50 protein-coding genes (2 of these 50 running past the window's edge) are annotated in these 57,671 nt (G+C 65.4%); 27 read left to right on the forward strand and 23 right to left on the reverse strand.

Translation table 11 applies throughout. From position 1 onward, the window contains the following. From ACFSQR_RS14120 to uraH, 6 genes are all read right to left on the reverse strand, one after another. Positions 1-719 carry the 5' end (the start) of an acyltransferase family protein gene (locus tag ACFSQR_RS14120; protein WP_377730532.1) on the reverse strand. 1,246 nt of this gene lie to the left of the window's left edge, so the window shows 719 of its 1,965 coding nt (coding positions 1-719); it begins with the start codon at positions 717-719; the stop codon falls past the left edge of the window. A 65-nt stretch (positions 720-784) separates the two neighbouring features. Beyond that, the gene (locus tag ACFSQR_RS14125) at positions 785-1,999 is read right to left on the reverse strand and encodes a type II secretion system F family protein (protein ID WP_377730533.1); all 1,215 of its coding nucleotides are present in this window, start codon (positions 1,997-1,999) and stop codon (positions 785-787) included. An 8-nt stretch (positions 2,000-2,007) separates the two neighbouring features. After that, positions 2,008-3,702 (reverse strand): type IV-A pilus assembly ATPase PilB, encoded by a 1,695-nt coding sequence (gene pilB / locus ACFSQR_RS14130; RefSeq protein WP_377730534.1) that lies wholly within the window; start codon positions 3,700-3,702, stop codon positions 2,008-2,010. Positions 3,703-3,898: 196 nt separating this feature from the next. Next, entirely contained in the window at positions 3,899-5,188 is a 1,290-nt protein-coding gene (locus ACFSQR_RS14135; RefSeq protein ID WP_377730535.1) for an HlyC/CorC family transporter, read from the reverse strand. An 87-nt stretch (positions 5,189-5,275) separates the two neighbouring features. Continuing rightward, a complete protein-coding gene (locus ACFSQR_RS14140; protein ID WP_377730537.1) occupies positions 5,276-5,836 on the reverse strand; it encodes an ATP-dependent Clp protease proteolytic subunit in 561 nt (186 codons plus the stop codon). A gap of 15 nt (positions 5,837-5,851) precedes the next feature. Next, the gene (gene uraH, locus ACFSQR_RS14145; protein WP_377730539.1) at positions 5,852-6,205 is read right to left on the reverse strand and encodes a hydroxyisourate hydrolase; all 354 of its coding nucleotides are present in this window, start codon (positions 6,203-6,205) and stop codon (positions 5,852-5,854) included. Between the two features lie 95 nt (positions 6,206-6,300). Here uraH and puuE point away from each other — a divergent pair, with 95 nt between their 5' ends. The 12 genes from puuE (at position 6,301) to ACFSQR_RS14205 (ending at position 24,639) form a co-directional block, all read left to right on the forward strand. Next, positions 6,301-7,242 (forward strand): allantoinase PuuE, encoded by a 942-nt coding sequence (gene puuE / locus ACFSQR_RS14150; protein ID WP_377730540.1) that lies wholly within the window; start codon positions 6,301-6,303, stop codon positions 7,240-7,242. A gap of 95 nt (positions 7,243-7,337) precedes the next feature. After that, a complete protein-coding gene (xdhA, locus tag ACFSQR_RS14155; protein WP_377730541.1) occupies positions 7,338-8,819 on the forward strand; it encodes a xanthine dehydrogenase small subunit in 1,482 nt (493 codons plus the stop codon). Then, the gene (gene xdhB / locus ACFSQR_RS14160; protein ID WP_377730543.1) at positions 8,816-11,143 is read left to right on the forward strand and encodes a xanthine dehydrogenase molybdopterin binding subunit; all 2,328 of its coding nucleotides are present in this window, start codon (positions 8,816-8,818) and stop codon (positions 11,141-11,143) included. Before xdhA ends, xdhB begins: the two co-directional genes overlap by 4 nt. Continuing rightward, a complete protein-coding gene (xdhC, locus tag ACFSQR_RS14165; protein ID WP_377730544.1) occupies positions 11,143-12,144 on the forward strand; it encodes a xanthine dehydrogenase accessory protein XdhC in 1,002 nt (333 codons plus the stop codon). The genes xdhB and xdhC overlap by 1 nt, the downstream gene beginning before the upstream one ends. A gap of 39 nt (positions 12,145-12,183) precedes the next feature. Next, on the forward strand, positions 12,184-13,500 hold the full coding sequence (guaD, locus tag ACFSQR_RS14170; protein WP_377730545.1) for a guanine deaminase: 1,317 nt from the start codon (positions 12,184-12,186) through the stop codon (positions 13,498-13,500). Between the two features lie 10 nt (positions 13,501-13,510). Then, complete coding sequence (locus ACFSQR_RS14175) at positions 13,511-14,980, forward strand: adenosine deaminase (protein ID WP_377730547.1); 1,470 nt, start codon at positions 13,511-13,513, stop codon at positions 14,978-14,980. Between the two features lie 431 nt (positions 14,981-15,411). Next, positions 15,412-18,837, forward strand: a complete 3,426-nt coding sequence (locus ACFSQR_RS14180; RefSeq protein WP_377730548.1) for a carboxypeptidase regulatory-like domain-containing protein — start codon at positions 15,412-15,414, stop codon at positions 18,835-18,837. A 297-nt stretch (positions 18,838-19,134) separates the two neighbouring features. Continuing rightward, positions 19,135-20,712 (forward strand): bifunctional metallophosphatase/5'-nucleotidase, encoded by a 1,578-nt coding sequence (locus tag ACFSQR_RS14185; protein ID WP_377730550.1) that lies wholly within the window; start codon positions 19,135-19,137, stop codon positions 20,710-20,712. A gap of 11 nt (positions 20,713-20,723) precedes the next feature. Then, on the forward strand, positions 20,724-21,953 hold the full coding sequence (locus ACFSQR_RS14190; protein WP_377730551.1) for a phospholipase D-like domain-containing protein: 1,230 nt from the start codon (positions 20,724-20,726) through the stop codon (positions 21,951-21,953). Between the two features lie 3 nt (positions 21,954-21,956). After that, positions 21,957-23,012 carry a S1/P1 nuclease gene (locus tag ACFSQR_RS14195; RefSeq protein ID WP_377730553.1) on the forward strand — a complete coding sequence of 352 codons (1,056 nt, stop codon included), beginning with the start codon at positions 21,957-21,959 and terminating at the stop codon, positions 23,010-23,012. Positions 23,013-23,024: 12 nt separating this feature from the next. Further along, complete coding sequence (locus tag ACFSQR_RS14200; RefSeq protein ID WP_377730554.1) at positions 23,025-23,840, forward strand: MipA/OmpV family protein; 816 nt, start codon at positions 23,025-23,027, stop codon at positions 23,838-23,840. A 10-nt stretch (positions 23,841-23,850) separates the two neighbouring features. Beyond that, positions 23,851-24,639: an alpha/beta hydrolase gene (locus ACFSQR_RS14205; protein ID WP_377730555.1), complete on the forward strand. Its 789-nt coding sequence runs from the start codon at positions 23,851-23,853 to the stop codon at positions 24,637-24,639. Positions 24,640-24,652: 13 nt separating this feature from the next. Here the strand turns inward: ACFSQR_RS14205 and ACFSQR_RS14210 are convergent, their stop codons facing one another. From ACFSQR_RS14210 to ACFSQR_RS14220, 3 genes are all read right to left on the reverse strand, one after another. Continuing rightward, positions 24,653-25,933, reverse strand: a complete 1,281-nt coding sequence (locus ACFSQR_RS14210; RefSeq protein ID WP_377730556.1) for an RNA polymerase sigma factor — start codon at positions 25,931-25,933, stop codon at positions 24,653-24,655. Further along, the gene (locus ACFSQR_RS14215; RefSeq protein ID WP_377730557.1) at positions 25,933-26,343 is read right to left on the reverse strand and encodes a VOC family protein; all 411 of its coding nucleotides are present in this window, start codon (positions 26,341-26,343) and stop codon (positions 25,933-25,935) included. The genes ACFSQR_RS14210 and ACFSQR_RS14215 overlap by 1 nt, the downstream gene beginning before the upstream one ends. A gap of 98 nt (positions 26,344-26,441) precedes the next feature. After that, the gene (locus tag ACFSQR_RS14220) at positions 26,442-26,801 is read right to left on the reverse strand and encodes a YciI family protein (protein WP_377730558.1); all 360 of its coding nucleotides are present in this window, start codon (positions 26,799-26,801) and stop codon (positions 26,442-26,444) included. Positions 26,802-26,936: 135 nt separating this feature from the next. On the opposite strand from ACFSQR_RS14220, the gene ACFSQR_RS14225 reads away from it, so the two are divergent. From ACFSQR_RS14225 to ACFSQR_RS14235, 3 genes are read left to right on the forward strand one after another with little or no spacing between them, the layout of a single operon-like run. Further along, a complete protein-coding gene (locus ACFSQR_RS14225; protein WP_377730559.1) occupies positions 26,937-27,527 on the forward strand; it encodes a DUF7010 family protein in 591 nt (196 codons plus the stop codon). 22 nt (positions 27,528-27,549) lie between these two features. Continuing rightward, entirely contained in the window at positions 27,550-28,074 is a 525-nt protein-coding gene (locus ACFSQR_RS14230; protein ID WP_377730560.1) for a hypothetical protein, read from the forward strand. Next, the gene (locus tag ACFSQR_RS14235; RefSeq protein WP_377730561.1) at positions 28,071-28,412 is read left to right on the forward strand and encodes a hypothetical protein; all 342 of its coding nucleotides are present in this window, start codon (positions 28,071-28,073) and stop codon (positions 28,410-28,412) included. Before ACFSQR_RS14230 ends, ACFSQR_RS14235 begins: the two co-directional genes overlap by 4 nt. Before the next feature lie 106 nt (positions 28,413-28,518). On the opposite strand, the gene ACFSQR_RS14240 is transcribed toward ACFSQR_RS14235, so the two are convergent. From ACFSQR_RS14240 to ACFSQR_RS14260, 5 genes are all read right to left on the reverse strand, one after another. Then, the gene (locus ACFSQR_RS14240) at positions 28,519-29,487 is read right to left on the reverse strand and encodes an ABC transporter permease (protein WP_377730562.1); all 969 of its coding nucleotides are present in this window, start codon (positions 29,485-29,487) and stop codon (positions 28,519-28,521) included. A 3-nt stretch (positions 29,488-29,490) separates the two neighbouring features. Then, positions 29,491-30,573 (reverse strand): ABC transporter permease, encoded by a 1,083-nt coding sequence (locus ACFSQR_RS14245; RefSeq protein ID WP_377730563.1) that lies wholly within the window; start codon positions 30,571-30,573, stop codon positions 29,491-29,493. Further along, positions 30,570-32,099: an ABC transporter ATP-binding protein gene (locus ACFSQR_RS14250; RefSeq protein WP_377730564.1), complete on the reverse strand. Its 1,530-nt coding sequence runs from the start codon at positions 32,097-32,099 to the stop codon at positions 30,570-30,572. The genes ACFSQR_RS14245 and ACFSQR_RS14250 overlap by 4 nt, the downstream gene beginning before the upstream one ends. Before the next feature lie 76 nt (positions 32,100-32,175). Next, positions 32,176-33,174, reverse strand: a complete 999-nt coding sequence (locus tag ACFSQR_RS14255) for a BMP family protein (protein WP_377730565.1) — start codon at positions 33,172-33,174, stop codon at positions 32,176-32,178. A gap of 36 nt (positions 33,175-33,210) precedes the next feature. Next, positions 33,211-34,263, reverse strand: coding sequence for a transaldolase family protein (locus ACFSQR_RS14260; RefSeq protein ID WP_377730567.1), 1,053 nt, complete (start codon positions 34,261-34,263; stop codon positions 33,211-33,213). Positions 34,264-34,552: 289 nt separating this feature from the next. Here ACFSQR_RS14260 and ACFSQR_RS14265 point away from each other — a divergent pair, with 289 nt between their 5' ends. After that, entirely contained in the window at positions 34,553-36,865 is a 2,313-nt protein-coding gene (locus tag ACFSQR_RS14265; protein WP_377730568.1) for a TonB-dependent receptor, read from the forward strand. 102 nt (positions 36,866-36,967) lie between these two features. Here the strand turns inward: ACFSQR_RS14265 and ACFSQR_RS14270 are convergent, their stop codons facing one another. From ACFSQR_RS14270 to ACFSQR_RS14280, 3 genes are read right to left on the reverse strand one after another with little or no spacing between them, the layout of a single operon-like run. After that, positions 36,968-37,912, reverse strand: coding sequence for a LysR family transcriptional regulator (locus ACFSQR_RS14270; protein WP_377730569.1), 945 nt, complete (start codon positions 37,910-37,912; stop codon positions 36,968-36,970). A gap of 4 nt (positions 37,913-37,916) precedes the next feature. After that, positions 37,917-38,846: a pseudouridine-5'-phosphate glycosidase gene (locus tag ACFSQR_RS14275; protein ID WP_377730570.1), complete on the reverse strand. Its 930-nt coding sequence runs from the start codon at positions 38,844-38,846 to the stop codon at positions 37,917-37,919. Positions 38,847-38,888: 42 nt separating this feature from the next. Continuing rightward, positions 38,889-39,824: a carbohydrate kinase family protein gene (locus tag ACFSQR_RS14280; protein ID WP_377730571.1), complete on the reverse strand. Its 936-nt coding sequence runs from the start codon at positions 39,822-39,824 to the stop codon at positions 38,889-38,891. Positions 39,825-40,056: 232 nt separating this feature from the next. Here ACFSQR_RS14280 and xapA point away from each other — a divergent pair, with 232 nt between their 5' ends. From xapA to ACFSQR_RS14310, 6 genes are all read left to right on the forward strand, one after another. Next, positions 40,057-40,896, forward strand: a complete 840-nt coding sequence (gene xapA / locus ACFSQR_RS14285; RefSeq protein WP_377730572.1) for a xanthosine phosphorylase — start codon at positions 40,057-40,059, stop codon at positions 40,894-40,896. Positions 40,897-40,912: 16 nt separating this feature from the next. Then, complete coding sequence (locus tag ACFSQR_RS14290; RefSeq protein WP_377730573.1) at positions 40,913-42,106, forward strand: phosphopentomutase; 1,194 nt, start codon at positions 40,913-40,915, stop codon at positions 42,104-42,106. Continuing rightward, positions 42,103-43,062: a deoxyribose-phosphate aldolase gene (gene deoC / locus ACFSQR_RS14295; RefSeq protein WP_377730574.1), complete on the forward strand. Its 960-nt coding sequence runs from the start codon at positions 42,103-42,105 to the stop codon at positions 43,060-43,062. Before ACFSQR_RS14290 ends, deoC begins: the two co-directional genes overlap by 4 nt. Positions 43,063-43,077: 15 nt before the next feature. After that, positions 43,078-45,459, forward strand: a complete 2,382-nt coding sequence (locus ACFSQR_RS14300; RefSeq protein ID WP_377730575.1) for an aldehyde dehydrogenase family protein — start codon at positions 43,078-43,080, stop codon at positions 45,457-45,459. Between the two features lie 148 nt (positions 45,460-45,607). Beyond that, a complete protein-coding gene (gene deoA / locus ACFSQR_RS14305) occupies positions 45,608-46,933 on the forward strand; it encodes a thymidine phosphorylase (RefSeq protein WP_377730576.1) in 1,326 nt (441 codons plus the stop codon). Positions 46,934-46,944: 11 nt separating this feature from the next. Continuing rightward, positions 46,945-47,349, forward strand: a complete 405-nt coding sequence (locus ACFSQR_RS14310) for a cytidine deaminase (protein WP_377730577.1) — start codon at positions 46,945-46,947, stop codon at positions 47,347-47,349. 75 nt (positions 47,350-47,424) lie between these two features. Here ACFSQR_RS14310 and ACFSQR_RS14315 read toward each other — a convergent pair whose 3' ends face one another. From ACFSQR_RS14315 to ACFSQR_RS14340, 6 genes are all read right to left on the reverse strand, one after another. Beyond that, a complete protein-coding gene (locus tag ACFSQR_RS14315; protein WP_377730578.1) occupies positions 47,425-47,811 on the reverse strand; it encodes a VOC family protein in 387 nt (128 codons plus the stop codon). Positions 47,812-47,821: 10 nt separating this feature from the next. Next, on the reverse strand, positions 47,822-48,259 hold the full coding sequence (locus tag ACFSQR_RS14320) for a VOC family protein (protein ID WP_377730579.1): 438 nt from the start codon (positions 48,257-48,259) through the stop codon (positions 47,822-47,824). A 99-nt stretch (positions 48,260-48,358) separates the two neighbouring features. After that, positions 48,359-48,595 (reverse strand): DUF1272 domain-containing protein, encoded by a 237-nt coding sequence (locus tag ACFSQR_RS14325; RefSeq protein ID WP_377730580.1) that lies wholly within the window; start codon positions 48,593-48,595, stop codon positions 48,359-48,361. Between the two features lie 10 nt (positions 48,596-48,605). Further along, complete coding sequence (locus tag ACFSQR_RS14330) at positions 48,606-49,370, reverse strand: LytR/AlgR family response regulator transcription factor (RefSeq protein WP_377730581.1); 765 nt, start codon at positions 49,368-49,370, stop codon at positions 48,606-48,608. Next, positions 49,367-50,269, reverse strand: a complete 903-nt coding sequence (locus ACFSQR_RS14335; RefSeq protein WP_377730582.1) for a sensor histidine kinase — start codon at positions 50,267-50,269, stop codon at positions 49,367-49,369. The genes ACFSQR_RS14330 and ACFSQR_RS14335 overlap by 4 nt, the downstream gene beginning before the upstream one ends. Next, positions 50,266-50,535, reverse strand: a complete 270-nt coding sequence (locus ACFSQR_RS14340) for a hypothetical protein (RefSeq protein ID WP_377730583.1) — start codon at positions 50,533-50,535, stop codon at positions 50,266-50,268. The genes ACFSQR_RS14335 and ACFSQR_RS14340 overlap by 4 nt, the downstream gene beginning before the upstream one ends. Before the next feature lie 276 nt (positions 50,536-50,811). Between ACFSQR_RS14340 and ACFSQR_RS14345 the strand changes: the two genes are divergently transcribed. From ACFSQR_RS14345 to ACFSQR_RS14365, 5 genes are all read left to right on the forward strand, one after another. Then, a complete protein-coding gene (locus tag ACFSQR_RS14345; protein ID WP_377730584.1) occupies positions 50,812-52,128 on the forward strand; it encodes an aspartate aminotransferase family protein in 1,317 nt (438 codons plus the stop codon). Positions 52,129-52,130: 2 nt separating this feature from the next. Continuing rightward, on the forward strand, positions 52,131-53,636 hold the full coding sequence (locus ACFSQR_RS14350; protein WP_377730585.1) for a CoA-acylating methylmalonate-semialdehyde dehydrogenase: 1,506 nt from the start codon (positions 52,131-52,133) through the stop codon (positions 53,634-53,636). Positions 53,637-53,730: 94 nt separating this feature from the next. Next, entirely contained in the window at positions 53,731-55,098 is a 1,368-nt protein-coding gene (locus tag ACFSQR_RS14355; RefSeq protein WP_377730586.1) for an NAD(P)-dependent oxidoreductase, read from the forward strand. A 1-nt stretch (position 55,099) separates the two neighbouring features. Continuing rightward, on the forward strand, positions 55,100-56,401 hold the full coding sequence (gene preA, locus ACFSQR_RS14360; protein ID WP_377730587.1) for an NAD-dependent dihydropyrimidine dehydrogenase subunit PreA: 1,302 nt from the start codon (positions 55,100-55,102) through the stop codon (positions 56,399-56,401). A 28-nt stretch (positions 56,402-56,429) separates the two neighbouring features. Next, positions 56,430-57,671: the 5' portion of an NCS1 family nucleobase:cation symporter-1 gene (locus tag ACFSQR_RS14365; protein ID WP_377730588.1), read on the forward strand. The gene runs 243 nt beyond the window's last position; only the first 1,242 of its 1,485 coding nucleotides appear in the window; it begins with the start codon at positions 56,430-56,432; its stop codon lies beyond the right edge, outside the window.

Raw genomic sequence — 57,671 nt, forward strand, 5'->3', positions numbered from 1 at the left:
CGCGCGCCGGCGCTGCCCTGCTGCCATTGCGGCCGGTGCAGGCCGGTCCATGCCAGCGCTGCGCCTGCCAGCAGTTCCCACATGCGGCTGGCAGGCGAGTAGAAGGTGGCGTCGTGGTACCTGGCGATGCCGGCGACGTTAAGCGCGAACGAGGCTGCCGCGAGCACCAGGATCACTGGCAGCATGCGCATCCGGCGCCAGTGCGCGAACAGCAGGAGGACCGGCCAGAAGATGTAGAACTGCTCTTCGATCCCGAGCGACCAGAGGTGCAGCAGCGGTTTGGTGGCGGCGGCAGTGTCGTAGTAGCCCACTTCGTTCCACAGCACGATGTTGGCGACGAAGCCGGCACCGCCGAGGATGTGCTTGCCGAGCTGTTTCAGTTCGTCCGGCAGCAGGGCGATCCAGCCAAGCGCGAAGCTCGCGCCCAGCACCAGGATCAGCGCCGGGAAGATGCGGCGCGCACGCCGCGCGTAGAAGTCGGTGAAGCTGAAGCTGCCGTCTTCGATTGCGCCCAGCAGGATCGTCGAGATCAGGAAGCCGGAGATGACAAAGAAAACGTCGACGCCGACGAAGCCGCCGCGCAGCCATTCCGGGAACGCGTGGAACACCACCACGGCCAGCACGGCAATCGCGCGCAGCCCGTCGATGTCGGGGCGGTAGCTCAGGTGGCCGGCGCCCGTGGAGGGCGCCGTGCTGTAGGTCTGCGGATCGAGGCGCATGTGTCAAGACTGCACAAGAATTGGCGCAGCATTATCGCATGGCACATTGCCTCGAAAGCAATAGATCAGACCACCGAGCCCAGTTTGAAGATCGGCAGGTACATCGCGACCACCAGGCCGCCGATCAGCACGCCCAGGATCGCCATGATCATCGGCTCCATCAGCGAGGACAGGGCGCTCACGGCTTCGTCCACTTCTTCTTCGTAGAAGTCGGCCACCTTGCCCAGCATGGAGTCGAGCGCGCCCGATTCTTCGCCGATCTGCACCATCTGCGTCACCAGTGACGGGAACACGTCGACGTTCTGCATCGAGGTGGTCAGGCTGGTGCCGGTGGAGACTTCGGTCTGGATCTTGCGCGTCGCTTCCAGGTACACGGCGTTGCCGGAGGCGCCGCCCACCGAATCGAGCGCTTCGACCAGCGGCACGCCGGCCGCGAACATGGTCGCCAGGGTGCGCGTCCAGCGCGCGATCGTGGCTTTGCGGATCACGTCACCGAACACCGGCGCCTTGAGCAGCAGGATGTCCATCTTGCGCTGCATCGCGGGCGAGCGCTGCCAGGCCTGGAAGAAGAAGTAGACCGCACCGAAGATGCTGCCGAAGATCAGGTACCACCATTCGACGAAGAACTCGGACAGGTTCATCACGAACACGGTCGGCGCAGGCAGGTCCGCGCCAAAGCTCTCGAACACCGACTTGAACGCCGGGACCACCCAGATCATGATGACGGCAGTGACGATGAACGCGATCGCCAGGATCGCGATCGGGTAGGTCAGCGCGGACTTGATCTTGGCCTTGAGGGCAAGCGTCTTCTCTTTATAAATCGCCAGGCGCGTCAGCAGGTCCTCCAGGATACCGGCCTGTTCGCCAGCGCCCACCAGGTTGCAGAACAGCGGGTCGAAGTAGAGCGGATACTTGCGGAAGGCGTTGTTCAGGCTGGTGCCGGTCTCGATGTCGTTGCGCAGGTCCATGATCAGCTTGGACATGGACGGATTGGCGTGGCCCTTGCCGACGATGTCGAACGACTGCAGCAGCGGCACGCCGGCCTTCATCATGGTCGCCAGCTGGCGCGTGAACATGGTGATGTCCTTGTCCGTCACCTTCTTGCCGCTGCGGTACACCTTCTTCTTGACCTTGGTGACCATGATGCCCTGGCGGCGCAGGGTGACGTTGACCACGGCCTCGCCGGCCGCCCGCAGTTCGCCGCGCACGGTCTTGCCATTCCTGTCCTTGCCTTCCCATGCGTACATGGTGTCTGTGGCTTTACCGCGTGACGTCGCCATACTGTTTCCTATTCGTTTGTGCAGCCGAGTACTTCTTCAAGGCTGGTCAGGCCCTGCATGACTTTCATCAGGCCGGAGCGGCGCAGGGAGTTGACCCCTTCCGATTCAGCCTGTGCGGCGATCTCCATGGAGTTCCCTTGCGCGAGGATCAGCCGCTCGATGGCCGGGGTGATCGGCATGATCTGGTAGATGCCGACCCGGCCCTTGTAGCCAAGTCCGTTGCAGCGGTCGCAGCCCACAGGGCCGTAGGGCGTCCACGAGCCGTCCAGCTCTTCGTCCTTGAAGCCGGCCGCGGCGAGGATCTCGCGGCTGGTTTCAAGCGGCTGCTTGCACTGGCCGCACAGGCGCCGCGCGAGGCGCTGCGCCGTGATCATGATGACCGAGGAGGCGATGTTGAACGGGGCCACGCCCATGTTCATCAGGCGCGTCAGCGTGGACGGCGCATCGTTGGTGTGCAGGGTGGAGAACACCATGTGGCCGGTCTGCGCGGCCTTGATCGCGATGTCGGCGGTCTCCAGGTCGCGGATCTCGCCGACCATGATGATGTCCGGATCCTGGCGCAGGAACGATTTCAGCGCGGCCGCGAAGGTCAGGCCCGCCTTGTCGTTCACGTTCACCTGGTTCACGCCGGGCAGGTTGATCTCGGCCGGGTCTTCCGCGGTCGAGATGTTGATGCCCGGCTTGTTCAGGACGTTCAGGCAGGTGTACAGCGACACCGTCTTGCCCGAGCCGGTCGGCCCGGTTACCAGCACCATGCCGTACGGGCGCTGGATGGCTTCGAGCAGCAGTTCCTTCTGGCGCGGGTCGTAGCCCAGCGCGTCGATGCCCATCTGGGCCTGGGTCGCGTCGAGGATACGCATGACGGTCTTTTCGCCGAACAGCGTGGGCAGCGTGGAGACGCGAAAGTCCACCGTCTTGGTCGGGGAGACGATCAGGCGCATGCGCCCGTCCTGGGGGATGCGCTTCTCGGAGATGTCCAGCTTGGCCAGCACCTTGATGCGCGAGACCAGTTTTTCCTTGATCGCGACCGGCGGCTGCGCGTGCTCGCGCAGCACGCCGTCGACGCGCAGGCGGATGCGGTAGAACTTTTCGAACGGCTCGAAGTGGATGTCCGATGCGCCCAGGTTCAGCGCATCCATCAGGATCTTGTTGAGGAACTTGACGATCGGCGCGTCTTCGACCTCGTTGGCGCCCGCCTCGGCCGCAGCGTCGGGCGGCGCTTCCTCTTCCGCGAACTGGATCTCCGATTCGTCGCCGACCAGTTCGTTCAGGCTCTGTTCCGCGCTCTTGGCGATCTGCGACAGCAGCTTGAGCAGCGCGTCATGCGGCACGATCACCGGCTCGACCGAAGACTCGCTCTGGAACTTGATCTGGTCCAGCGCCTGCATATTGGTCGGGTCCGAGATCGCCACCGACAGTTTGTTGCCGCGCTTGGCCAGCGCGATCACGCGCTGCCCGAGCACCAGCTTTTCGTCGATCGCTTTCTGCGGCAGCGCGGCCAGGTTCAGGGCCGCCGGCTCGACCAGCGGGTAGCCGAAGGTCTCGGAGCAGAACACTGCCAGCTGGCGCGCGTCGATCGTCCCGCCGGCCAGCAGCGCGTCAATAAAAGGGAGTTTGTCGGCCGCTGCCTGCTTGACGACGGCGTCGGCCTGCTGCGCGGTCAGGCGTCCGGCCTGCACCAGTGCGCGAGCCAGCCCCGGCATCGGGGCGCTCGTTGCGGAACTGGGTAGGACTGCAGCCATAGGTCAACGCGGTTAGAAAACGAGGGACGAACAGAAACGGCGCAGGCTATGCTGCCCCAATAGTTGCCGTCGATCATGCCTTTGGTATCCTGTTTTGTAAAGTGTTTGTACCTCAGGACAGCGCACAAATCACGGGGCATTTCTCCTGTTCGCCACGTTATCTGTGTCTTTTATTAACGCTCCTGATGAGCTTAACAACTTTAATCGACTGGTTCTGGACCTTCACGACTTCGATCACGCATTGCGCCACTTTCATGCAGATTGGCGCTTCCGGGATGTCCTGCAGCTGTTCCAGCAACAGGCCGTTGAGCGTTTTCGGCCCGTCCAGCGGAAAATCCAGGCCCAGGCGCTTGTTCACTTCGCGCAGCGCCGTGGTGCCTTCGAGCAGGCATTCGCCATTGTCGTCCCAATCGAAGCTCTCGGCGCGCGCCGCTGACGGCGTGCTGGTGGTGAAGTCGCCCACCATCTCTTCGATGATGTCGTCCAGCGTCACCAGGCCCTGCACCTCGCCGTACTCGTCGACGATGATGGCCAGCCGCTCGCGGTTCTCCTGGAAGTACTGCAGCTGGGTGAACACGTCCGTGTCCGGCGGGATGAAATACGGCTCCGACAGCAGCGCGCGGAAGTGTTCGACCGTCAGTTCGTCCGCTTCGTTCAACAGGGCCACGGCATTGCGCACATGCAGGATGCCGATCACGCGGTTGATCTCTCCCTCATACACCGGCAGCTTGTTGTGGTAGCAGGTGGTCAGCTGGTCCAGGATGTCCTCGACCGGCACGGCCAGGTTCAGCGCTTCGATCTGCGCACGCGGGGTCATGATGTCGTCGATCGCGATCTTTTCCAGGTCGAACAGGTTGAGCAGGATGCTCTTGTGCTTTTGCGGGATGAAGGCGCCGGCCTCCAGCACGATCGAGCGCAACTCGTCCGGCGTCATCTGCTGCTGGCTGGCGCGGTCCGGCCGGCGCACGCCCAGCAGCGCGAGCAGGCCGGTGACGAACAGGTTGACGAACCACGCGACCGGCTTGAGCAGCGTCACCAGCGGCTTGAGGATGACGGAGGTGGGCAGCGCGATGGCTTCGGGGTACGCCGCGCCCAGCGCCTTCGGCGTCACCTCGGCAAACACGATGATGAGGAAGGCTATGGCGGCGGTAGATGCGGCGATCGCGCCCTGGTCCGGGCCGAAATACATGATGGCGAGCGATGCCACCAGCGCCACGGCCAGCGCGTTGGTGACCGTGTTGGCGATCAGGATGACGGACAGGAGCTTGTCCGCATGGTCGAGCAGCCAGACCGTGGTGCGGGCCTGCGTGCTGCCGCGTTTGGCGAGGTGGCGCAAGCGGTACTTGTTGGCTGCCATGAGCGCTGTTTCGACCATGGCGAAGAAGGCCGACAGCAGCAACAGCAGGATTAGTGCCGCGACCAGCACTCCTATCGGAACGTTATCCAAAGCGCAAAGAGTGTTGTAAGAAACGCTTCAATTCTAGCCGAAAAAGGGTGGCGGTACTGCCGCCCAGCGGCCGGCGCGGACAGTCGCCTACCCGTTCCACCAGTGCGATGTGGCCCCCATCTTGGGCAGCTTGGCCTGCTGCGCCTCATGGATGATCCCCGCGAGCTTGGCCTCATCGGCGGTGAACAGCCGCGCATTGCCGCACAGGTTGGTCCGGATGTCCTGCGGCTCCGGCGCATGCGCGGTTGCCGCATCGAAGATCATGGCATAGCGTTCCGCGTCGAAGTCCAGGCAGTCGCGCCACTCGGAAACGCGCGAATGGTCGGCCGCCACCAGGCTGCCGAAGCCCCAGTGCAGCGGATGCACGAGGAAGCGCGTGCCGGGACAGGCATAGCGCTTTTGCCCGGCGAGGAAAATCACCACGCCGACCGATTCGACGCTGCCGACGTTGTAAGTCGTCAGCGGCAGCGGCAGCGACTTGAGGAAGAAATACAGCGCGAAGCCGGCCGTCATGTTGCCGCCTTCGGTGGACATGTGCAGCTCCAGTTCGCTGGCGCCGCTTTGCAGCGCCTGCAGGCAGAGGTTACGGATCGTGCACACCGAGTTGTGGTTGATCGGCCCGATGAAGTGAATGATGTGCAGCGACATTGCAAGCCTCCGAAATTAGCTCCCCCGGTAGGTGGAGTACGACCATGGCGTGACAACCAATGGTACGTGGTAGTTCTGTGCGGCGTCCGCGATCCCGAACGCAATCGTGACGCGGTCGATGAAGCGCGGCTCGGCCAGCTTCACGCCCTGCGCGGCGAAATAGTCGCCCGCCGCGAACACCAGTTCGTACTGTCCGGTGCGCAGCGACTCGCCCTCCAGCAGCGGCGCGTCGCAGCGCCCGTCGCCGTTGGTGCTGGCCGACTTGAGCAGGCGGCGCTGGCCTGCCTCGACTGCGTACAGCTCGACCGCCACGCCGGCCGCCGGTTTCCCTTGCGCCGTATCAAGCACATGCGTGCTAAGTTTTCCCATGGTATTTCCCATATGTCCGTATGTGGCGGATGATATACCGATGTGCTTGTTGCAATATAAGATAACCCATATACATTTCATCCTGCGCCCGGAACATGAACAGCTACGAGAACTATCCCCGCGACCTGGTCGGCTACGGCCCCACTCCTCCGCACGCGCGCTGGCCGGGCAGGGCGCGCATTGCGGTCCAGTTCGTCCTCAACTATGAGGAAGGCGCGGAGAACTGCGTGCTGCATGGCGACCCCGCGTCGGAAACCTTCCTGTCGGAGATCATCGGTGCGCAGGCGTTCCCGATGCGGCACATGAGCATGGAATCGATCTACGAGTACGGTTCGCGCGCCGGCCTGTGGCGCCTGCTGCGCATGTTCGAGGAGCGCAAGCTGCCGCTCACGGTGTTCGGCGTGTCGATGGCGCTCAGGCGCAACCCGGAGGCGGTCGCCGCATTCCGCGAGCTGGGCCACGAGATCGCCTGCCACGGCCTGCGCTGGATCTCCTACCAGAACATGGACGAGGACACCGAGCGCGCCCATATGCAGGAAGCGGTGCAGATCATCCGCGAGCTGACCGGCGAGGCGCCGCGCGGCTGGTACACCGGGCGCGACTCGCCCAACACGCGCCGGCTGGTGGTCGAGCACGGCGGCTTTGCCTACGACGCCGACCATTACGGCGACGACCTGCCGTTCTGGACCCCGGTGGCGTGCAGCGATGGTCGGACCCGCCAGCAACTGGTCGTCCCTTACACCCTGGACACCAACGACATGCGTTTCGCCGCCATGCAGGGCTTCAATTCCGGTACCCAGTTCTTCGACTACCTGAAGGACGCATTCGACGTACTATATAGAGAAGGCGATCCGGACGGCCTGGACCGCCCGAAGATGCTGTCGGTCGGGCTGCACTGCCGGCTGGTCGGGCGGCCGGCGCGCGCGGCGGCGCTGGCGCGCTTCCTCGATTACATCCAGGGGCATGAGGACGTATGGATCACGCGCCGCATCGATATCGCAGAGCACTGGCGCACCACGCATCCGGCGCCGACATGATATGTCCGAGGCCTGATAACGGACATCGCCGTGTGAATATAGTTGCCTGAGGGGCAGGTGTTAACCTTGCAGGCTGGGATAGAGCCGAGGCGACAATGTCAGAACCGATTCGATTTTTCTACCGCGGCGCTGTACATGAGGTGACGGGCGCGGCGCCCACGCGCACCGTGCTCCAGCACCTGCGCGAGGATCTGCATTGCACCGGCACCAAGGAAGGCTGCGCCGAGGGCGACTGCGGCGCCTGCACCGTGGTGGTCGGCTCCAGCGAAAACGGCGAGCTGGCGATGAAGGCGGTGAATGCCTGCATCCAGTTCCTCCCTGCGCTCGACGGCAAGGCGCTGTTTACGGTCGAGGACCTGCAGCAGCCGGACGGTTCCCTGCATCCGGTCCAGCAGGCGATGGTCGAATGCCACGGCTCGCAGTGCGGCTTCTGCACGCCAGGCTTCGTCATGTCGCTGTGGGGCATGTACCTCAAGCAGGACGGGCGCGCTCCCTCAAGGTGCCAGGTCGACGACGCGCTGTCGGGCAACCTGTGCCGCTGCACCGGCTACCGCCCGATCATCGATGCCGCCATGCGCATGGGCGAGCTGCCCCCGGTGCCGTTCGACAGCGACGCCGTACTCCGGCAGCTGGGCGGCATCGCGCGCGCGGAAGCGCTCACTTACACCGACGGCCGCAGCACCTTCCACGCGCCGCGCACGCTCGCCGAACTGGCACGGCTGCGCGCGGACAAGCCGCAGGCCACGCTGCTGGCCGGCTCCACCGACGTCGGGTTGTGGGTGACCAAGCAGATGCGCGAGCTGGGCGACATCGTCTACCTCGGCAACGTGGCCGAACTGAAGACCATCACGGAAGGCGAGGGCATGCTCGCCATCGGCGCCGCCGTCACACTGAATGATGCCTATGCCGCCGCCTGCGCCCATTACCCGCAGCTGGGGGAGATGTGGCAACGCTTCGCCTCGCTCCCGATCCGCAATACGGGCACGCTGGGCGGCAATGTCGCCAACGGTTCGCCCATCGGCGACTCGATGCCGTGGCTGATCGCACTGGGCGCGCAGGTGGTGCTGTACGGGCCGGCGGGGCAGCGCGTGCTGGCGCTGGAAGACTTCTACCTCGGCTACCAGAAAAAGGACCTGCAGCCGGGCGAGTTCGTGCAAGGGGTGCGCATCCCCTTGCCGCGCGCCGGCGTCGTGTTCCGCACCTATAAGCTCGCCAAGCGCTTCGACCAGGACATCTCGGCCGTGTGCGCGGCGTTCGCGCTCGAACTGGACGGCGATACGGTGCGCGACGCGCGCATCGCGTTCGGCGGCATGGCCGCCACGCCAAAGCGCGCTGCCGCAGCCGAAACCGCGCTGCGCGGCCGCGCCTGGACCGGGGACGCGCTGCGCGAGGCCATGCAGGCCCTTGCCCAGGATTACCAGCCGCTCAGCGACATGCGCGCCAGCGCAAGCTACCGCCTGCGGGCGGCGCAGAACCTGCTGCGCCGCTTCTGGCTGGAGACGCGCGCCGACGCGCCGCTGCCGGCAGCCGCGGTCAACGCATTCGCAGCCGCCGCGGCGCAAGGGGAGGCCGCATGAACCAGCCCACCGCGCCCGAACTGGCCAATGCATGGACCGCCGTCGGTGTCGCGCGTCCGCACGAATCGGCCGCTCTGCATGTGCTTGGCCAGGCCACCTATACCGACGACATCCCCGAGGTGCAGGGCACGCTGCACGCGGCACTCGGCCTGTCCACCCGCCCGCACGCGCGTTTCGCTTCGATCGACCTGGCGGCGGTACGCGCCAGCCGCGGCGTCGTGGCGGTGTTCACCGCGCAGGACATCCCGGGCCTGAACGATTGCGGGCCGATCATCCATGACGACCCGATCTTCGCGGACGGCCTGGTGCAGTACGTCGGCCAGCCCATGTTCATCGTGGTCGCCGATACGCACGACAACGCGCGCCGCGCCGCGCGGCTCGCCCGGGTCGACTACGAAGACCTGCCCGCCATCCTGACCCCGCAGGCCGCGCGCGCCGCCGGGTCGTTCGTGCTGCCGCCGATGAAGCTGGAGCGCGGCGACTGCCAGGCGGCGTTCGAACGCGCGCCGCACAAGGTCAAGGGCGAGTTGTATGTGGGCGGCCAGGAGCAGTTTTACCTCGAAGGCCAGATCGCCTATGCGATTCCGCGCGAGGACAGGGGGATGCTGGTGCAGTGCTCGACCCAGCATCCGAGCGAGATGCAGCACGTCGTCGCGCACGCGCTGGGGCTGCATTCGCACCACGTGACGGTGGAGTGCCGGCGCATGGGCGGCGGCTTCGGCGGCAAGGAATCGCAGTCGGCATTGTGGTGCGCCGCTTCCGCCATCGCGGCGGCAAAGCTCGGGCGCCCGGTCAAGCTGCGCGCGGACCGCGACGACGACATGCTGGTCACGGGCAAGCGCCACTGCTTCCATTACGAGTACGAAGTCGGCTACGAGGCCGATGGCCGCATCGTGGCCGCCAGGGTGGACATGGTCTCCCGCGCGGGCTATTCGGCGGACCTGTCGGGGCCCGTCGCGACGCGCGCGGTCTGCCACTTCGATAACACCTACTACCTGTCCGACGTGGAGATCCGCGCGGCCTGCGGCAAGACCAATACCCAGTCCAATACCGCGTTTCGCGGCTTCGGCGGCCCGCAGGGCGCAATCGCCATCGAATACGTGATCGACGAGATCGCGCGCAACCTCGGCATGGACGCGCTGGATGTGCGCCGCGTGAACTTCTACGGCCGCGACACCAACAACGTCACGCCGTACGGCCAGGTGGTCAGCGACAACGTCATCCACGAACTGGTGGCGCAGCTGGAACAGGACAGCGGCTACCGCGCGCGGCGCGCGGCGATTGCGGAGTTCAACCGCGCCAGCCCGGTGCTCAAGAAGGGACTGGCGCTCACCCCGGTCAAGTTCGGCATCGCGTTCAATGTCACGCACCTGAACCAGGCCGGCGCGCTGGTGCACGTGTACGTGGACGGCTCGGTGCTGGTCAACCATGGTGGCACCGAGATGGGGCAGGGCATCAACACCAAGGTGATGCAGTGCGTGGCGCACGAGCTGGGCGTGGACATGGCGCACGTGCGCATCAGCGCGACCGACACCAGCAAGGTCGCCAATACCTCCGCTACCGCCGCGTCCACCGGCGCGGACCTGAACGGCAAGGCGGCGCAGGATGCGGCCCGCAAGATCCGCCTGCGGCTCGCGGAATTCGCCGCCACGATGTACGGCGGCGACGCGGCGGCGGTGCGCTTCGCGGACGACGCGGTGCACGTGAACGGGAACTGCATCCCGTTCCCCGAGCTGGTGCAGAAGGCCTATCTGGCGCGGGTCCAGCTATGGTCGGACGGCTTCTATGCCACGCCGGGCCTGCACTGGAACCCGAAGACCATGAACGGCAATCCGTTCTCCTATTTCGCCTACGGCGCGGCGGTCGCCGAAGTGGTGGTCGATACGCTGACCGGCGAATGGAAGCTGCTGCGCGCCGACGTGTTGTACGACGCGGGCCGCTCGCTCAATCCCGCGATCGACATCGGCCAGGTGGAGGGCGCCTTCATCCAGGGCATGGGCTGGCTCACGACCGAGGAGCTGTGGTGGAACGGCGAGGGCAGGCTGATGACGCACGCGCCATCGACGTACAAGATCCCCGCCATCTCGGATTGCCCGCACGACTTCCGTGTGGCGCTGTTCGACAACGCCAACGCCACCGATTCGATCCACCGCTCCAAGGCCGTGGGCGAGCCGCCGCTGCTGCTGCCGTTCTCGGTGTTCTTCGCGATTCGCGACGCCGTGTCGGCGGTGGGCAGGCACAAGGTAAATCCGCCGCTGAACGCGCCGGCCACGTGCGAGGCGATCCTCGACGCAGTAGCCGCCGTCGAGGCAAAGGCCGCGTGATGGACGCCTGGCTCGAAGCCGCCGGCGCGGGTCCGTTTGTCGCGGTAACGGTCGCCGCGGCGGAAGGATCGGTCCCGCGCGAGCCTGGCGCCGCCATGCTGGTCGGCGAAGCCTGGCTGTCGGGGACGATCGGAGGCGGCCACCTGGAGTTGAAGGCGACCGAAATCGCGCGCGACATGCTACGGCAGGGGCGTGAACGGCACATCGAACGTTTTGCGCTCGGCCCCGGGCTGGGGCAGTGCTGCGGCGGCGTGGTGCACCTGGCCTTCGAGGCGGTGGCGCAGGAACAGGCGCTGGCACTGGCCGCGCGCACAGGCAAGGACACCTGGCGGCTGGTCGCCTTCGACGGTGCGCCCGACTGGACATTGTGCGGGCCCGACTACCAGCCGCTGGACGGCCGCGCGGAAGCGCCCGTGTTCGCGACCGGCCGTGGCACCCACCTGATGCAGGACCGCGACGGGCGCCGCTGGCTGGTCCACCGGCTGCAGGCCCCGCGTGCGCACCTGGTCCTGTTCGGCGCCGGCCATGTCGGCGCCGCGCTGGTCCGGGCGCTGGCCCCGTTGCCATGCACGGTCACCTGGGTGGACGAACGCGACGACCTGTTTCCCGCTGCGGTTCCCGCGAACGTGCGCATCGAAGCGACCGACACGCCGGAGTGCATCGTGGCGCAAGCGCCCGGCGGATCCTGTTATCTTGTCATGACCCACAGCCACGCACTGGACCAGCGCCTGGCGGAGGCGATATTATCGCGGCCCGGCGTGGGCTGGTTTGGCCTGATCGGCTCGAAGACCAAGCGTGTCCAGTTCGAGCGGCGGCTACTGGCGCGCGGGGTCGAACGGGCGCGCATCGACGCGTTGGCATGCCCGATCGGCATGCCCGGCATTACCGGCAAGGAGCCGGCAGTGATTGCCGCCTCCGTCTGCGCCCAGCTCCTCGCGGTGTGGGAGTCGCAATCGACGGGGACTGCCCCTGCCTTTATCGATTTATCAGCTGCGGCTTGAACGGCGAGGGTCTCCCCGCCATAACGGAATTCATCTCAGATGCAAACAGCACACAACGTGCAAGCTTACCGTGCCAGCTTGCTGCACTTTAGCGACGACCCGGCCTATACCGAGGACGCCTATGCATGGCACGAGGACGGCCTGCTGGTGGTGGAGGACGGCCGCGTGCGTGCCGCCGGCGACTACGACGCACTGGTGCGCACGCTGCCGCCGGGCGTGGCGGTGCGCGACTACCGCGGCAAGATCATCTCGCCGGGCTTCATCGACGCCCACGTGCACTATCCGCAGCTGGACATGATCGCCTCGCCCGCGCCCGGACTGCTGCCGTGGCTCGAGAGCTATACCTTCCCGACCGAGCGCAAGTTCGAGGACCCGGCGCATGGCAGCGAAGTCGCCGGGTTCTTCCTCGACGAGCTGCTGCGCTGCGGGACCACGACGGCCGTTGTTTACTGCACCGTGCACCGCGCATCGGTCGATGCATTTTTCGAGGCGGCCGCAAAGCGCAGGCTGCGCATGGCCGCAGGCAAGGTGCTGATGGACCGTAACTGCCCTGCCTTCCTGTGCGACACGGCGGAGCAGGGCGCGCGCGACACCGAGGAGCTGATCCGCAAGTGGCAAAACAACGGCCGCGCCATGTATGCGATCACGCCGCGCTTCGCGCCCACTTCCACCGAGGCGCAGTTGCGGCTGGCCGGCGAACTGGCCATGGCGTATCCCGACACCTTCATCCAGACCCACGTCTCCGAAAACCCGGACGAGTGCCGCTGGGTGCGCGAGCTGTACCCGGATGCGCGCAGCTACCTGGGCGTGTACGAGCACTTCGGCCTGATGCGTCCGCGCTCGCTGTTCGGCCACTGCATCTGGCTGGACGACGACGACTTCGCGGCCATCGCCGCCACCGGTTCCACGGCCGTGACCTGCCCGACCTCCAACCTGTTCCTGGGCAGTGGGCTGTTCGATTTCGAGATGGCCACCCGCCACCGTGTGCCGATGGCGCTGGCGACCGACGTGGGGGCGGGCACGTCCTTCTCGATGTTGCAAACGATGAATGAAGCCTATAAAGTAGCGCGACTGAAAGGCAGCTACCTGCCAGCCATTCGCATGTTCTACCTGGCCACGCTCGGCGCTGCGCGCAGCATGCAGCTCGAAGGCACGGTCGGCAGCTTCGTCACCGGAGCGGAAGCCGACTTCGTGGTGCTCGACCCGAAGTGCACGCCGCTGCTGGAACGCCGCAGCGCGCAATGCGGTTCGCTCGAAGAACAGCTGTTTGCGCTGGCGCTGCTTGGCGACGACCGCGCCATCGCGGCCACCTATGCAGCCGGTACGCTGGTCCACGAGCGCACACCAACGAACTGAAAGACAAGCCATGCAAAAGACATTGATCGGCCTGATGGTCGCGGCGGCGTTTGCCGGCAGCGCGGCGGCGGCTTCGCCGAAGGCCAACGAGGCGGCCACCGCGCGTCATTACGCGGCGCTGGTCCAGGGCCAGCCGAACCTGGCGGGCCTGACGATGTTCTTTACCCGCATGCCCAAGGGCGGCGACCTGCACCACCATTATTCGGGCTCGATCTACGCCGAGCAGTACCTCGAGTGGGTCGACAAGATGGGCTACTGCGTCAACAAGCAGACCTACCGCATCGAAACCGACAAGGCCGTGGTGGAGTCGCAGCGCGCCCTGCCGGCGAAGGAGCGGGTCTGCCTGTCGACCCAGGAGATGATCCGGGACGACTACAGCTACCGCGAGATGCTGCAGCGCTGGTCGACCAAGGACTTCGATAACCACGGCGCGGTGCAGCCGCCGCCGGACCGCGCGTTCTTCGAAACCTTCGGCTACTTCGGCCCGGTGTCGAACTCCAACTTCAACGAAGGCCTGCGCACCCTGAAGCAGCGCGCCATCGAGGAGAACGTCTCCTATATCGAAACCCAGTTCAAGTCGGCGCCGCTGGTCCAGGACACCGCGTGGGATGCCGCCGTGCTGGAAGCGGGCAGCGACGAGAAGATGGTGGCGGACCACCTGGCCGCCTTCGCGGCGAAGCTGGAGCAGGACGCGGCCTTCAACGCGCGCGTCAACGATTTCGTCAACAACGTGAAGGCATCGAGCGCCGGTATCGACGACGCCAACTTCACCATGCGCTACCAGACCTACGTGCTGCGCCTGCTGCAGCCGTCGCAAGTGTTCTCGTCGATGCTCGGTGCGTTCAAGTCGGCGCGCCAGAGCGGCGGCCTGATCGTCGGCGTGAATATCGTCGGCGCCGAGAACACGGCCGTGTCGATGCGCGACTATGCGCTGCACATGAAGATGTTCCGCTTCCTGAAGGCGCAGTACCCTGAAGTGAAAACCTCGCTGCATGCGGGCGAGCTGTCGCTCGGCATGGTGCCGCCCGAAGGCCTGCGCTTCCACATCGACCAGGCCATCCACGTGGCCGGCGCCGACCGCATCGGCCATGGCATCGACCTGGCGCACGAATTGCGCGCGCCGGAAATCATGAAGGCGATGCGCGAGAAGGATATCCCGGTCGAGATCAACCTGACCAGCAATGAGTTCATCAACGGCGTCAAGGGACAGGACCATCCGATCCTCCTGTACCGCAAGTTCGGCGTGCCGTTCGTGATCTCCACCGACGACACGGGCGTCACCCGCCACACGCTGACCAGGGAATACGTGCTGTTCGCCAGCCGCTACCAGCCCAGCTACGCCGAAGTAAAAAAGGCCTCCTACAACGGCATCCGCTACGCCTTCCTGCCGAAGGCGGAAAAAGACCGGCTGACGCGCCAGCTGGACCAGCGCTTCGCAAGGTTCGAGGCCGACATGGCGGCCCTCTCCGCGAAAAAGTAGTCCGTCGCCGGGGCGAGGGCGTATTGACAGCGGCGGCGCAATGCCGCCGTGTTTCCCCACGGGAAATAATTGCCAGCCCACCTGTGGCCGTGGCGCGACACAATTTTGCCTTCTTTCCCATCATTCATGATTTTGGGCATGAAAGGATTTCAGCAACTTGGTGCTCATTTATAATCTCGGCTGGCAGTTCTTACTATAAAAACGCTATATATCCGCGTATTTATTTTTCCGCCGACTAAATTCCAAAGGGAAATCGTATTTGTCTCCTATGCCTCACTCATGCATAGTTGACAATCAGGTATTCCCGCGTGTCATGGCCCTGACACATTGCAAAACTAGAATCTCACCGTTCTACGTGGCCACAGTTGCAACACAGTAAAGCGGGTGCCCCCATGGCGCCCACCATAACAAGTCTTTTTTGGGGTTATACAATGATCAGTCAAAAACGGATTCAGCTGACCAAGCTGGCGTTAGCGTTGTCCATCGCGCTCTCCGCAACGCCGTCGTTCGCACAGAACACCACCTCTGCCATCGGTGGCCGCGTCTCCAGCGCCGACGGCAGGCCTGCCGCAGGTGTCCAGGTGACCATTGTTCACACTGAATCCGGTTCCGTGAGCAACGCGACCACCGACGCCGAAGGCCGCTATGTGGCCCGTGGCCTGCGCGTGGGCGGTCCGTACACCGTGACGATGACCAAGGACGGCGTCGTCGAGAAGTTCGACAACGTCTACCTGCAACTGGCGGAAACGGCTACCGTGGACGGCAGCCTGGGCACCCCGATCGCTACCGTGACCGTTGCCGGCCAGGGCATCTCGAGCAAGTTCAACCGTTCGAACATGGGCTCCGGCACCAACATCGGCCGCGCCGAACTGGCTGCGCAAGCATCGATCAACCGTAACCTCGCCGACTACGCGCGCCAGGATCCACGCCTGTCGCAGACCGACAAGGACCGTGGCGAAATCTCGGCCGGCGGCCAGAACTCGCGCTTCAACTCGATCACCATCGACGGCGTGTCGATCAGCGACACCTTCGGCCTGGAAGCAAACGGCCTGCCGACCAACAAGCAGCCGATCTCGATCGACTCGATCCAGTCGGTGCAGGTCAACATCTCCAACTACGACGTGACCCAGAAGGGCTACACCGGCGCAAACATCAACGCGGTGACCAAGTCGGGTACCAACGAATGGCACGGCAGCGTGTACCACGTGTACCGCGACGACAACCTGGCCGGCAAGCGCTACAACGCCACCAACGACAGCTACAGCGATCCAGCGCCGTTCGAAGAAAAGACCACCGGCTTTACCCTGGGCGGCCCGATCATCAAGGACAAGCTGTTCTTCTTCGCCAGCGCTGAAGACATGTCCAGCTCGCGTGCTTCCCCTGAGTTCGGCCCGCTGGGCAGCAGCCGCACCAACGCCGGCATCACCCCGAGCGCGATCTCCAGCCTGCAAAGCCTGGCACAGTCGCGCTACGGCATCGACGTCGGCAACGCCAACCCGCCTGATGGCCTGGAGCAGACCGTCGAAGACCGCCTGCTGAAGCTGGACTGGAACATCAACGACTCGCACCGCGCAAGCCTGCGCTGGCAGAAGACCGACCAGCTGGAGCCACAGTTCTCCGGTTTCTCGGCTTCCGGCATCGCCCTGAGCTCCTACCTGTGGACCGAACAGAAGAACATCGAATCGACCGTCGCGCAAGTGTTCAGCGACTGGAGCGACGACTTCTCGACCGAATTCAAGCTGTCCAAGCGTGAATCGGGCAAGCGCAACGACAACAACGCCAACCTGCCTTCGATGGCACTGCGTTTCTCGGGCCCGCTGCCAGCCGGCACCCCGACCTCGGTCCGCACCGGCAACCGCTTCATCAACTTCGGTACCGAGCGTAGCCGCCAGTTCAACGAGCTGGACACCACCACGTACGACGCCTACGCTGGCGCGACCTGGTTCACCGGCGACCACGAGATCAAGTTCGGCATGGACCACAGCCGCAACGAGATCTTCAACGCGTTCCTGCAGGACGTGAACGGCACCTACACCTTCGGCTGCGTGAACTCGAGCCCGACCTACACCTACGCCCTGGGCGCGGTGAACTGCTCGACCTCGTCGGCAGAGGTAATCGAAGCTGCCGTGCTGGAAAACTTCAGCCGCGGCCGTCCTCTGGACTACATCGCCCAGCTGCCGCAGACCGGCCGCACCCTGCGTGACGGCGCTGCCATCTGGACCCTGAAGAACAACGGCTTCTTCGTGCAGGACACCTGGGCCGTCAACAAGGCACTGAACATCACGTTCGGCGCCCGTTACGACACCTACTCGACCAGCGACCGTCCGCTGCGCAACGACAAGGTTGCATCGGCAAAGGTGGCAGGCGTGTACAGCACCACCACCTCGGCACTGGTGCGCGAGACCGGCGGTTTTGGCCTGGATAACACCAACACCATCGACGGCGACAAGCTGTTCCAGCCGCGCTTCGGCTTCAACTACCGTGTCGACGCCAAGGCGCCGACCCAGATCCGCGGTGGCGTCGGCCTGTTCGGCGGTGCTGCACTGAACGTCTGGCTGGGTAACCCATTCGCCAACTCGGGCATGGCAACCTACCAGGTCGGCTGCGGTACCGGCAACTTCGCGTCCTGCGGCGCGACCGACGGCATCTTCAGCGCGGATCCTGCTGGCCAGCGTCCGATCGCCGGCAACCCGCCAGCATCGGCTGTCGACATCCTGATGCCAGGCGTGAGCCAGCCATCGGTATGGAAAGCCAACCTGGCGTTCGAAACCGAACTGCCATGGTACGGCATGGTCTTCAGCGTGGAATACATGCGCACCGACGTGAACAAGGGCGTGTACTTCCAGCACCTGAACCTGGGCGCACCGACCCGCACCGGTCCTGACGGCCGTCCGATGTTCTGGACCGAGCCTGGCTACACCGCTACCTGCGCCAACGGCACTGGCGGCTTCACCAGCACCGGCGCCTGCACCGGCTTCCGTGCACGTGCACTGTCGAACGCAAGCTTCACCAACGTGATCGCTGCGACCGAAACCGAAAAGGGCAAGGGCAACCTGCTGACCTTCGCGCTGGCCAGCGGCCGTGCGATCAAGGGCCTGCGCTGGAACCTGGCGTACACCTACACCGATGCCACCGAAGTCTCGAACCTGAGCTCGTCGACCTCGAACTCGAACTGGGGCGCACGCGCCAGCTTCGACCCGAACGAAAACGTGGCGGCGAACTCCTCGTACCTGGTCAAGGACCGCGTCAACGCGAGCATGAGCTGGGAGAAGGCGTTCTTCGGCGACTACAAGACCACCGTTGGCGTGTTCTATGAAGGCCGTACCGGCAAGCCGTACAGCTGGACCTTCAACAACGACATGAACGGTGACGGCACCAACTCGAACGACCTGATGTACATCCCGGCCGCTTTCGGTTCGGGCCAGGTGATCTTCCGTGGCGATACCGCGACGAGCAAGACCAACGAGCAGAAGTTCTGGGATGTCGTGAACTCCAGCAAGGAACTGCGCAATGCTGCCGGTGGCGTCATCAGCCGCAACAGCTCGTTCGCTCCTTGGACCAACAGCATCGACATGCGCATCTCGCAAGAGATCCCTGGCTTCTTCACGGGCCACAAGGGCACGCTGGCGTTTGACTTCATGAACGTCGGTAACATGCTGAACAAGCGTTGGGGCCGTATCAACGAAATCGGCTTCGCAAGCGCTGGCGGTAACTCGCGCAGCTTCGTCGACTACGCTGGTATGCAAGATGGCAAGTACGTCTACCAGGTCCGCGAGCAGGTGGAAGACTTCATCACCAAGCAGAGCAAGGGCGAATCGCAGTGGGCCGTCCAAGTCACCGCACGCTACGAGTTCTAATCGACGCCTGGCGTTGATATAGAAACAAGGGGCCGGTAGAAATACCGGCCCTTTTTTCGTCTGGATACAAAATTTCCGCCAGCGGCCCCCACGCCAGCGCGCACACATCGGTTATCCTTGCGAGCTATGAAAATCCATCTCACGCGCACCAGCAAAATGGGGACAGACCCCATTTCCAAAATGGGGACAGACCCCATTTCCACACTGCGGAAATGGGGTCTGTCCCCATTATTGGGTCTGGTGCTGGCTGGCTGTGCGAGCGCGCCGCCAGCGCCGATCGAGATCAACCTGGTTGCCATGAACGATTTCCACGGGAATCTGGAAGCCAGTAAATTTACCCATCCCGGCCCCGACGGCAAACCGGTCGCGGTCCAGGCGGGCGGTATTGGCGCGCTGGCCGCGGCGGTGACCGCGTGGCGCGCACAGGATCCTGAGCTGGTGCTGGTCGGGGCAGGCGATCTGGTAGGCGGCACGCCGGCCATGTCGTCGATGTGGAACGATGAGCCGACCATCAATGCGCTGAACCTGCTCGGCATGAATTTCAGCTCGGTCGGCAACCACGAGTTCGACAGCGGGCGCATCGAACTGATGCGCAAGCAGAAGGGCGGCTGCGAGACCCCGCGCGCCGACAAGGCCTGCAAGCTGGCGCCGGACTTCAGCGGCGCAAAGTTCCAGTACCTGGCCGCGAACGTGATCGACAAGGCGACCGGCAAACCGTTCCTGCCGGCCTGGCGCATCGAGGAAGTGCGCGGCGTGAAGATCGGCTTCATCGGCGCGGTCCTGCAAGGCACGCCCGAGCTGGTGCTGGCGTCCGGCATCGCTGGACTCGCGTTCGAGGACGAGGCAACTGCCATCAACCGTGTCATGCCCGAGCTGCGCGCCGCCGGCGCGACCGTGTTCGTGGTCCTGATCCACGAAGGCGGCAGCACGAAGGAGCCGTATCACAAGCAGGACTGCACAACCCTGACCGGTCCGATCGTCGACATTTCGAAGAAGCTGGATCCGGCCGTGCGCCTGGTCGTCAGCGGCCACACGCATACGGGCTTCCAGTGCAAGGTGGAAGGCCGCACGATCACGCAAGCGGAATATGCGGGGCACATGCTTACCCGGATCAAGCTGACGATCGATCCGGCCACCCGCGCGCTGCAGGGCGTGCAGACGAATAACGTGGTGGTCAAGCCGGGCGATTTTCCGCAGGTGCAGGCAGTGGCCGACTACCTGGACACGGTCCGCCAGCGCAGCCAGGCAGCACTGGCGAAACCGGTCGGCCGGAGCGCCGTGCGCAGCGTGGAGCGCCGCCTGAACCCGGCCGGCGAGTCGCCGCTGGGCGGCATCGTGGCGGACGCGGTGCTGGCGGCAACCAAAGACCACGGCGCTGACATCGGCCTGATCAACACGGCCGGTGTACGCAAGGACCTGGAATCGGGCGCCGACGGCGTCGTCACCTACGGCCAGGCGCAGGCGGTGCTGCCGTTCGCGAACACGCTGTTGGTGATGGAGCTGACCGGCCGCCAGCTGGTCGAGATGCTCGAGATGCAGTGGATGCGCGAGAACGTGGACGCGCGCCACTCGATGCTGCAGGTGTCCAGGAACGTTACCTACCAGTGGGACAGCGAGCGCCCGCGCGGGTCGCGCGTCGTGCCTGGCAGCGTGCTGGTCAATGGCCAGCCGGTCGATCCGGACAAGGTGTACCGCGTGGCGGCGAACAACTTCCTGGCCGAAGGCGGCGACGGCTTCCCGATCTTTATCAAGGTGCCCAAGCACGCCACGCAGATCGTCGATATCGATGCATTCATCGACTACCTGGCCAAGGGCGGGCTGGCCCAGCCGGCAGCCTTTGCCGCGCCGGCGCCGCGTATCGTCCGGGTGAAATGAGGAGCCTGCCGATGCGCCGCCGCCTGCTTGGCCTGCTCGCCTTCCTCGCCGGAAGCGCGCACGCACAGTTCACGATACCCGGCTATGAGCTGGTGCAGACCGCGCCCGTCGAAACCGCGCTCGAAAGCCGCGACCTGCGCGATCCGGTCACCGTGTGGTCCGCGATGTTCGACGCCGCGCGCGACGAGATCGTCATCGGCCAGTTCTATGCCGTCAGCCGTGCCGGCACGCCGTTCGAGAAAGTCATGCAAAGCCTCGCCGCCGCCGGCGCGCGCGGCGTGAAGATCCGCTTCCTGATCGACAAGAAGGGCGTCGGCATGTCGGAGCCGGAAACGCTGGAGCGGCTGCGCAAGATCCCCAACCTCGAGATGCGCGTCCTCGACTATTCGCAGCTGACCGGCAACGGCATCATCCACGCCAAGTACCTGGTCGTGGACCGCAAGACCGCTTTTGTCGGCAGCCAGAACTTCGACTGGCGCGCCTTCACCCACATCCACGAGACCGGCCTGCGCATCACCGATCCGGCCATGGTGGCGCAGGTGCAGGCGATCTTCGAGAAGGACTGGAACGCGCAGGGCCAGCTCGCCGCCGGCGTCAAGCTCGCGCCCCTGGCGCCCGCCAGCGTTGCCCCGACCGTTGTCGGCGACCAGCAGTTGCTGGCCAGCCCGCACGGGATGAACCCGGCCGGCGTGCCCGATTCCGAAGCGGCGCTGCCTGCGCTGCTGGCCGAAGCGAAGAACGAGATCCGCATCCAGGTGCTCGACTACGCGCCGCTCAGCTACGGCCCCAACGGCACCCGTCCGTATTACGGCCTGATCGACAACGCGCTGCGCGCAGCCGCAACGCGCGGCGTCAAGGTCCGGCTCCTGGTCTCCAACTGGAATACCGAGAAGCCCGCGATCGCCTACCTCAAGAGCCTGGCGCTGGTGCCTAACGTGGAGGTGAAGATCGTCACGCTGCCCCAGGCGTCGGGCGGCTTCATCCCGTTCGCGCGCGTCATTCACAGCAAGACCATGGTCATCGACGGCAAGACCGCCTGGATCGGCACCAGCAATTTCGCTGGCGGCTACTTCGACAAGTCGCGCAACCTCGAAGTGGTGCTGCGTAACGAGAAGATGGCGCAGCGCGTGCTGCAGACGCAGGACCAGGTGTGGAACTCCCAGTACGCCGCACCGATCGATGTCAGCAAAGATTATCCGAAGCCGAACAAGAGCGGCGAATCACCCAAGTCCAAGGAATAAGCAATGAAGAAACTCGCATGTGTGCTGGCGCTGGCCAGCGTATTTGCCGCCACCAACGCGCACGCGTGGGGCAACGACGGCCACCGCGCGGTGGGCGCGATCGCCGACAAGCTGCTCAAGGGCACCAACGCACAGAAGCAGCTGGCCGCGATCCTGTTCCCGGGCGAGTCGCTCGAATCGATCGCCAACTGGGCCGACTGCGTGAAGGGCAACTACTGCGGCCCGCAGACCCCGGAAATGGTCGGCTACGTGGAAGCCAATCCGAAGCACGGCACCTACCACTACACCGACGTGCCATACCAGCACAGCCACTACGAAGATGGCGCGCCAGGCGCGTTCGAGGACGATATCGTCCAGACCCTGAAGCAGGCGATCGCCGTGCTGCAAGGAAAGGCCGACAAGGACCCGTCGCTGAATCCGCACAAGTTCACCAAGCGCCAGGCGCTGATGCTGCTGGTTCACATGACCGGCGACATCCACCAGCCGCTGCACGTGGGCGCAGCCTACGTCGGCAAGGACGGCAAGTTCACGATCCCGAAAACGCACCACGACATCGACACGGTCAATATCTTCGATTCGCGCGGCGGTAATAATTTCCTGCTCGACGAAGGCAAGGTCGCGGCCATGGACGCTGCCCACATTCCGGGCCAGCCACGTCCGGTAAAGGAAGGCGTGCCGAAGGCGCTGACCAAGCCGTTCCACTCGTACTGGGATACCACGGTCGTCGACTACGCGATGCGCCGCAGCAGCACCAGGACGCCTGACCAGTTCGCGCAGTACGTCATCGACAGCAAGCCGGTCGTGGCGGCAAATTCGGGCGAACCGACGACCTGGCCTTACCAGTGGGCCAACGATGCGCTCGCCCAGTCGAAGCTGGCGTACGCTAACGTGGTTCCGGGGCCGTTCCAGCAGCAAGTCAGCAAGAAAGGCGAGACCTATTACACCTGGTCGCTGGAAGTGCCGCAGGATTATCCGGTGCCGAGCTCCGCGCTGGCACGCACGCAGCTGATCAAGGGCGGCTACAACCTGGCCGCCGTACTGACCGCCATCTGGCCATAAAAGGAGACCGACATGCGCTATCCGACGACCTGCATCCTGATCTGCGCAGTCGTCGGCGCGCCTGTCGCTGCCGCCCCCGCGCTGCCGCTGTGGGAGGTGGGCGTCATCGGCGGGACAGTCTCCATGCCCGCCTATCCCGCATCCGCCGACCGCTCCACGCGCGGCATTGTCTTCCCTTACCTTGTCTATCGCGGCAAGGTGTTCCGTTCCGACGAATCCGGCCTGCTGGCGCGCGTGCTGCGCACCGAACGCATGGAGCTGGACATGGGCTTTGCCGCGTCGCTGCCGACGCGTTCCGGAGCGGTCGATGCACGCGAGGGCATGCCCAACCTGGGCGCGCTGGGCGAGTTCGGCCCGCGCCTGAAGGTCAAGGTCGGCAACCCGGATACCACCAAGGTACGCTTCGAATTGCCCGTGCGCGCCGTGGTCGAGGCGCGCGGCGGCCTGCACCACCGCGGCTGGACAGCGGAACCCCGCCTGACCTGGGGCACCGAGGACCCCGCAAGGCGGCTCTCCGTCGGCACCAGCTTCAGCGCCGTGTTTGGCGACCGTTCGATCAACCGCTACTTCTACGAGGTCGCGCCGCAGTACGCGACGCCGGCCCGTCCCGCCTACGCGGCGGACAGCGGCCTGGTGCTGCTGCGCCTGGGCGCGAGCGCCAACTACAAGCTCACGCGCGACGTGCGCCTGTACGGCTATGTGCGCGCGGAGAGTTATTCGCGCGCGGCCAACCGCGACAGCCCCTTGCACCTCAAGTCCACGGGCATCGCCGGCGGCTTCGCTGTCGCGTGGATCATGAAGCGCTCGTCCCGTCCAGCTGCCGACTGAGCGCACCGGCATGAGAGCCGCTCTCGGGATGCTCGTGACGGCCGTCATCGTCTACGCCGGGTTTTGCGCGCTGATGTTCTTCCAGCAGCGCTCGCTGATGTATTTCCCCACGCCGCCGGCGCCAGCCCCTGCCGGGACGGCGGTGCTTGCGTTGCAGGTGGATGGGGCCAGGCTCGCGGTGACTGCGCTGCGCCAGGACCGGCCGAATGCGCTGCTGTACTTTGGCGGCAATGCGGAGGACGTGAATGGTAGCGTCGGAGAGTTGTCGGCCGCGTTCCCGGACCATGCCATCTACCTGATGCAGTACCGCGGCTACGGCCGCAGCAGCGGCACGCCGACCGAACGTGCGCTGGTGGCGGACGCACTTGCGCTGTTCGACTCGGTGCGCGCGCGGCATGCCCGTATCGACGTGGCGGGACGCAGCCTGGGTAGCGGCGTAGCGGTCCAGCTGGCGAGCGCGCGCCCGGTCGGGCGTCTCGTGCTGGTCACGCCATTCGACAGCTTGCGCGACGTGGCCGCTGGCCATTACAGGTGGCTCCCCGTGCGCTGGCTGATGCGCGACCGCTATGACTCCGGCGCGCATGCGCCAGGCATATCGGCGCCGACCACGCTGGTCGCGGCGGAGCACGACGAGATCATTCCCACGGGGCAGACCGAAACGCTGTTCAAGCGCTTTCCTGCCGGGGTGGCCGAGATGGTTGTGATCGAGGGTGCTGCCCACAACACGATCTCGCTGAATCCCCGCTATATCGAGGCGCTCAGGGGCGGGCCGGCTGCGCTGGCAAGGAAAGGTGACTAGCAGGACCTGGATGTCACGATAGCGCTGTGCGGTTCCTCGCTGCCCGCTCCAGCATCAGTTCGCGTTCGCGCGTATTGCCCGCCAATGCCGCGGCGCGTTCGAACTCGGCGCAGGCTTCGGGCCGGCGGCCGAGTTGTTCCAGCAGGTCGCCTCGCACGGCGGGCAGCCATTGGTAGTCCTGCAGCGTGCGTTCGCTCCCGAGCGCATCGACGACGTCCAGCGCCTGCTGAGGACCATAGGCCATCCCCACGGCCACTGCGCGGTTCAGTTCCACGACCGGGGAGGGCGCGGCGCGCGACAGCTCCTCGTAGACCGCAACGATCGCGCGCCAGTCGGTATCGGCAAAGGTGGCGGCGCGCGCGTGGCATGCGGCGATCTCCGCCTGCAGCTGGTACGGTCCGCGCCCGCCGCCGGCAAGCGCCGCACGCGCGAGCGAGGCGAGCCCGAGGCCGATCAGGTCCGCGTCCCACTGCGTGCGGTCCTGGTCGCGCAGCAGGACCGGCCGGCCGTTCGCGTCGGCGCGGGCTTTCGCGCGCGAGGCCTGCAATTCCATCAGCGCGACCAGCCCATGCACTTCGGGTTCGCCTGGTGCGAGCCGGGCCAGCAGGCGGCCCAGCCGCAAGGCCTCGTCGCACAGGGCAGGGCGCATCCAGTCGTCGCCCGAGGTGGCGGTGTAGCCTTCGTTAAAGATGAGGTAGACCACCTGGAGCACCGTGTCCAGGCGTTCCGCGAGCGCGTCCGGCGGGGGCAGCTCGAAGGGCACCTGCGCATCGCGCAGCGTGCGCTTGGCGCGCACCAGGCGCTGGGCCAGCGTCGCCTCCGGCACCAGGCATGCGCGCGCGATCTCCTGCGTGGTCAGGCCGGCGACTGTCTTCAGTGTCAGCGCGATGCGCGCTTCGGTAGACAGGACGGGATGGCAGGCAGTGAAGATCAGGCGCAGCACGTCGTCGCCGATGACGTCGTTGCGCGCCGCATCCAGGCCGTCCACGAAATCGGGAACGACCAGCGCCTCCTGCGCTTCGAGGTCCAGTCCGATCTCCTGCAGCTTCTCCTGCAGGACCTTGTCGCGGCGCATGCGGTCGAATGCGCCATTCTTCGCGGCCGTCATCAGCCAGGCTCCGGGGTTGTCGGGGATGCCCGATGCGGGCCAGTGCTCCAGCGCGGAGACCAGCGCATCCTGCGCCAGCTCTTCGGCCAGGCCGACGTCGCGCACGATGCGCGCAACGGCGGCGACGATCCTGGCGGACTCGCGCCGCCAGACGCTGGCAATGATCCGGCCGGCCCCTGGATGCATCAGACGGCGGGTGGAGTCGCGTTCGGATCCATGTACGACAGCTCCCATACGTGGCCGTCGAGGTCCTCGAAGCCGTGGCCGTACATGAATCCATAGTCCTGCACCGGGTTGGGCGCGCGGCCGCCGGCGGCGACCGCCTTGGCGACCAGCTCGTCCACCTCCTCGCGGCTGTCGCAGGACAGGCAGGTCAGCACTTCGGTGGTCTTGAATGCGTCGGAGATCGGCTTGGTGGTGAAGGTCTGGAAGAAGCTCTCCACGAGCAGCATTGCGAAGATGTTCTCCCCGATGACCATGCAGATTCCCTGCTCGTTGCTGAACTGCGGATTGAAGCTGAAGCCGAGCGCGGAAAAGAATTCCTTGGCCCGATTGATGTCCTTGACTGGCAGGTTGACGTAGATTTGCTTGTGCATGGCGATATTCCCTCAGGTTGATGGCCGGCAGAGTGCCGCTTTCAACAACGACGACGAACGGGCGCGTCCGGATTCGACACGCACGGCAAAAAAATTTTTCAGGAAGCTTCGTAGCAGGGCGCCAGGGCGCGCACCTCGACCGTCGCCCATTCGGCGGCGGGGCAGCGGGCGGCGAGGGCGACTGCCTCCTCGCGCGACTTCACATTCACCATGAAGAAGCCGCCGATCATCTCCTTGGCTTCCGCGAACGGGCCATCCAGCACGCGCGGCTTGCCGCCTTCGACGCGCACGCGCGCCGCCGAATCCAGGCCGGCCAGCGACTCGCCACCAAGCAGCGTGCCTTCGGCGTGCAACTCGGCGCCAAACTGCAGCATGCGGTCGTAGAGCGCGCGCCCCTCCGCATCGGAGCGCGTGGCGCGCTGGCCGACAGGTTCATGAATCAGCAGCATGTAAGTCATGATCGAACTCCCCGGGTAACGATGTCGCATATTCTAAGCGCAGGCGGTCCGGAAGTATGCAAGACCGCCTTCCACGTTGCCATAACATCGCCTTCATGTGATGATGGTGTGTCTACCAACAGTCAGGACGCACCGATGACAACTGCCCGCTTCGATTTGACCTCTTCGACGATTTCCGATGCCCAGCGCGACATGCGGCATGCTTATTACGGCGGTGCGCCCGGTGTGCTGACCTCGGGCCTCGCGTGGGCGATGGCGGCGCTGGTCTGCTATCAGCTATCGCCACAGCAGGCGATCTGGGCGCTGTTTATCGGCGGGATGTTCATCCATCCGGTCGCGGTGGTAGTTACCAAAATGCTGGGACGGCCCGGCAATCACACGCCCGGCAATCCGCTCGGCGCGCTGGCGATGGCGTCCACGATCTGGATGATCCTCTGCCTGCCGCTTGCGTATGGAGTCTCGCTGCTGCGCATCGAGTGGTTCTTCCCCGCGATGCTGGCGATTATCGGCGGGCGTTACCTGACTTTCTCGACCATGTACGGCGGCAGGATGTACTGGGCCTGCGGCGCTGCGCTGGCCATCGCGGGATGGCTGCTGTTCCAGGCGAAGGCGTCGCCCGCAACCGCGGCGGCGGCTGGCGCAGCAATCGAGTGTGTGTTCGCGGTCCTCATCTTCAAGACGACTCCGCGCGAAGGCGAGGTTGCGGTGCTCGCACAATCCACCTGAATTCGTAGAACGGGTTTTTCAAATGAAGCTGAGATGGATCGCCGCAGTCGCGGCGCTGGCGGCAAGCAGCGCAAGCATGGCGCAGGACTTCTGCGCGCATCGCGATACCAACAGCCTGGTATGGAATAAGGCTTTCGCAGCGGAGGTGAAGCGCTACTTCGGCGGCAGCAAGGGGTATCTCTACTGGGACAAGGCGACCATCGCCTCGCAGGTTCTCGCGGGACTGGGCGGCCCGCCGGACGCCATCAGGCGACTGGACGGGAACATGGCGATTGCATCGGCGTGCCGCGCGCACAGCTGCATGGAGAAAGCCGCGGTGGTGATCGCGTGTCCTGCCACCATCGTCGCCATCGGCGCGATCCATTATTCTCCGACTTCAGGGGAGGGATGGACGGACAGGCCGGAGCTCACGCTGTTTTCGGATGGGTCCAACCAGCAGGCCCACGACGCCCTCAAGCAATGGGCAGCGGCGGCGTTGGGCGACAAGTTCGACGGCATGCCGGTTCACGTGCGGTCTCCCCTACAGACGTCATCCCGAAAGCGATGAGCCGCATGCGCCACGCGGCAGGATTCGGCCTGAGCTTCTTCACCGCCGCAGCGTTGATGTACCTCTTCTTCGGATACAGCCACCTCGTGCCCGGTGAGATCGCCCTGGTCGCCATTCCGCTCGTCGCGGTGTGCGCCGGTTACCTGCAAGGTATGGTGCTGGGGCACCAGTACTACGTGAGCATCGGCTGCGGTTCTTTCCTGGCCTTGCTGGCGATGTGGGTGCCGGTGGTCGTTGTCACCTACGGATTTGCGCTGATGGGCGTGCCGGTGCTGGTGGTCCTGGCCGGCTGCGCAGCCTGGGGAGCGCAGTTGTCAAAGGAGCTGGCGCGCAAATAGAAAGTCCCTCGTGGCGGATTTCGCCATAAATGGGCCGATTCCGCCAACCCCACTGTAAGCGATAAAAAAAAGCGGCCCGCGGGCCGCTTTTCTATCGCTGGAATGATCAGCGGGATTTGACGAACGGCTTGCCGATCGCTTTCGGCGCCACCGACTTGGCCATGAAGCCCGCCAGCACCACCACCGTGACCACGTAAGGGATCATCTGGATCAGCGAGCCCGGGATGCGGCCCACGACCGGCAGGTCCACGCCTTCCATCTGGATCTGCAGCGCGCTGAAGAAGCCGAACATGATGCAGCCCAGGGCCGTGTAGAACGGACGCCAGTTACCGAACACCATCGCGGCCAGCGCCAGGTAGCCTGCACCGGCCGACATGTCGCGCAGGAAGAAGCCGCTCTGCACGATCGACAGGTAGGCGCCCGAGAAGGAGCACAGTACGCCTGCGATCAGCATGGCCATGTAGCGGGTGCGCGCGACCGACACGCCGGCGGCGTCCGCGGCATGCGGATTCTCTCCGCAGGCGCGCAGGCGCAGGCCGAAGCGCGAGTGGTACAGCACCCAGTGCACGATCGGGATCAGCAGGAAGGCCAGGTAGGTCAGCACCGAATGGCCGCCCAGCACGCTGCCGTAGAACCAGCCGACGAACGGAATGTCGCGCAGCGCCTCTGTGCCCGGCAGGACGATGTCGAACAGGCGGAAGTCGCCCAGGTCCGGCGTGCGGCCGCCCTGCTGGAAGAAGTACTGCGCCACCACGAAAGTCAGGCCGCTCATGGCGATGTTGACCGCGATGCCGCCGACCAGCTGGTTGCCCTTTTGCGTGATGCTGACAAAGCCCTGCAGCAGCGCGAGCGCGGCCGAGACGGCAATGCCGGCGGCGATACCCGCCCATGGGTTCTGCAGCGTATAGGCGACAGCGGCGGACGCGAATGCGCTGGCCAGCATCTTGCCTTCGAGCGCGAGGTCGATCACGCCGGAGCGTTCGGCGAACAGGCCGGCCATGGCTGCGAACAGCAGCACCGGAGCATTGCGGATGGTCGCGACGACCATACTGGAGAATTGGAAGTCTTCGAACATGGCTTATCCTTTCCGGCGCAGGTTGATCGCCTTCATGATCGCCGGCGCGTACAGGTTTTCCATCGCGCCGCAGAACAGGATGATCAGGCCCTGGATGAAGATGAAGGTCTCCTGCGGGATATTCGGTTTTTCCAGCGACAGGTCGAAGCCGCCCTGGATCAGCGCGCCGAACAGCACCGCCGACAGGAATATGCCGACCGGATGCTGGCGTCCCATCAGCGCGATCGCGATGCCGACGAAGCCGGCGCCGGCCGGGAAGTTCAGGCTCAGGTAGTGGGTCGAGCCCATGATCGAGTTGACCGCCGCCAGGCCGGCAAGCGCGCCGGAAATCAGCATCGCCACGATGATCATGCGGCCGATCGACACGCCCGCGTAGTGCGCCGCATCCTGGTTCAGGCCAGTTGCGCGCAGCTCGTAGCCCCACGACGAGCGCCACACCATCACGCCGTAGATCGCCAGCGCAGCGATCGCGATCAGGAAGCCGATGTTGAGCGGGGTGTCGCCGAGGATCGGGAACAGGGTGTTCAGGCGCGGCATGAAGGCCGCTTCCGCGAACACGCGGCTGGCCGGATTCTGTTCGCCTTCCGGAATCATCTTCAGGATCAGGAAGTTCATCAGGCTCGCGGCGATGAAGTTGAACATGATCGTGGTGACGACGATGTGGCTGCCGCGGCGCGCCTGCAGCCAGGCCGGAAGCCAGGCCCACAGGGCGCCGAACACCGCTGCGGCGACCATGGCCACCGGGATCAGGAGCCAGGCGGGCAGGGTGGCGTCGAACGCCAGCATGGCCAGCGTGAGTCCCAGGCCGCCGATGTACATCTGGCCCTCGGCGCCGATGTTGAACAGGCCCGCCTTCATGGCGATCGAAACCGCCAGGCCGGTAAAGATGAAGGTGGACGCGTAGAACAGCGTGTACGACAGGCCTTCCGGATTGATGATCGCGCTGTTGATCAGGATCTGCAGCGACTCGACCGGGTCTTCGCCCAACAGGTGGATGACCAGCGCGGCGACCAGCAGCGCCGAGACCAGGTTCAGGACGGGCAGGGCGAACGCCGTGGCCCAGCGTGGGAGCTCAGTCTTTTTCATGATGTGTGCATCCCTCCCATCAGGAGGCCGATGCGGGTGGTATCGAATTCTTCAATTTTGAGTTCGCCGGTGATGCGGCCGCCCGACATGACGATGATGCGGTCGGCCAGCGCGCGCACTTCTTCCAGTTCGACCGACACCAGCAGGATGCCGACGCCTTCGTCGCGCATCTTGAGCAGCTGGGTATGGATCGATTCGATGGTGCCGATGTCGACGCCGCGTGTCGGCTGGCCGACCAGCATCAGCTTCGGTCCTGCCGCCACTTCGCGCGCGATCACGACTTTCTGCTGGTTGCCGCCGGAGAGCAGGCCGATGCGCAGGTCCGGATTGTTGGGGCGGACGTCGAAGGCCTTGAGCAGGCCGGCGCAGCGCGCCTTGATCGCCTTGAGGTCGAACAGGCCCCAGCGGTTCTTGACGCTGTCCTGGTAGCCGAACACGGTGTTCTGTTCGACCGAAAAGTCCTTGATCACGCCGTCGCGCAGGCGGTCTTCCGGCACGTGGCCGATGCCCAGCTTGCGGAACACTTTCGGCAGGCCGTCCGGATCGTGGCGGCCCGCGAACGGCAGGTCCTTGCCGAGGAATTGCACGCGGCCCGCGGAAGGCAGGCGCATGCCCGACAGGATCTGCATCAGTTCACTCTGGCCGTTGCCCGAGACGCCCGCGATGGCGACGATCTCGCCCGCGCGCAGCGAGAACGAGATGTCGTCCAGTTGCTTGACGTTGTTCGAGTCGACCAGGGCCAGCTTGTCCACGTCCAGCAGCACTTCGCCCGGGTTGTACGGAGCGCGCGGCAATTCGTTCTGGATCGGGCGGCCCACCATCAGGCCGGCCAGTTCTTCCTTCGAGGTGGTCGCGGTCTGCACCGCGCCGGCCACGCGGCCCGCGCGCATCACGGTCACCTCGTCGGTGATTTCCATGATCTCGCCCAGCTTGTGCGTGATGAGGATGATGGTTTTGCCCTGCTCCTTGAACAGGCGCAGGATATCGAACAGCGACGCGGTTTCCTGCGCGGTCAGCACGGCGGTCGGTTCGTCCAGGATCAGGATGTTGGCGCTGCGGTAGATCTGCTTGAGGATCTCCACGCGCTGCTGGGCGCCGACCGACAGGTCTTCGATCTTCGCCAGCGGGTCCAGCTGCAGGTTGTAGCGCTGGCAGATCTCGCGCAGCTTCGCTTCGACTTCGCCGCGCTGCCTGGCCAGCTTGAAGCCGCCTTCGCTGCCGAGCATGACATTGTCCAGCACCGTGAAATTCTCGACCAGCATGAAGTGCTGGTGCACCATGCCGATCCCCAGTTCGATCGCTTCATGGCTGTTGCGGATGGTGCGGTGCTGGCCGTCGATGAGCACATCGCCGCTGTCGGCATGGTAGTAGCCGTACAGGATGCTCATGAGGGTCGACTTGCCCGCGCCGTTCTCGCCGATCACGCCGTGGATCGAGCCCTTGGCGATCGAAAAGCTGACGTCGGCATTCGCTTGCACGGCCCCGAAGGCCTTGCTGATGTGGCGAAATTCAACAGCTGGCTGCATAGAAGATCTTCTAGTAATTGAAACGCGCCGCCGGGCCATTCAACCCGGGCGGCGCGTTTGGTAGTGGCGTTAAAAATCAGACCGGGCAGCTGTTCGCGGCACGGTAGTCGATGACCTTGATCTTGCCGCCGACGATGGCAGCCTTGGTTTCATTGACCTTCTTTTCGATGGCAGGGGTGACGACAGCGCGGTTGTTCTTGTCCAGCGCCCAGTCCACGCCTCCATCCTTCAGGCCCTTGTAGGTGATGCCTGGCTTCCAGGTGCCGTTCTTCACTTGCATGAAGGAGTCGTACACCGCCACGTCCACGCGCTTGACCATCGAGGTCAGCATGGTGCCCGGATGCAGGTGGTTCTGGTTGGAGTCCACGCCGATCGCCAGCTTGCCTTTTTCCTTGGCCTTCTGCAGCGCGCCCAGGCCCGAACCGCCGGCCACGGCAAACACCACGTCCGCGCCACGGTCGAACTGCGCACGCGCCAGTTCGCCGCCCTTGGCCGGATCGTTCCATGCGGCGGCAGTCGTGCCGACCATGTTCTGCATGATCTCGACCTTCGGCACCACCGACTTCGCTCCCTGGGCGTAGCCGCAGGCGAATGCGCGGATCAGCGGGATGTCCATGCCGCCCACGAAGCCGAGCTTCTTGGTCTTCGATGCCATCGCCGCGGCCACGCCGACGACGTAAGAACCTTCTTCTTCCTTGAACATGATCGAGTTGACGTTCGGGCTCTTGGCCACGGCGTCGATCAGCACGAATTTCACGTTCGGAAATTCCTTCGCCACCTTCTGCACGGCCTGCGCCTGCGAGAAGCCCACCGCCGCGATCAGGTCGACCTTCTTGCGCGCCAGTCCGCGCATCACCTGTTCGGATTGCGTATCGGACGAGGCCTGCACTTCCATGAACGAGATGCCGGTCTCTTTCTTGAAGCGCGAAGCGCCCTCGAATGCGGACTCGTTGAAGGACTTGTCGAACTTGCCGCCCGCGTCGTACACGATCGCCAGCTTGGGCGGATTCGCCGCAGCGGCGGTGCCTGCCGCGAACAGGGCCGCGATGGTGATGCTGAGATGCTTGAATTTCATAAGAATTGACTCCTGGAATTCCGATATTGTACCCGCCTAGCCCATCAATGCCAGCAAATTGCGATGGGTCCGCTCGAATTGTGTCAGTCCTGCGGCGAGTGCGTCGTTACCAATTGTTTCGAGGTCGATGCCATGCCTCGCCAGCTGCGCGATCGTGGCCAACGCCTGGTCGATGTCATCCTGTAAAGGCGTACTGACAGGCGCCGCATCACGAGGTGCGCCGAAGGCGGTTGCGTCGGCCACATGCACCGTCCCGGGCAGGGCGATGTGTTCGGTGAAGGCGTCGCTTGCCTCCGTCAGCGCGAGCATCTGCGGCACGGCGCCGAACGCGGCGAAGATGGCGAATCCGCTGTCGGCATGGAGGTCGCGCCAGGCCAGCCGCGCGCATGCGGCTGCGGCGGTGCCCCGCAGTGGCGCGGCGCACTGCCCGAGCTGCGCGTCCACCGCCGCATTCAGCGGGCCCACGGGCATGCTGGCGACACAGGCGATGCGCTGGACAGACAGCATGCCCTGCAGGCGGCGCGCCAGGCCGCGGCGGTGTGCGGCACGCACGGCGGACACATGGCGCGGAGTGAAGGCGAGGGTCGCATTCACGCCGATGCCGGCGTGGACGATGTCTTCGATGGCGGCGATCCCCGCCGCCGTCGCGGGCACCTTGACCAGCAGGTTGGGACGGCCGACGGCGGCGTGCAGGCGCAGGGCGGCGGCGAGGAGGGCCGGCGCGTCGTGCGCAGCAAAGGGCGGGAGGTCGGCGCTGACGAAGCCCGCGCGGCCGCTGCTGCCTTCATACGTCGCAGCGAGCAGGTCGCAGGCGCGGCGCAGGTCCGGCGCCTGCAAGGCGTCCAGGCGGTCCTGCGGGCCGCTGTGCGCCGCGCGCAGCGCAGGGAGCACGGCCTGGTAGGCGGGGCAGTTGGAAATTTCGTGGAGCAGGGCGGCCGGATTCGCGGCGACGCCGTGCAGTCCGTCGGCGACCAGGCGCGCCAGTGCGCCGGACTCGAGGCTTTCATGCGACAGGCTGTCCAGCCAGCGTTGCGGCGCCAGCGCGGCGCCCGTGTCGGACCGGGCGCGGGTTGCAGTTGCTTCGCTCATTTTTACTTTCCGTTACGTGATCCTTCGGGATGTCGCGATGGCGCAACAGCCCGTCACTGCACAATTGGAAGGAAAAGACTATGCAGCAGCCTTGTTAAAGATGACAAATACGTTTTTGCTTCGGGATTTATTCATCGGCAAAATAAATACAAAAGTGTCTTGATAACAATTTTTTGCCATATTTCATGCTAGGATGAATATTCTTTGCAATAACGGCCCCTCAGGCAAAGGCTGTATGCCTGTGGCGCCGGCAACCTCATTTCGTTCGGCTGATACTTAAGGAGCGCGCATGACCGTACCGACCACCAGGACCCTCGCCCGTTCACTGATCGCACTGGCTGTCGCCGGCGCGTTCCCGCTGCAGGCTTATGCCCAGGAGGCCCAGCCGGCCCCCGCGCCTGAAGCCGTCGCGGCGCCAGCGCAGTCGCCGCAGCCTGCCCCGGCCGCGCAGGAAGAACTGGAAACGGTGATCGTGACGGCAAACCGCCGCTCGGAAAACATCCGCGAGGTCCCGATGGCCATCACCACGCTGAGTGGCGAAAAGCTCGACGTGCTGACGTCTGCGGGCCAGGACATCCGCTTCCTTGCCGGCCGCTCGCCGTCGCTGAACGTGGAATCGGACTACGGCCGCTCGTTCCCGCGCTTCTACATCCGCGGCCTGGGCAACACCGACTTCGACCTGAACGCCTCGCAGCCGGTCGGCCTGGTGTACGACGACATCGTGCTCGAGTCGCCCATGCTCAAGGGCTTCCCCGTGTTCGACGTGGACCAGGTGGAAGTGCTGCGCGGTCCGCAGGGCACGCTGTTCGGCCGTAACTCGCCGGCCGGCGTGATCAAGTTCGACTCGGCGCGTCCGGGCGACAAGTTCGAAGGCTACGGCAGCATCGGCTTCGGCAAGGACCGCACCATCAACGCCGAGGGCGCGCTGAACGTGCCGCTCAACGAGAACATGGCGATGCGCTTCTCGCTGATGTCGCAGCACCGCGACGACCGCGTGCACAACGACCGTCCGAACGCGCCGGTCCGCGATCTCGAGGGCTACCACGACAACGCCGCGCGCATCCAGCTTCTGTACAAGAACCGCGACTTCAGCGCGCTGTTCGGCCTCAAGCACCGCGACATGACCGGCAACGCGACCCTGTTCCGCGCGAATATCATCAAGAAGGGCACCAACGACATCGTCGACGGCTGGCGCTACGACTACTACCCGACCGACGGCTACAACGAGCAGTGGCTGAAGAACACGGGCGCGAGCATGCGCCTGCGCTGGCAGTCCGGCGACCTGGCCTTCCATTCGATTACCGGCTACGAGAAGGCCAAGTTCTTCAGCTGGGGTGACGTGGATGGCGGCTTCGGCGCGGTGTACGCACCACCGATGGGTCCCGACTATCCGGGACAGCCTGCCTTCATCCCGTTCAACTCCGAGACGGCGGACGGCATGCCGCACCACAAGCAGCTGACGCAGGAGTTTCGCGTCGAGTCCAACTATAAGGGACCGATGCAGTGGATCGCCGGCGCCTACTACTTCAGCGAAGACCTGACGGTAGAGAGCTTTAACAAGGACACCTTCAACGGCGGCGCCCCGAAGGGCTACGCCGTGCAGAACCAGGATTCGACCTCGTGGGCGCTGTTCGGCTCCGTGAATTACCAGCTGACGGACAAGCTGAAGATGCGGGCGGGCGTACGCTACACCGACGACAAGAAGGACTTCGACGCGAAGCGCACCGTCAACCCGTTCACCGGCGCGCCGGACACCCTGGCCCACGCAACGGAAGTCGAATCCCACAATGTCAGCTGGGACCTGTCCGGCACCTATGAAATGAGCGCGGACACCAACCTGTACGCGCGCCTGGCAACCGGCTACCGCGCACCGTCGGTGCAGGGCCGCATCCTGTTTGGCGACACCATCTCGGTGGCAGACGCGGAGCGCGCGCGCTCGTTCGAGTTCGGCGTCAAGCAGGAGCTGTTCAACCGCCGCGCACGCGTGTCGGCGACCGTGTTCCGCTACGACGTCAAGGACCTGCAGCTGACCGCGGGCTCCGGCGCCGTCAACCAGAACCGCCTGGTCAACGCGGAGCGCGCGACCGGCCAGGGCATCGAACTGGACCTGCAGGCGATCCTGACCCCGGAACTGCGCATGACGCTGGGCGCCAGCTACAACGACACCATGATCAAGGACTCCGGCCTGTTCGTGTCCCCATGCGGCTCCGGCTGCACGGTGCTCGACCGCGCGGGCCCGCTGCCGGGCACCGTCTCGATCGACAACAACGACCTGCCGCGCGCGCCGAAGCTGACCGCCAACTTCACGCTGCGCTGGGCGCGTCCGCTGGGCGACGGCGAAGTGTTCGCGTACACCGACTGGGCTTATCGCAGCGAATACAATATGTTCCTGTACGAGGCCAAGGAGTACAACGCCAAGTCGCTGCTGGAAGGCGGCCTGCGCCTGGGCTACAAGTGGAACGACGGCCGCTATGAAGCCGCGATCTACGGCCGCAACATCACCAACAAGGTGCAGGTCACGGCGGCGATCGACTTCAACAACCTGACCGGCATCGTGAACGAGCCGCGCACCTACGGCATCCAGTTCAAGGCCTTCTTCTAACTAGCGCGGGGCCCCTGCGCACGCGGGGAAAAGCTGGCTACAAAAAAAAGAGGAACCCCGCAACGGGTTCCTCTTTTCATTTCAAGCCGGCGCTAACGCCCATCAGGCAACGGTCCCCTCCGGGGACACTCCGCGGTCCTCCACCGGTGCAGGCGGGTGCAGGATGTTCAGGAAGGCGCGCACCACCGGCGCGTCGTCCAGTGCCGCGTAGCAGATGTAGAGGTTCGCCGACGGCGGATTGCTCTTGATCTGCAGGAAGGTCACGCCAGGCCAGCCGATCCGGCTGGTCGTTTCCGGCATCAGCGCCACGCCAAGCCCCGCACCGACCATCGCCAGCAGCGTCTGCGGCTCGGTCGCCTCCTGGAAGATGCTCGGCTGGAAGCCGGCCTTGACGCAGCAGTCGATCAGGTAGCGCGGTTCGGCCGCCGACTTGTCCAGCGTGAGCGTGAGCATCGGCTCATCGGCGATTTCCGTCAACTCGATCGCCCCGCGCTGCGCCAGCGGATGGCGCGCGTTCACTGCCACGCATACGTTCTCGCGGAAGCACAATTCCTGGCGCAGGTTGTCGCGCTTGAGTTCCTCTTCGTCCAGGCGCGGCTCGCGCCAGAAGCCGACGTCGATCTGCTTGGCGCGCAGCGCGTCGTACTGCGATGTGGGCGAGGACTCGTGCAGCGTCCACGTCACCTGCGGGAACTTGGTCTGGAATTCTTCCAGCATGCCCGGGATCGGTCCCCACATCGCGGAGCCGACGATCCCCACGCGCAGCCGCCCGACTTCGCCGCGGTCGATCTGGCGGATGGTGTCGATGGTCATGCGCATCCGGGCCAGGATGTCGGCCGCTTCCGTCATCAGCGCCTTGCCCGCCGCCGTCAGCTCGAAGGTGCGGGTGGTGCGCGCGAACAGGCGCACGCCCAGCTCCGCTTCCAGCTTCATGATCTGCTGCGACAGCGGCGGCTGCGAAATGTGCAGGCGTTCGGCGGCGCGGCTGAAGCTCTTTTCTTCGGCCACCGCGAGGAAGTATTTCAGTTGTTTGAGGTCGATGGACATGGCGTCAGACGGGTTGCATGCCGGGGATCTGGTGCAGCGCGACCGCGAGCTGCGCGCCCACCACGGCGTTGTGCTTGACCAGCGCGATATTGGTCGCCAGGCTGCGGCCCTGCGTCAGTTCCTTGATCCGGGCCAGCAGGAATGGCGTAACCGCCTTGCCGGTGACGCCCCGTTCGCCCGCTTCGCGCAACGCCTGCCCGGTGATGCGGTCGATCTCTTCCTTCGGCATCGCCGAGGCCTCCGGCACCGGGTTGGCGACCACCACCCCGCCGTGCAGGCCGAGTTGCCACTTGGTGTGGATGAAGCTCGCCTGTTCCAGCGGCGTGTCGAGCTGGAAGTCGGCCTTGAAGCCGCTCTCGCGCGTGAAGAAGGCAGGGAAGCCGGGCTGCCCCACGCTTACCACCGGCACGCCCAGCGTTTCCAGGTATTCCAGCGTCAGGCCGATGTCGAGGATCGATTTCACGCCCGCGCAGACCACGGCCACATCGGTCCTGGCCAGCTCCTGCAGGTCGGCCGAGATGTCGAAGCTGGTCTCGGCGCCGCGGTGCACGCCGCCGATGCCGCCCGTGACGAATACGGAAATGCCGGCCATGCGCGCGCAGATCATGGTCGCGGCCACGGTGGTGGCGCCGACCAGGCGCTTGGACAGCACGTAGGCCATGTCGCGGCGGCTGACCTTGATCGCGTCGGGCGAGGTGCCGAGCAGTTCCAGCTGCGCGTCCGACAGGCCGATGCAGATCTTCCCGTCGAGCAGGGCGATGGTGGCCGGCACCGCGCCCGCGTCGCGGATCACCTGCTCGACCTCTTTTGCGGTCTGCACGTTCTGCGGGTAGGGCATGCCGTGCGAGATGATCGTCGATTCGAGCGCGACCACTGGCTTGCCTGCGGCGCGCGCGCTGGCCACTTCGGGCGAGAGGAGGAGGTACTGATGCATGGTCGTTCCTTATATCGTCTTGTTAAGTTAGCCGCAAAGCCGTCATTCGCGCGAAGGCGGGAATCCATCCGGGGCCGGCCCGGCATGGATCCGCGCGTTCGCGGGGAGGACGGTCAGTGGAGAGCCGACGGTGAGGCCGGCCAGGTGCATGCCGCGCCGGCATGCCAGCGCCAGGTCGTCCGGATCGTCCAGCAGCGACCAGCACACCGCGGCGGCGAATGCGTCGCCCGCGCCGGTCACGTCCACCACCTGCACGGGCGACGCCGTCAGGTGATCGATGCCTCCGGCGGTCGTGTACGTGACCCCCGAGCTGCCGCGCGTGACGATCACGTCGCGCACGCCCTGCGACTGCACTTCGCGGCAGGCGTCGGCCAGGCTGGTATCCCCGTCGATGCGGCGCCTGAGGCGCGCTTCCATCTCGCCCAGGTTCAGGATCAGCAGGCGCAATCCCTCCAGGTTGCGCGGCAGGCGCGCCATCTTCGGCTCCGACACTGCGACTATTACCAGCGGATGCACCTGCTCCAGCAGCGCCGCCAGCGTTTCCTGCGGCAGGTTCAGGTCCGCGACCGTCAGTGCCGCGGGGGCGGCGAGGGGCAGCACGATGTCCGGCACGAGCTGCTCGTACAGCTCCATGTCCGCCAGCGCAAGCGCCATGCCGCCCCGTTCGTCGAGGATGGCCGTGTAAGTGCCGGACGCGTCGCCGTCCAGGGTGATCGAGCCGGCGACGTCGATGCCCGACGCCACCGCATGCGCCAGCAGCGCGCGCCCGGCGGCATCGTTGCCGACCGCCGTCACGAGCGACACCGCCACGCCGAGGTGGGCCAGGTTCTCCGCCACGTTGCGCGCCACGCCGCCGAAGGATTCGTGCTGGCGCACCGGATTGGAGGTCCCCATGTGCAAGGGCCCCTTGGCGGTCAGTTTGCGGTCGATGTTGGCGGCCCCGATGCAGACCACGCGGCCGGTCGTTGCGAGCGTCATGTCGCCTTTCATATCGATGGCGCAGCCGGAAGCCGCGCCTGGCCGGGCTTATTGCCCGATAGGCCACACGATACGCTCATTTATAGGGTTTGGCTATAAATCGTGGGCCAAAAAGGTATTTGCCCTACATATGAGGGGTGGGGCATAGTTATAATAGTGAGTTACGCCCAGCGCGGCCGCAGCCGCGTTCGCTCCTTCCTGCCAATCAAGAACAGACCACCTGAGGAACCAGATGTCCACCAATACCCCATTTGAAGCCGCCGACGTCATCAAGGCACGCGCCCCGGGCTTCCAGCCGCGCGTAGCGATGATTCTCGGGTCGGGCCTGGGCGTGCTCGCCGAGCAGATGACCGACGCGGTCACGATCGGCTTCGATGAACTGCCGGGCTTCCCGATCAGCACCGTGCACGGCCACGCCGGCCAGCTGGTGCTCGGCACGCTGGCGGGTGTGCAGGTGGCATGCATGAAGGGCCGCGGCCACTTCTACGAAGGCTACGGCCCGACCGTGATGACCAGCGCGATCCGCACCCTCAAGCTGATCGGCTGCGAACTGCTGTTCGTGACCAACGCCGCCGGATCGCTGCGCGCCGAGGTCGATGCCGGTTCGCTGGTGGCGATCTCCGACCACATCAACTTCCTGCCGGGCACCCCGATGATCGGCCCGAACGACGAGCGTTTCGGCCCGCGCTTCTTCAGCATGGCCAACGCCTATGATGCCGACACGCGCGCGTCGATCAAGGCTGTCGCATCGGAGAACGGCATCACCCTGCACGAAGGCGTGTTCATCTCCGTGCCGGGTCCGAACTTCGAGACCGCCGCCGAAATCCGCGCCTACAAGACGCTGGGCGCCGACACGGTCGGCATGTCGGTGGTGCCGGAAGTGATTTCGGCCCGCCACTGCGGCCTGAAAGTCACCGGCGTCTCGGTCATCACCAACCTGGCCGAAGGCATGTCGCCGTTCGCGCTGTCGCACGAGCAGACGCTCAAGTACGCGGCGGTGGGCGCCGAGTCGCTGGTCAAGCTGATCCTGGCCTTCCTCGCGCGCTTCGCCGCGACCCCGCGCCAGGCTTAAACCCAAGGAGGCAACCATGTCCCGCGCATTCATCCTGCTCCTCGACTCGTTCGGCCTGGGCGCGCTGCCCGACGCCGCCAAGTACGGGGACACCGGCGCCAACACCTTCGGCCACATCGCCAGCTGGGCGGCAAAGTCCGGCAAGCCGATGGTGCTCCCGAACCTCGAAAAGCTGGGCCTGGCCGCCGCCGCGCACCTGGCCAGCAACGAGTGGGCCGACGGCTTCAACCTGCGCGATGGCTTTACCGGCGCATATGGCGCGGCCCGCGAGCAGTCCACCGGCAAGGACACCCAGTCCGGCCACTGGGAAATCGCCGGCGTGCCTGTGCTGTTCGACTGGGGCTACTTCCCGAAAGAGGCGCCGTCGTTCCCGCAAGAGCTGACCGATGCCATGCAGGCGCAGTCCGGCGTGCCTGGCTTCCTCGGCAACTGCCACGCATCGGGCACCGAGATCATCAACCGCCTGGGCGACGAGCATGTCGCGACCGGCAAGCCGATCCTGTACACCTCGGCCGACTCCGTGCTGCAGATCGCCGCGCACGAAGAGCACTTCGGCCTCGACAAGCTATACGCGCTGTGCGAGATCGCCTATGAGCTGGTCAAGCCGTACAACATCGGCCGCGTGATCGCGCGCCCATTCACCGGTTCCAACGGCGACTACAAGCGCACCTCCAACCGCCACGACTACGCGGTGCCGCCGCCGTCGCCGACCTTGCTCGACCACGTCAAGGACGCGGGCGGCGAGGTGATCGCACTGGGCAAGATCAGCGACATCTTCGCTGCGCGCGGCGTCACCAAACTGATCAAGGGCGCCGACAACATGGCCCTGTTCGACGAGCTGGTCAAGGTCGCGGACAGCGCGCCGGACAACTCGCTCACGTTCGTCAACTTCGTCGACTTCGACATGCACTTCGGCCACCGCCGCGACATCGCCGGCTACTCGAACGCGCTGCACGAGCTCGATGCGCGCCTGCCTGCCTTCATGGCCAGGCTGAAGGAAGGGGACTTGTGCGTGATCACGGCGGACCACGGCTGCGACCCGAGCTGGCCCGGCTCCGACCACACGCGCGAGCACATCCCGATGATCTTCTTCGGCCCCGGCATCCAGGGCCGCCCGCTCGGCATCTCCGACACTTTCTCCGATATCGGCGCCACGCTTGCCAAGCACCTCGGCGTCAAACCACTTTCCAACGGAACCAGCCTGTTATGACTTCTCCGATCGACTTTAAACGCAACGAGGCAGTAGGCCTCGACCTTGGCTGGGTCAACCAGGTCAAGGTCAACCGCAATGCGGCCGACCGCCGCGCCGCCAGCCTGGCAGCGCGCCGCACCGTCAAGAAGGAATACCAGGCGGCCTGGCTGATCAAGGCGATCCAGTGCATCGACCTGACCACCCTCGGCGGCGACGATACCCCGGGCCGCGTCGAGCGCCTGTGCATGAAGGCGATGCGCCCGCTGCGTCCGGACCTGCTGCAGGCCCTCGGCCTGGACCAGCCGCTGACCACCGGCGCCGTCTGCGTGTACCACGAGATGATCGCGCCGGCAGTCAAGGTGCTGAACGGCCGCCTGCCGATTGCCGCGGTATCGACCGCGTTCCCGGCCGGCCTGTCCAGCCATGAAACCAAGGTGCGCGAGATCGAACTGTCGGTTGCCGCCGGCGCCACCGAGATCGACATCGTCATCACCCGCAAGCACGTCCTGACCGGCAACTGGCAGGCGCTGTACGACGAAATGCGCGACTACCGCATCGCCTGCGGCGACGCGCACGTCAAGGCGATCCTCGCGACCGGCGACCTGGTCACGCTCGAGAACGTGGCCAAGGCATCGTGGGTCTGCATGATGGCAGGCGCAGACTTCATCAAAACTTCGACCGGCAAGGAAGGCGTCAACGCCACCATCCCGGTCGCGCTCACGATGGTGCGCACCATCCGCGAATACCACGAGCGCTACGGCTTCCAGGTCGGTTTCAAGCCGGCCGGCGGCGTCGCCACGTCCAAGTCCGCGCTGCAGTACCTGACCCTGATGAAGGAAGAACTGGGCAACGAGTGGCTGGAGCCGCACCTGTTCCGCATCGGCGCGTCGAGTCTCCTGACCGACATCGAACGCCAGATCGAACACTACGTCACCGGTAACTATTCGGCGGCGCACCGCCACGCGCAACCTTAAGGAACGAACTTCGCCATGCCAACTATCAACGAGATTCTGAAGACTATGGACTACGGCCCGGCACCGGAAAGCACCAAGGAAACCAACGCGTGGCTGGACGAGCACGAGCGCCGCTTCGGCCTGTTCATCGACAACGCGTGGACCGCGCCCGGTCAGACCTTCGCCACCAACAATCCTGCCGACGGCAAGGAGATCGCCCAGGTCACGCAGGCCACCACGGATGACGTGAACCGCGCCGTGGACGCCGCGCGCCGCGCGCAGCCGGGCTGGGTCGCGCTGGGCGGCCATGGCCGCGCGCGCATCCTGTACGCGCTGGCACGCCTGCTGCAAAAGCACTCGCGCCTGTTCGCGGTGCTGGAGACGCTCGACAACGGCAAGACCATCCGCGAGACCCGCGACGCCGACCTGCCGCTGGCCGCGCGCCATTTCTACCACCACGCCGGCTGGGCGCAGCTGCAGAACGAAGAGTTCGCGGACTACCGCGCCGTGGGCGTGGTCGGCCAGATCGTGCCGTGGAACTTCCCGCTGCTGATGCTGGCATGGAAAATCGCGCCTGCCATGGCAGCCGGTAACACCATCGTCTTCAAGCCGGCCGAGTTCACGCCGCTGACCGCGCTGCTGTTCGCCGAGATTTGCCAGCAGGCCGGCGTGCCGGCGGGCGTCGTCAACATCGTGACCGGCGACGGTGCGGTGGGCGAAGCCATCGTCAAGCACCCTGGCATCGACAAGCTGGCCTTCACCGGTTCGACCGACGTGGGCCGCATCATCCGCCGCGAAACGGCGGGCAGCGGCAAGAAGCTGTCGCTGGAACTGGGCGGCAAGTCGCCGTTCATCGTGTTCGAAGACGCGGACCTCGACGCCGCCGTCGAAGGCCTGGTCGATTCGATCTGGTTCAACCAGGGCCAGGTCTGCTGCGCCGGTTCGCGCCTGCTGGTGCAGGAATCGGTGGAAGAGCGCTTCTACGCCAAGCTGCGCGCGCGCATGGACAACCTGCGCGTCGGCTCGCCGCTCGACAAGTCGTCCGACATCGGCGCGCTGGTCGATCCAATTCAGCACCAGCGCATCCATGGCCTGGTGGAAGGCGCCCGTGCCGAGGGCTGCACCATCTATCAACCTGAATGCGTACTGCCTGCGGACGGCTCGTGGTATCCGCCGACCCTGATCATGGGCGCATCGACTTCCGCCAGCGTCGCGCAAACCGAAATCTTCGGCCCGGTGCTGGTGGCGATGAGCTTCCGCACCCCTGGCGAGGCGGTGCAGCTGGCGAACAACACCGTGTACGGCCTGGCCGCCTGCGTGTGGTCCGAGTCGATCAGCCTTGCGCTGGACATGGCGCCGCAGATCAAGGCCGGCGTGGTGTGGATCAACACCGCCAACCAGTTCGACGCTGCCTGCGGCTTCGGCGGCTACCGCGAATCGGGCTACGGCCGGGAAGGCGGCCGCGAAGGCATGCTGGAATACCTGGTCCCGCTGGCGGAAGACGCCCGTCCTGCCGCGCCGGTCGCGCCGGTCAAGGGCAAGGTCAAGGAGGCAGACAGCAGCGGCAACCCGTTCGCGATCGACCGCACCGCCAAGCTGTACATCGGCGGCAAGCAGGCACGCCCGGACGGCGCCTACTCGCGTGCGATCAACGGCGCGAACGGCGAGTTCATTGCCGACGTCGGCGAAGGCAACCGCAAGGACATCCGCAACGCGGTGGAAGCCGCGCACAAGGCGTCCGGCTGGTCCAAGGCCAGCGCGCACAACCGCGCGCAGGTGCTGTACTACATCGCCGAGAACCTGGCGGCGCGCGCGGACGAATTCGCGGCACGCCTGGGCGCGATGACCGGCGCCAAAAACCCGGAGAAGGAAGTGCAGGCATCGATCGACCGCCTGTTCACCTGGGCGGCATGGGCCGACAAGTACGACGGCCTGGCGCACCAGCCGCCGATGCACGGCATTACCGTCGCGCTGAACGAGCCTGTGGGCGTGGTCGGCATCGTGTGCCCGAACGAGGCGCCGCTGCTCGGCTTCATCTCGCTGGTGGCGCCTGCGCTGGCGGTCGGTAACCGCGTGGTGGCTGTGCCGTCGGAAGCGTACCCGCTGTCGGCGACCGACCTGTACCAGGTGCTCGATACGTCCGACCTGCCGGGCGGCGCGCTGAACATCGTCACCGGTTCGGCGGACGAACTGGCCAAGACGCTGGCATCGCACTCGGACGTGGACGCCGTCTGGCGCCACGACGGCTCGGCCGAAGGCTGCGCCGAAGTCGAGCGCCTGTCGGCATCCTCGCTCAAGCGCACCTGGACCAGCGGCGGCCGTGGCCGCGACTGGTACAGCGACAAGCAGTCGGCGGGCCGCGCCGTCCTGTACCACGCCACCCAGGTCAAGAACGTCTGGATCCCTTACGGCGTTTGATGCAGGAAGGGGACTGTCCCTACGGGACTGTCCCCAGCTTTTTAGCTTGCCCTGTCCACTTGCTGACCACAAAGCTGGGGACAGTCCCCTTCGGGGACAGTCCCCGCCCTCCGGCAAATAATATTTGCATAGATTACGAAAGCAGCACATGTCCTTTCTTCCGCAGGAAATCATCCGAAGAAAACGCGACGGTTTGGCCCTCAGTGCAGAGGAAATCCAGTTCTTCGTGCGCGGCATCACCGACAACTCCGTGAGCGAAGGCCAGATCGCCGCGCTCGCGATGGCCGTCTACTTCAACGACATGAACATGGACGAACGCGTCGCCTTCACGCTGGCGATGCGCGACTCCGGCCAGGTCATGGAATGGAAGTCGCTGAACCTGCCCGGCCCGGTGGTCGACAAGCACTCCACCGGCGGCGTCGGCGACGTGGTCAGCCTGATGCTCGGCCCGATGATCGCGGCCTGCGGCGGCTACGTCCCGATGATCTCCGGCCGTGGCCTCGGCCACACCGGCGGCACGCTCGACAAGTTCGATTCGATTCCCGGCTATTGCACCGTCCCCGATCCCGAGCTGTTCCGCAAGGTGGTCAAGGACATCGGCGTGGCGATCATCGGCCAGACCGCACAACTGGCGCCGTCGGACAAGCGCTTCTACAGCATCCGCGACGTCACCGCGACGGTGGAATCGGTCGCCATGATCACCGGATCGATCCTGTCGAAGAAGCTCTCGGCCGGCCTCGATGCGCTGGTGATGGACGTGAAGGTCGGCTCCGGCGCCTTCATGCCCACGTATGAGAAGTCGGTCGAACTGGCCGAGAGCATCGTCGCCGTCGGCAATGGCGCGGGCACGAAGACATCTGCGCTGCTGACCGAGATGAACGAGTCGCTCGGCCCCGTGGCCGGCAACGCCCTGGAAGTGCGCCTGGCCATCGACTACCTGACCGGCCGTTCGCGTCCCGCGCGCCTGCATGAAGTGACGATGGCGCTGTGCGCCGAAATGCTGGTCCTGTCGGGCATCGAGAAGGACGACGCATCGGCGCGCGCGCGCCTGCAGGCGGCGCTCGATTCGGGGGAAGCGCTGAACCGCTTCGCGAAGATGGTCGCGGCGCTGGGCGGCCCTGCCGACCTGGTCGAGTCCACCGACAAGTACCTGGAAAGCGCGCCTGTCGTGGTGCCGGTGCCGGCGCTGCGCGCGGGCTTCGTGTCCGCAGTGGATACGCGCGGCCTTGGCCTCGCCGTGGTCAGCATGGGTGGCGGACGCCGCCGTCCATCCGACGCGATCGACTTTGCGGTCGGCCTCACGGGACTGGTCGAGCTGGGCGATGCGATTGCCGTTGGCCAGCCGCTGGCGATGGTGCACGCACGCACGCAGGAAGCGGCTGCGCAGGCGGTTCGCGAAGTGCAGGCGGCGTACGCGCTGGGCGACGTCAAGCCCGCGCCGAACCCGGTCATCTACCGCACCATTCGTCCTTGAGGGAAAACGCGATGGACTACACCAAGCTGATCGACGAAGCACGCGCGGCGCGCGAGATGGCCTACGTGCCGTACTCGAACTTCCGCGTGGGCGCCGCGCTCGCGTGCAAGGACGGGCGCATCTTCCGCGGCTGTAACGTGGAGAACGCGAGCTACGGCCTGTGCAACTGCGCCGAGCGCACCGCGTTCTTTTCCGCGATCGCGGCCGGCTACAAGCCGGGCGACTTCAGCGCGCTGGCCGTGATCGGCGAGACCGATGGGCCGATCTCGCCGTGCGGCGCGTGCCGCCAGGTGACGCTGGAACTGGGCGGCAACGACCTGCCGGTCGTCCTGAGCAACCTGAAAGGCGACACGATGGAAACCACCGCCGCCGCGCAGCTCCCCCACGCATTCGGCGGCCGGGACCTCAAGAAGTAGGAAATGGGGACAGACCCCATTTTCAGAATTGGGGACAGACCCCATTTTGGAAATGGGGTCTGTCCCCATTTCGGGCTACGCGGCGTGCACGTCCGCCTGCATCATGCCGAAGATGTTCCCGTCCGGGTCCTTGATGTAGGCGAGCCAGCCGACGCCCGGCACCGCCATCTTCGGCACCGTCACCGCGGCGCCCAGTTGCCCGGCCCGCTCCAGCAGCACGTCGATATTCTCGACATCCACCGTCACCACGAAGGCGTTCATTGCCGCCATCTCTTGCGGCACGTCCCCGCGCCGTGGCAGCAGGCCGCCGTGGATGCCCGGCTCGTCGTCCGGCCCAGTGTTGATCAGCCAGTAGTCCGCACTATCCCATTTGTTGAACATCCACCCGAACATGCGGGCGTAGAAATCGATCAGCTGCTGCGGATCGGATGCCTGGATTTCAAAGTGAACAGGACGCGCCATGCCGGCTCCTTTAGTCAGTCGTTTGCCATGGATCGTATTCGCCGATGCTCCACACATGCCCTTCGAGGTCGCGGCAGGTAAAGCCGCGCATGCCCGGCTCCGCGTCCACCATGTCGAGCACGATCTCCGCGTTCGCACGCTTGACGCGCTGGTAGACCGCGTCGGCGTCGCGCACCGTGAGGCAGGTGGTCTGGGTTTGCATGCCGCCGATTTCGTCGGGCATCCTGATCAACTTGCCGAAGTGGTCCTGCACCGATGCCGACGCCAGCATGATCATGCCGTTGCCGAAGGTGAGCTGCGCATGCAGCACATCGCCATACGGTCCCGGCAGCACCAGCCGCTTTTCGAAACCGAATACGTCGCACAGCCACGCGATCGCACGGTTTGCGTCGCGATAGCGCAAGCAGGGGGTGACAGTGGACGTCGTGTCCTTCGCCATCGGCGGCATTGATCGCTCCAAAGGTTGGTTGGAGTAACCATGGTAGCCGATTACAGCCCGGCCATAAAAGCGGATGTTGTCTTTGTCGCTTGGAAACGCCGCCGGTCCTCAGGGCCGTGGCTTGACCGGAGTGCGCTCTTTTCGCGCCGGGTATTTCAGGAGCAGGGCAGCGGGCCGCACGGCGCGCCGCTCCAGGTTGCCGCCGCAATTAGGGCAAGTGTGGTCGAGCACACCCTCTTTGCAGGTCCGGCAGAATGTGCACTCGAACGTGCAGATGAAGGCGTCCGGCGAATCGGCGGCGATATCGGCGTCGCAGCATTCGCAGTTAGGGCGCAAATCGAGCATACAAGGGTCCTTACATTTGTTGAAAAAGGTGGGAGTGGCCGCGGCTGACTTCCAGCGTCTGCGGGTAGCCGCGCAGCGACAGCATCTGGCGGCCGCGCGAGTCGCGCGTCACTTCGGCGATGGCGTCGACGCGCACCAGCGTGGAGCGGTGGATGCGCCAGAACTCGTCCGGATCGAGTTCGTCGGACAGTTCCTTGAGCGTCTTGCGGATCAGGAGCTGGGCGGTCGCGGTCTGCACGCAGGTGTATTTTTCGTCGGCCTGGAAGAACAGGATCTCGCGCGTGCTGATCATGCGCAGGCTGTTGCCCACCTGCGCCTGGATCCACTTGAGGTAGGCGCGCTTCGGCTGCGCGGCGCCGCCGTCGCGCAGCAGATTGGTCAGCTCGCCGAGCTGCACGCCGATGTCGCTCGGCGCGGACTGCAGGCGCTGCTGCAGGCGCTCGCGTGTCATCCTGAGACGCTCGGCCGTCACCGGCTTGAGCAGGTAATCCATCGCTCCCTGCTCGAACGCGTCGATCGCGTACTGGTCGTAGGCGGTGACGAACACGATGTGCGCCTGGTTGTAGAGCTGGCGCGCGCACTCGATCCCGTTCAATCCCGGCATGCGGATGTCCAGGAAGATGATGTCCGGCTTGTGCTCGTGCGCCAGCGTGATCGCCTCGATGCCGTTGGCCGCCTCGTCGACGACCTGCAGCTCCGGCCACACCTCGGCAAGGCGGGCGCGCAACTGGTCGCGCATCGGGGCTTCGTCGTCGACGATCAGGGCAGTTGTCATGGGCGCTTCTCCATTGGTCCGTACGGTACGCGGATCGACGCATACGCGCCGCCCGCCAGCGGGGCTTCGATCACCAGCTGCGCCTGGTCGCCGAACAGCAGGCGCAGGCGCTCGCGGATATTGGCCAGGCCGACGCCTTCGTCCGAGTGCAGGTTGAAGCCGACGCCATTATCCTGCACATCGACCCACAGCTGGCGGTCCACCACGCGCGCGGTCACTTCGATGTGGCCGCCCTCGATCTTCGGCTCCAGCCCGTGCTTGATGGCGTTCTCGATCAGCGTGAGCAGCATCATGGGCGGGAACGGTGCCGTTTCGAGGTGCGCGGGCACGTCGAACGTCACCGCCAGCCGCTCCTTCATCCGCGCCTGCATGATGGCCAGGTAGGCGCGCGCCAGCTCCACCTGCTTGCCCAGCGTGCCGCCGCCGGTCGCGCGCATCTGCGGCAGCGTCGCGCGCAGGTACTCGATCAGGTTCTGGTGGATGCGCGCGGCCTGCGGCGGATCGGTTTCGATCAGCTGGCCGATCAGCGCGAGCGTGTTGAACAGGAAGTGCGGCTCGACCTGCGCCTGCAGGGTGGCCATCTGCGCTTCCACCAGCCGCCGTTCGAGGTTGGCCACGTCGGCTTTTTCCACCGCGTCCTTGGCCACCAGCTCGGCGCGGCGCTTGCCGCCGGCGATGATCTTGAGCGCGGCCGTGATCATGATGAACATCATCGCCGGCTCGACCATCTGCACGATCACGCCGAACACGAATACCAGGAACCACGTGATGTAGAGCTGGCGCCATTCCGCGATCGCCAGCCAGTCGAAGAACCGCCACCACAGCACCGACAGCTCGGTCATCGCCTCGTGCAGGAAATCGCGCAGGTCCTGCACGCCGTGTTTTTTGCTCGTGCTCATGAGTGCTGCTCCGGTGAAGGTGGCGGCGGCAGCTGGCGCGGCTTGGCGAACGCGGCGACCATCAGCTTGATCAGCAGGAACACCACGAACACGAAGATGGCCAATGGCAGGATCGTCAGGATCAGCGCAAGCCCGAGCGCGGCAGCCACCAGGGCGGGCCAGGGCATGACCGCGATCGCACGCACGACCTGGCGTACCGCCTCTTCAAGCGAGCTGAAGAAATCCTTCATCGATTGGGTGAAGCTCTTTGGGGTGATGTCTTTCATTTCTTTCTCCGTACGGCACTGTGCCGATGGAATCACTGTACTTCCTGGATGGCCGCCGGCTCCATAGCGAGCCGACGAACTGCTGCACGGCTGGGATGAGTGGTAGCTGGTGCGTGCCGGATGACACGAGCACCGCGTGCGCCACATCAAAATGTGCTCTTTTTGCAACCTGTACGGTTGGCATTCCGTCCAAATCCGGAAGATGTGCCATAGTAATACCGCGAAATATCATGCGGGACATATTTCTTATTGTTTAGCTGTCAATTGGAGAAGTGCATGAACGAATCCAGACCAGCGTCGATGGCGTCCTTTTGGATGCCATTTACCAATAACCGCGATTTCAAGGCCAACCCGCGCCTGCTCGTTTCGGCCGAGGGGATGTATTACACCGACGTGGACGGCAACAAGGTGCTAGATGGCACTGCCGGCCTGTGGTGCGTCCCGTGCGGACACGCCCAGCCGCGGATCGTCAGCGCCGTGCGCGAGATGGTCGGCCAGCTCGACTTCGCGCCCACCTTCCAGATGGGGCATCCGGCCGCGTTCGACCTGGCCGAACAACTGATGGAATACACCGGCCACAAGTTCGGCCACGTCTTCTACACCAATTCCGGCTCCGAGGCGGTCGACACCGCGCTCAAGATCGCGCTGGCCTACCACCGCGCGCGCGGGGAGGGCAGCCGCACGCGCCTGATCGGCCGCGAGCGCGGCTACCATGGCGTCGGCTTCGGCGGCATTTCCGTGGGCGGCATCGGCAACAACCGCAAGCCCTACGGCCCGCTGCTGCCGGGCGTGGACCACCTGCCGCATACCCATTGCCCGGCCGAGAACGCGTTCTGCCGCGACGAACCCGAATACGGCGCGCACCTCGCCGACGAACTGGAACGCATCGTCGCGCTGCACGACGCTTCCACCATCGCAGCGGTGATCGTGGAGCCGGTTGCCGGATCGACCGGCGTGCTGATCCCGCCCAAGGGCTACCTCAAGCGGCTGCGCGAGCTGTGCACCAAGCACGGCATCCTGCTGATCTTCGACGAAGTCATCACCGGTTTCGGGCGCCTGACCACGCCGTTCGCGGTCGATTACTTCGATGTGGAACCGGACATGGTCACCTGCGCCAAAGGCCTGACCAACGGCGTCGTGCCGATGGGCGCGGTGCTCTCCAAGCGGCATATCCACGATGCGTTCATGGAGGCGCCGCACGGCATCGAGCTGTTCCACGGGTATACCTACTCGGGGCACCCGATCGCGTGCGCGGCGTCGCTCGCCACGCTGGAGGTGTTCCGCGAGCAGGACGTGCTTGGCAACGCCCGCAACATGGCCGGCTACTGGGCCGACGCGGCGCACTCGCTCAAAGGGCTGCCGCACGTGATCGACATCCGCACGCTCGGCCTGATCGCCGGGATCGAGCTGCAGCCGATCGCGGGCAAGCCGGGCGCGCGCGCGTTCGCGGCATTCAAGAAGGCGTTCGCGGACGGTATCCTGATCCGCGTCACCGGCGACATCATTGCGCTGTCGCCGCCGCTGGTGCTCGAGAAAAAACACATCGACGAGTTGTTCGGCAAGCTCGCCACCATCCTCCGCAACCTGGAATGACCATGCGCGAACTCGAGACGATCACCCACTTCATCAACGGCGCGCACACCCCTGCGCGAGGACAGCGCTTCGGCGAGGTGTTCAATCCGGCGCTGGGCGAGCCGGTGGCGCGCGTGGCGCTGGCGACGCCGGAGGAAGTGGACGCCGCGGTCGCCGCTGCCGCTGCCGCGTTCCCTGCCTGGTCCGACACGGCGCCGCTGGCGCGCGCCCGGGTCCTCTTCAAGTACCTGGAACTGTGCCACCAGCATGTGGACGAATTCGCGGCCATGCTCACGCGCGAGCACGGCAAGACCTTCTCGGACGCGAAGGGCGAAGTCGCGCGCGGCATCGAGATGGTGGAGTTCGCGGTCGGCATACCGCAGATGCTCAAGGGCGAGTTCACCGACCAGATCGCGCGCGGCATCGACGCGTGGTCGATGCGCCAGCCGCTGGGCGTCGTCGCCGGCATCACGCCGTTCAACTTCCCGGTCATGGTGCCGATGTGGATGTTCCCGATCGCGATCGCGTGCGGGAATACCTTCGTGCTCAAGCCGTCCGAACGCGACCCGTCGCCCTCGCTTTTGCATGCGCGCCTGCTCAAGCAGGCCGGCCTGCCGGACGGCGTGTTCAACGTGGTCCAGGGCGACAAGCTGGCTGTCGATGCGCTGCTCGACCACCCGGTAGTGCAGGCGGTCAGCTTTGTCGGATCCACGCCGATCGCCGAATACATTTACGCGCGCGGCAGCGCGAGCGGCAAGCGGGTGCAGGCGCTAGGCGGCGCAAAGAACCACATGGTGGTCATGCCGGATGCCGACATGGAGATGGCGGTGGACGCGCTGATCGGCGCCGCCTACGGCTCTGCCGGCGAGCGCTGCATGGCGATCTCGGTTGCGGTGGCGGTGGGCGACGCGACCGACCAGCTGATCCCGCACCTGGCCAGACGGACGGAGGCGCTCAAGATCCGCGACGGCATGGAACCCGATGCGGAGATGGGGCCTGTCATCACGCGCGCGGCCAAGGAGCGGATCGAAAAGCTGATCGGGCAGGGCGTGGAGCAGGGTGCTACCCTGGTCGTGGACGGGCGCGGCTACAAGGTGCAGGGACGCGAGGACGGCTTCTTCGTCGGCGGCACCCTGTTCGACAACGTCACGCCCGGCATGTCCATCTATCAGGAAGAAATTTTCGGACCGGTGCTGTGCGTGGTACGCGCGCCCGATGCCGCCAGCGCGGTGGAGCTGATCAACGCGAACGAATACGGCAACGGCGTCGCCATCTTTACGCGCGACGGCGGCGTGGCGCGCGAGTTCGTGCGGCAAATCCAGGTGGGCATGGTCGGCGTCAACGTGCCACTGCCGGTGCCGATGGCGTTCAACAGCTTTGGCGGTTGGAAGCGCAGCCTGTTCGGCGACCACCACGCCTACGGGCCGGAAGGCGTGCGCTTCTACACCCGGCATAAGGCCGTGATGCAGCGCTGGCCGAACACCGGGAGCGTGAAGGGCGCGCAGTTCGCATTCCCCCACATGAAGTAACGGCCGTCATCCCAGGCAGGTGGGCCGCCATCGGCCTGGGACGACGACTTCGCAAGGTTTGCATCAACAACCCACTCTCCAGGAAGGGTTTGCAATGATCGACTCGCTGAAGCACCTGCCCACATCCACTGCATCCCATGCGGACCTGGCCGGCAACTTTACCGACCTGGCCCCGCCACTGACGGCACGCCAGGCCGCGATCGAAAGCGCGCGCTGCCTCTACTGCTACGACGCGCCCTGCATGCGGATCTGCCCCACCGAGATCGACGTCGCCAGCTTCATCCGCAATATCCATGACGGTAATGTCAACGGCGCCGCGGTCGGCATCCTCAAGCAGAACATTTTCGGCGGCGCCTGCGCGCGCGTGTGCCCGACCGAGATCCTGTGCGAGAGCGCCTGCGTGCGCAACCACGACGCCGAAGGGCAGCCGGTCAGGATCGGACTGCTGCAGCGCTATGCGCTCGATCACGCCACGCTCGCAGAGCATCCGTTCACGCGGGCGCCCGCGAACGGCAGGCGCGTCGCGGTGGTGGGCGCCGGTCCCGCGGGGCTTTCGTGTGCGCACCGGCTGGCCATGCTGGGCTACGAGGTGGTCGTGTACGAGGCGCGCGACAAGTCCGGCGGGCTGAACGAGTACGGCATCGCCAAATACAAGCTCACCGATAACTTCGCGCAGCGCGAGGTCGATTTCATTCTGTCCCTTGGCGGTATCGAAGTGCAGCACGGCCGCGTGTTGGGCGACAACCTGCACCTGGCCGACCTGCACGCGCAGTTCGACGCCGTGTTCCTCGGGATCGGCCTGTCCGCCAGCCGCCAGCTGGGGCTGACCGGCGAGGATGCGCCGGGACTGGCCGCCGCGGTCGAATACATCGCCGCGCTGCGCCAGGCCGATGACCTGGCGTCGCTGCCGGTGCCGCGCCGCGCCATCGTGATCGGCGCGGGCAATACCGCCATCGACATGGCCGTGCAGCTGCGCCGACTCGGCGCGGAGGAGGTCACGCTCGTGTACCGGCGCGGCTACGAATCCATGAGCGCCACGCTGCACGAGCAGGAGATCGCAAAAGAGAACCAGGTGCGCATGCTGGTGTGGGCCGCGCCGAACGAGGTGCTGCTCGATGCGGCAGGCCGCGTGCGCGGGATGCGCTTCGAGCGCACCCGGCAGCTCGACAATCTGGTCGCAGGCACCGGTGAATTCGTCGAGATCGCCGCCGACGCCGTGTTCAAGGCGATCGGCCAGAGGATGGATCCGGCCAGCCTGTCCGACCCGATGGCGCGCGAGCTCGAGAACCGCGGCGACAGGATCAACGTGGACGCGTTCTACCGCACGTCCGTGCCCGGCATCTATGCGGGCGGCGACTGCATCGCGCAGGGACAGGACCTCACCGTGCAGGCCGTCCAGCAGGGCAAGCTTGCCGCGCTCGCGATCCACCACGACATCGAATCGAAACTGGAGGCTGCATAACATGGCTGACCTGAGCATCGACTTTTGCGGCATCAAGTCTCCGAACCCGTTCTGGCTGGCGTCCGCGCCGCCAACCGACAAGGCCTACAACGTGGTGCGCGCCTTCGAGGCGGGATGGGGCGGCGTGGTATGGAAAACGCTGGGCGAGGATCCGCCGGCCGTCAACGTATCGTCGCGCTACTCCGCGCATTACGGCAAGAACCGCGAGGTCCTCGGCTTCAACAACATCGAACTGATCACCGACCGCAGCCTGCAAATCAACCTCGACGAGATCACCCAGGTCAAGAAGGACTGGCCCGACCGCGCGCTGATCGTCTCGCTGATGCTGCCGTGCGAAGAGCACCAGTGGGCCGGCATCCTTCCGCTGATCGAAGCGACGGGGGCGGACGGCATCGAACTGAATTTCGGCTGCCCGCACGGCATGCCCGAGCGCGGCATGGGCGCGGCCGTCGGCCAGGTGCCGGAATATGTCGAAATGGTGACGCGCTGGTGCAAGACGCACACGCGCCTGCCGGTCATCGTCAAGCTCACCCCGAACATTACCGACGTGCGCATGCCCGCGCGCGCGGCGATGGCGGGCGGCGCGGACGCGGTCTCCCTGATCAACACGATCAACTCGATCACCCACCTGGACCTGGACCGCATGGTCGCGTTCCCCGCGGTGGGCAACGCCAGCACGCACGGCGGCTACTGCGGCTCCGCCGTCAAGCCGATCGCGCTCAACATGGTCGCCGAGATCGCGCGCGATCCGCTCACCGCGCGGCTGCCAATCTCCGGCATCGGCGGCATCTCGAACTGGCGCGATGCCGCCGAGTTCATCGCGCTGGGCGCAGGTTCGGTGCAGGTCTGCACCGCCGCGATGCTGCACGGCTTCCGCATCGTCGAAGAGATGAAGGACGGCCTGTCGCGCTGGATGGACGAGCAGGGCTACCGCAGCATCGCCGACTTCACCCGCAAGGCGGTGCCGAACACCACGGACTGGAAATACCTGGACATGAACTACCAGGTGATCGCCCACATCGACCAGGACAAGTGCATCAAGTGCGGGAAATGCTTCATCGCCTGCGAGGACACTTCGCACCAGGCGATTGCCAAGCTCGATGCGGCAGGCGTGCGCACATACAGCGTGATCGATGCCGAGTGCGTGGGCTGCAACCTGTGCGAGATCACCTGCCCGGTCGAGAACTGCATCACGATGGTGCCGCAGCAGACCGGCAAGCCATACATGAACTGGCTGCAGGACCCGCGCAATCCGCGCGCCGAGGCACGTTTGACCGGGACCGAAGCCGCCGATACACTCTGACAGCCTTCACCCCGAACGGAGACAGCACGTGAACAATGACTTGTCTGGCAGCTCGCAGTTGTGGAACGAGGACCTTGCGCCGACGACGGCGGCGCAGAGGACGTGGCGGTGGTACCATTTTGCCGCGCTCTGGATCGGGATGGTGATGTGCATCCCGGCGTACACCCTGTCGGCCAGCCTGATCGAGGCGGGGATGTCGGCGGAGCAGGCCGTGTGGACCGTCTTCCTGGCGAACGCCATCGTGCTGTTGCCGATGCTCGCCATCGGCCATGCCGGCACCAAGTACGGCATCCCTTATGCGGTGCTGGCCCGCGCATCGTTCGGCACCTCCGGCGCCAGGCTGCCCGCGCTGCTGCGCGCGATCGTCGCCTGCGGCTGGTACGGCATCCAGACCTGGTTCGGCGGCAGCATGATCTACACGCTGCTGGGGGTGATGACGGGCGCGCCGATTGGCGGCGAGCCGATTGGCTGGCTGGGCATCAACGGCGCGCAGTTCCTGTGCTTCCTCGCGTTCTGGGCGATACAGTTCTACTTCGTCGTGCACGGCATCGACTCGATCCGCAGGCTGGAGACGTACACCGCGCCCGCGAAAATCGTCATCTGCTTCGTCCTGCTCTGGTGGGTGTACGAAAAGGCGGGCGGCTTCGGCACGTTGTGGTCGCAACCGTCGCAGTTCGCACCGGGCGGCGCCAAGGCCGGACAGTTCTGGCAGACCTTTTGGCCTTCGCTGACCGCCATGGTCGGGTTCTGGGCCACGCTGGCGTTGAACATCCCCGACTTCACCCGTTTCGCCAAATCGCAGCGCGACCAGATTGTCGGCCAGAGTATCGGCCTGCCTGCGCCAATGGGACTGCTGGCCGCGATGGCGGTGATCGTCACCTCCGCCACCGTCGTCCTGTACGGCAAGGCGTTGTGGGACCCGGTCGACGTCGCAAGCCGCATGACCGGGGCCGCCGTGCTGATCGCGCTGATCGTGCTGCTGGTCGATACCGTCAGCGTCAACCTTGCCGCCAACCTGGTGGGACCGGCGTACGACTTTTCCGCGCTGTCGCCGCGCCGCATCTCGTACCGGACCGGCGGCTACATCACGGCCGGCATCGCGCTCGCCATGATGCCGTGGAAAATCCTGGAAACCACGCACGGCTATGTGTTCACCTGGCTGATCGGCTACTCCGCGCTGCTCGGGCCGATCGCCGGCATCCTGATCGTCGACTACTACCTGGTGCGCAAGACCGAACTGAATGTCGATGAACTGTATCGGGGCGACGGC

This window comes from Pseudoduganella sp. GCM10020061 (assembly GCF_042683405.1).
Lineage (GTDB): Bacteria > Pseudomonadota > Gammaproteobacteria > Burkholderiales > Burkholderiaceae_D > Telluria.

Coding starts and splice junctions, on each gene's coding strand:
- ACFSQR_RS14340 (WP_377730583.1), bottom strand. CDS start 50,535: ATGAAAGACATCACCCCAAAGAGCTTCACCCAATCGATGAAGGATTTC.
- guaD (WP_377730545.1), top strand. CDS start 12,184: ATGCAAACAGCACACAACGTGCAAGCTTACCGTGCCAGCTTGCTGCAC.
- ACFSQR_RS14280 (WP_377730571.1), bottom strand. CDS start 39,824: ATGACGCTCGCAACGACCGGCCGCGTGGTCTGCATCGGGGCCGCCAAC.
- ACFSQR_RS14190 (WP_377730551.1), top strand. CDS start 20,724: ATGCGCCGCCGCCTGCTTGGCCTGCTCGCCTTCCTCGCCGGAAGCGCG.
- ACFSQR_RS14200 (WP_377730554.1), top strand. CDS start 23,025: ATGCGCTATCCGACGACCTGCATCCTGATCTGCGCAGTCGTCGGCGCG.
- ACFSQR_RS14250 (WP_377730564.1), bottom strand. CDS start 32,099: ATGCAGCCAGCTGTTGAATTTCGCCACATCAGCAAGGCCTTCGGGGCC.
- ACFSQR_RS14230 (WP_377730560.1), top strand. CDS start 27,550: ATGAAGCTGAGATGGATCGCCGCAGTCGCGGCGCTGGCGGCAAGCAGC.
- pilB (WP_377730534.1), bottom strand. CDS start 3,702: ATGCCGGGGCTGGCTCGCGCACTGGTGCAGGCCGGACGCCTGACCGCG.
- preA (WP_377730587.1), top strand. CDS start 55,100: ATGGCTGACCTGAGCATCGACTTTTGCGGCATCAAGTCTCCGAACCCG.
- ACFSQR_RS14275 (WP_377730570.1), bottom strand. CDS start 38,846: ATGCATCAGTACCTCCTCCTCTCGCCCGAAGTGGCCAGCGCGCGCGCC.
- ACFSQR_RS14185 (WP_377730550.1), top strand. CDS start 19,135: ATGAACGATTTCCACGGGAATCTGGAAGCCAGTAAATTTACCCATCCC.
- ACFSQR_RS14140 (WP_377730537.1), bottom strand. CDS start 5,836: ATGTCGCTGCACATCATTCACTTCATCGGGCCGATCAACCACAACTCG.
- deoC (WP_377730574.1), top strand. CDS start 42,103: ATGACTTCTCCGATCGACTTTAAACGCAACGAGGCAGTAGGCCTCGAC.
- ACFSQR_RS14125 (WP_377730533.1), bottom strand. CDS start 1,999: ATGGCGACGTCACGCGGTAAAGCCACAGACACCATGTACGCATGGGAA.
- xdhA (WP_377730541.1), top strand. CDS start 7,338: ATGTCAGAACCGATTCGATTTTTCTACCGCGGCGCTGTACATGAGGTG.
- xdhC (WP_377730544.1), top strand. CDS start 11,143: ATGGACGCCTGGCTCGAAGCCGCCGGCGCGGGTCCGTTTGTCGCGGTA.
- ACFSQR_RS14350 (WP_377730585.1), top strand. CDS start 52,131: ATGCGCGAACTCGAGACGATCACCCACTTCATCAACGGCGCGCACACC.
- xdhB (WP_377730543.1), top strand. CDS start 8,816: ATGAACCAGCCCACCGCGCCCGAACTGGCCAATGCATGGACCGCCGTC.
- ACFSQR_RS14315 (WP_377730578.1), bottom strand. CDS start 47,811: ATGGCGCGTCCTGTTCACTTTGAAATCCAGGCATCCGATCCGCAGCAG.
- ACFSQR_RS14205 (WP_377730555.1), top strand. CDS start 23,851: ATGAGAGCCGCTCTCGGGATGCTCGTGACGGCCGTCATCGTCTACGCC.
- ACFSQR_RS14175 (WP_377730547.1), top strand. CDS start 13,511: ATGCAAAAGACATTGATCGGCCTGATGGTCGCGGCGGCGTTTGCCGGC.
- ACFSQR_RS14220 (WP_377730558.1), bottom strand. CDS start 26,801: ATGACTTACATGCTGCTGATTCATGAACCTGTCGGCCAGCGCGCCACG.
- ACFSQR_RS14325 (WP_377730580.1), bottom strand. CDS start 48,595: ATGCTCGATTTGCGCCCTAACTGCGAATGCTGCGACGCCGATATCGCC.
- puuE (WP_377730540.1), top strand. CDS start 6,301: ATGAACAGCTACGAGAACTATCCCCGCGACCTGGTCGGCTACGGCCCC.
- ACFSQR_RS14270 (WP_377730569.1), bottom strand. CDS start 37,912: ATGTCCATCGACCTCAAACAACTGAAATACTTCCTCGCGGTGGCCGAA.
- deoA (WP_377730576.1), top strand. CDS start 45,608: ATGTCCTTTCTTCCGCAGGAAATCATCCGAAGAAAACGCGACGGTTTG.
- ACFSQR_RS14245 (WP_377730563.1), bottom strand. CDS start 30,573: ATGAAAAAGACTGAGCTCCCACGCTGGGCCACGGCGTTCGCCCTGCCC.
- ACFSQR_RS14180 (WP_377730548.1), top strand. CDS start 15,412: ATGATCAGTCAAAAACGGATTCAGCTGACCAAGCTGGCGTTAGCGTTG.
- ACFSQR_RS14345 (WP_377730584.1), top strand. CDS start 50,812: ATGAACGAATCCAGACCAGCGTCGATGGCGTCCTTTTGGATGCCATTT.
- uraH (WP_377730539.1), bottom strand. CDS start 6,205: ATGGGAAAACTTAGCACGCATGTGCTTGATACGGCGCAAGGGAAACCG.
- ACFSQR_RS14290 (WP_377730573.1), top strand. CDS start 40,913: ATGTCCCGCGCATTCATCCTGCTCCTCGACTCGTTCGGCCTGGGCGCG.
- ACFSQR_RS14210 (WP_377730556.1), bottom strand. CDS start 25,933: ATGCATCCAGGGGCCGGCCGGATCATTGCCAGCGTCTGGCGGCGCGAG.
- ACFSQR_RS14330 (WP_377730581.1), bottom strand. CDS start 49,370: ATGACAACTGCCCTGATCGTCGACGACGAAGCCCCGATGCGCGACCAG.
- ACFSQR_RS14265 (WP_377730568.1), top strand. CDS start 34,553: ATGACCGTACCGACCACCAGGACCCTCGCCCGTTCACTGATCGCACTG.
- ACFSQR_RS14225 (WP_377730559.1), top strand. CDS start 26,937: ATGACAACTGCCCGCTTCGATTTGACCTCTTCGACGATTTCCGATGCC.
- ACFSQR_RS14355 (WP_377730586.1), top strand. CDS start 53,731: ATGATCGACTCGCTGAAGCACCTGCCCACATCCACTGCATCCCATGCG.
- ACFSQR_RS14215 (WP_377730557.1), bottom strand. CDS start 26,343: ATGCACAAGCAAATCTACGTCAACCTGCCAGTCAAGGACATCAATCGG.
- ACFSQR_RS14310 (WP_377730577.1), top strand. CDS start 46,945: ATGGACTACACCAAGCTGATCGACGAAGCACGCGCGGCGCGCGAGATG.
- ACFSQR_RS14320 (WP_377730579.1), bottom strand. CDS start 48,259: ATGCCGCCGATGGCGAAGGACACGACGTCCACTGTCACCCCCTGCTTG.
- ACFSQR_RS14235 (WP_377730561.1), top strand. CDS start 28,071: ATGAGCCGCATGCGCCACGCGGCAGGATTCGGCCTGAGCTTCTTCACC.
- ACFSQR_RS14255 (WP_377730565.1), bottom strand. CDS start 33,174: ATGAAATTCAAGCATCTCAGCATCACCATCGCGGCCCTGTTCGCGGCA.
- ACFSQR_RS14335 (WP_377730582.1), bottom strand. CDS start 50,269: ATGAGCACGAGCAAAAAACACGGCGTGCAGGACCTGCGCGATTTCCTG.
- ACFSQR_RS14195 (WP_377730553.1), top strand. CDS start 21,957: ATGAAGAAACTCGCATGTGTGCTGGCGCTGGCCAGCGTATTTGCCGCC.
- ACFSQR_RS14240 (WP_377730562.1), bottom strand. CDS start 29,487: ATGTTCGAAGACTTCCAATTCTCCAGTATGGTCGTCGCGACCATCCGC.
- xapA (WP_377730572.1), top strand. CDS start 40,057: ATGTCCACCAATACCCCATTTGAAGCCGCCGACGTCATCAAGGCACGC.
- ACFSQR_RS14300 (WP_377730575.1), top strand. CDS start 43,078: ATGCCAACTATCAACGAGATTCTGAAGACTATGGACTACGGCCCGGCA.
- ACFSQR_RS14260 (WP_377730567.1), bottom strand. CDS start 34,263: ATGAGCGAAGCAACTGCAACCCGCGCCCGGTCCGACACGGGCGCCGCG.